General features: G+C 53.1%; 53 protein-coding genes, 1 tRNA gene and 1 pseudogene (1 of these 55 only partly in view). 39 read left to right on the forward strand and 16 right to left on the reverse strand.

Annotated elements, in window-relative coordinates; all coding sequences use genetic code 11:
- Nucleotides 1-314: 314 nt before the first annotated feature.
- Nucleotides 315-1619 (reverse strand): MFS transporter, encoded by a 1305-nt coding sequence (locus KXR87_RS02295; protein WP_437430653.1) that lies wholly within the window; start codon nt 1617-1619, stop codon nt 315-317.
- A gap of 101 nt (nt 1620-1720) precedes the next feature.
- A complete protein-coding gene (locus KXR87_RS02300) occupies nt 1721-2920 on the reverse strand; it encodes a M20 aminoacylase family protein (RefSeq protein WP_437430654.1) in 1200 nt (399 codons plus the stop codon).
- Nucleotides 2921-3150: 230 nt separating this feature from the next.
- Between KXR87_RS02300 and KXR87_RS02305 the strand changes: the two genes are divergently transcribed.
- Nucleotides 3151-4026, forward strand: a complete 876-nt coding sequence (locus tag KXR87_RS02305) for a LysR family transcriptional regulator (protein ID WP_437430655.1) — start codon at nt 3151-3153, stop codon at nt 4024-4026.
- A 586-nt stretch (nt 4027-4612) separates the two neighbouring features.
- Here the strand turns inward: KXR87_RS02305 and KXR87_RS02310 are convergent.
- From KXR87_RS02310 to KXR87_RS02320, 3 genes and pseudogenes are all read right to left on the reverse strand, one after another.
- Nucleotides 4613-4760, reverse strand: a pseudogene (locus KXR87_RS02310) (integrase); the annotation flags it as partial.
- A gap of 128 nt (nt 4761-4888) precedes the next feature.
- Nucleotides 4889-4963: transfer RNA gene (locus KXR87_RS02315), tRNA-Arg, on the reverse strand.
- A 68-nt stretch (nt 4964-5031) separates the two neighbouring features.
- Nucleotides 5032-5979 carry a formate/nitrite transporter family protein gene (locus KXR87_RS02320; RefSeq protein ID WP_437430656.1) on the reverse strand — a complete coding sequence of 316 codons (948 nt, stop codon included), beginning with the start codon at nt 5977-5979 and terminating at the stop codon, nt 5032-5034.
- A gap of 308 nt (nt 5980-6287) precedes the next feature.
- Here KXR87_RS02320 and mlaA point away from each other — a divergent pair, with 308 nt between their 5' ends.
- Nucleotides 6288-7040 carry a phospholipid-binding lipoprotein MlaA gene (gene mlaA, locus KXR87_RS02325; RefSeq protein ID WP_437430657.1) on the forward strand — a complete coding sequence of 251 codons (753 nt, stop codon included), beginning with the start codon at nt 6288-6290 and terminating at the stop codon, nt 7038-7040.
- Nucleotides 7041-7103: 63 nt separating this feature from the next.
- Here mlaA and fadL read toward each other — a convergent pair whose 3' ends face one another.
- Nucleotides 7104-8465, reverse strand: coding sequence for a long-chain fatty acid transporter FadL (gene fadL, locus KXR87_RS02330; protein WP_437430658.1), 1362 nt, complete (start codon nt 8463-8465; stop codon nt 7104-7106).
- Between the two features lie 368 nt (nt 8466-8833).
- On the opposite strand from fadL, the gene KXR87_RS02335 reads away from it, so the two are divergent.
- From KXR87_RS02335 to sixA, 4 genes are all read left to right on the forward strand, one after another.
- Nucleotides 8834-9118 (forward strand): YfcZ/YiiS family protein, encoded by a 285-nt coding sequence (locus KXR87_RS02335; RefSeq protein WP_437430659.1) that lies wholly within the window; start codon nt 8834-8836, stop codon nt 9116-9118.
- 163 nt (nt 9119-9281) lie between these two features.
- Entirely contained in the window at nt 9282-10592 is a 1311-nt protein-coding gene (fadI, locus tag KXR87_RS02340) for an acetyl-CoA C-acyltransferase FadI (RefSeq protein WP_437430660.1), read from the forward strand.
- On the forward strand, nt 10592-12739 hold the full coding sequence (fadJ, locus tag KXR87_RS02345) for a fatty acid oxidation complex subunit alpha FadJ (protein ID WP_437430661.1): 2148 nt from the start codon (nt 10592-10594) through the stop codon (nt 12737-12739). The genes fadI and fadJ overlap by 1 nt, the downstream gene beginning before the upstream one ends.
- Nucleotides 12740-12948: 209 nt before the next feature.
- Complete coding sequence (gene sixA / locus KXR87_RS02350; protein WP_437430662.1) at nt 12949-13434, forward strand: phosphohistidine phosphatase SixA; 486 nt, start codon at nt 12949-12951, stop codon at nt 13432-13434.
- 62 nt (nt 13435-13496) lie between these two features.
- On the opposite strand, the gene smrB is transcribed toward sixA, so the two are convergent.
- Complete coding sequence (gene smrB, locus KXR87_RS02355; protein ID WP_437430663.1) at nt 13497-14048, reverse strand: endonuclease SmrB; 552 nt, start codon at nt 14046-14048, stop codon at nt 13497-13499.
- A gap of 163 nt (nt 14049-14211) precedes the next feature.
- Between smrB and prmB the strand changes: the two genes are divergently transcribed.
- Genes prmB through KXR87_RS02385 form a run of 6 tightly spaced genes read left to right on the forward strand, consistent with a single transcriptional unit; the run spans nt 14212 to nt 18736 of the window.
- A complete protein-coding gene (gene prmB / locus KXR87_RS02360; protein WP_437430664.1) occupies nt 14212-15144 on the forward strand; it encodes a 50S ribosomal protein L3 N(5)-glutamine methyltransferase in 933 nt (310 codons plus the stop codon).
- 36 nt (nt 15145-15180) lie between these two features.
- On the forward strand, nt 15181-16266 hold the full coding sequence (gene aroC, locus KXR87_RS02365) for a chorismate synthase (RefSeq protein WP_437430665.1): 1086 nt from the start codon (nt 15181-15183) through the stop codon (nt 16264-16266).
- A 3-nt stretch (nt 16267-16269) separates the two neighbouring features.
- Nucleotides 16270-17091 carry a penicillin-insensitive murein endopeptidase gene (mepA, locus tag KXR87_RS02370; RefSeq protein WP_437430814.1) on the forward strand — a complete coding sequence of 274 codons (822 nt, stop codon included), beginning with the start codon at nt 16270-16272 and terminating at the stop codon, nt 17089-17091.
- Nucleotides 17091-17903 (forward strand): sulfite exporter TauE/SafE family protein, encoded by an 813-nt coding sequence (locus tag KXR87_RS02375; RefSeq protein ID WP_437430666.1) that lies wholly within the window; start codon nt 17091-17093, stop codon nt 17901-17903. Before mepA ends, KXR87_RS02375 begins: the two co-directional genes overlap by 1 nt.
- Nucleotides 17900-18448, forward strand: a complete 549-nt coding sequence (locus KXR87_RS02380; protein WP_437430667.1) for an elongation factor P hydroxylase — start codon at nt 17900-17902, stop codon at nt 18446-18448. The genes KXR87_RS02375 and KXR87_RS02380 overlap by 4 nt, the downstream gene beginning before the upstream one ends.
- A gap of 9 nt (nt 18449-18457) precedes the next feature.
- Nucleotides 18458-18736 (forward strand): YfcL family protein, encoded by a 279-nt coding sequence (locus tag KXR87_RS02385; protein WP_437430668.1) that lies wholly within the window; start codon nt 18458-18460, stop codon nt 18734-18736.
- Between the two features lie 48 nt (nt 18737-18784).
- Here KXR87_RS02385 and mnmC read toward each other — a convergent pair whose 3' ends face one another.
- Nucleotides 18785-20785, reverse strand: coding sequence for a bifunctional tRNA (5-methylaminomethyl-2-thiouridine)(34)-methyltransferase MnmD/FAD-dependent 5-carboxymethylaminomethyl-2-thiouridine(34) oxidoreductase MnmC (mnmC, locus tag KXR87_RS02390; RefSeq protein WP_437430669.1), 2001 nt, complete (start codon nt 20783-20785; stop codon nt 18785-18787).
- 159 nt (nt 20786-20944) lie between these two features.
- Here mnmC and fabB point away from each other — a divergent pair, with 159 nt between their 5' ends.
- The gene (gene fabB / locus KXR87_RS02395) at nt 20945-22159 is read left to right on the forward strand and encodes a beta-ketoacyl-ACP synthase I (RefSeq protein WP_437430670.1); all 1215 of its coding nucleotides are present in this window, start codon (nt 20945-20947) and stop codon (nt 22157-22159) included.
- 430 nt (nt 22160-22589) lie between these two features.
- On the forward strand, nt 22590-24020 hold the full coding sequence (locus tag KXR87_RS02400; RefSeq protein WP_437430671.1) for a 6-phospho-beta-glucosidase: 1431 nt from the start codon (nt 22590-22592) through the stop codon (nt 24018-24020).
- A 31-nt stretch (nt 24021-24051) separates the two neighbouring features.
- Here the strand turns inward: KXR87_RS02400 and flk are convergent, their stop codons facing one another.
- Nucleotides 24052-25059, reverse strand: a complete 1008-nt coding sequence (flk, locus tag KXR87_RS02405; protein WP_437430815.1) for a flagella biosynthesis regulator Flk — start codon at nt 25057-25059, stop codon at nt 24052-24054.
- A 113-nt stretch (nt 25060-25172) separates the two neighbouring features.
- Between flk and pdxB the strand changes: the two genes are divergently transcribed.
- The 9 genes from pdxB to purF all read left to right on the forward strand — a co-directional run bounded on the left by pdxB (nt 25173) and on the right by purF (nt 34485).
- The gene (pdxB, locus tag KXR87_RS02410; protein ID WP_437430672.1) at nt 25173-26309 is read left to right on the forward strand and encodes a 4-phosphoerythronate dehydrogenase PdxB; all 1137 of its coding nucleotides are present in this window, start codon (nt 25173-25175) and stop codon (nt 26307-26309) included.
- Between the two features lie 64 nt (nt 26310-26373).
- A complete protein-coding gene (locus KXR87_RS02415; protein WP_437430673.1) occupies nt 26374-27387 on the forward strand; it encodes an aspartate-semialdehyde dehydrogenase in 1014 nt (337 codons plus the stop codon).
- Nucleotides 27387-28199: a tRNA pseudouridine(38-40) synthase TruA gene (gene truA, locus KXR87_RS02420; protein ID WP_437430674.1), complete on the forward strand. Its 813-nt coding sequence runs from the start codon at nt 27387-27389 to the stop codon at nt 28197-28199. The genes KXR87_RS02415 and truA overlap by 1 nt, the downstream gene beginning before the upstream one ends.
- Before the next feature lie 26 nt (nt 28200-28225).
- The gene (locus tag KXR87_RS02425) at nt 28226-28885 is read left to right on the forward strand and encodes a DedA family protein (protein ID WP_437430675.1); all 660 of its coding nucleotides are present in this window, start codon (nt 28226-28228) and stop codon (nt 28883-28885) included.
- A 103-nt stretch (nt 28886-28988) separates the two neighbouring features.
- Nucleotides 28989-29903, forward strand: a complete 915-nt coding sequence (accD, locus tag KXR87_RS02430) for an acetyl-CoA carboxylase, carboxyltransferase subunit beta (protein WP_437430676.1) — start codon at nt 28989-28991, stop codon at nt 29901-29903.
- Between the two features lie 194 nt (nt 29904-30097).
- Nucleotides 30098-31366 (forward strand): bifunctional tetrahydrofolate synthase/dihydrofolate synthase, encoded by a 1269-nt coding sequence (gene folC / locus KXR87_RS02435; RefSeq protein WP_437430677.1) that lies wholly within the window; start codon nt 30098-30100, stop codon nt 31364-31366.
- Nucleotides 31356-32036, forward strand: coding sequence for a cell division protein DedD (dedD, locus tag KXR87_RS02440; protein ID WP_437430678.1), 681 nt, complete (start codon nt 31356-31358; stop codon nt 32034-32036). The genes folC and dedD overlap by 11 nt, the downstream gene beginning before the upstream one ends.
- Before the next feature lie 267 nt (nt 32037-32303).
- Complete coding sequence (gene cvpA / locus KXR87_RS02445) at nt 32304-32792, forward strand: colicin V production protein (protein ID WP_437430679.1); 489 nt, start codon at nt 32304-32306, stop codon at nt 32790-32792.
- Between the two features lie 175 nt (nt 32793-32967).
- Nucleotides 32968-34485 (forward strand): amidophosphoribosyltransferase, encoded by a 1518-nt coding sequence (gene purF / locus KXR87_RS02450; RefSeq protein ID WP_437430680.1) that lies wholly within the window; start codon nt 32968-32970, stop codon nt 34483-34485.
- Nucleotides 34486-34522: 37 nt separating this feature from the next.
- On the opposite strand, the gene KXR87_RS02455 is transcribed toward purF, so the two are convergent.
- Nucleotides 34523-35950, reverse strand: coding sequence for a sigma-54 interaction domain-containing protein (locus KXR87_RS02455; RefSeq protein WP_437430681.1), 1428 nt, complete (start codon nt 35948-35950; stop codon nt 34523-34525).
- Nucleotides 35951-36156: 206 nt separating this feature from the next.
- Here KXR87_RS02455 and KXR87_RS02460 point away from each other — a divergent pair, with 206 nt between their 5' ends.
- From KXR87_RS02460 to hisP, 10 genes are all read left to right on the forward strand, one after another.
- Nucleotides 36157-37554, forward strand: coding sequence for a diaminopimelate decarboxylase family protein (locus KXR87_RS02460; RefSeq protein ID WP_437430682.1), 1398 nt, complete (start codon nt 36157-36159; stop codon nt 37552-37554).
- A gap of 94 nt (nt 37555-37648) precedes the next feature.
- The gene (locus KXR87_RS02465) at nt 37649-39070 is read left to right on the forward strand and encodes an APC family permease (protein ID WP_437430683.1); all 1422 of its coding nucleotides are present in this window, start codon (nt 37649-37651) and stop codon (nt 39068-39070) included.
- Nucleotide 39071: 1 nt separating this feature from the next.
- The gene (locus KXR87_RS02470) at nt 39072-40175 is read left to right on the forward strand and encodes an alanine/ornithine racemase family PLP-dependent enzyme (RefSeq protein WP_437430684.1); all 1104 of its coding nucleotides are present in this window, start codon (nt 39072-39074) and stop codon (nt 40173-40175) included.
- A 59-nt stretch (nt 40176-40234) separates the two neighbouring features.
- Nucleotides 40235-41629, forward strand: a complete 1395-nt coding sequence (locus KXR87_RS02475) for an amino acid permease (RefSeq protein ID WP_437430685.1) — start codon at nt 40235-40237, stop codon at nt 41627-41629.
- 87 nt (nt 41630-41716) lie between these two features.
- Entirely contained in the window at nt 41717-42298 is a 582-nt protein-coding gene (locus KXR87_RS02480) for a UbiX family flavin prenyltransferase (protein WP_437430686.1), read from the forward strand.
- 267 nt (nt 42299-42565) lie between these two features.
- Nucleotides 42566-43348 carry a lysine/arginine/ornithine ABC transporter substrate-binding protein ArgT gene (argT, locus tag KXR87_RS02485; protein ID WP_437430687.1) on the forward strand — a complete coding sequence of 261 codons (783 nt, stop codon included), beginning with the start codon at nt 42566-42568 and terminating at the stop codon, nt 43346-43348.
- Between the two features lie 247 nt (nt 43349-43595).
- Complete coding sequence (hisJ, locus tag KXR87_RS02490; RefSeq protein WP_437430688.1) at nt 43596-44378, forward strand: histidine ABC transporter substrate-binding protein HisJ; 783 nt, start codon at nt 43596-43598, stop codon at nt 44376-44378.
- Between the two features lie 85 nt (nt 44379-44463).
- Complete coding sequence (locus KXR87_RS02495; protein ID WP_437430689.1) at nt 44464-45150, forward strand: histidine ABC transporter permease HisQ; 687 nt, start codon at nt 44464-44466, stop codon at nt 45148-45150.
- Complete coding sequence (locus KXR87_RS02500; RefSeq protein WP_437430690.1) at nt 45147-45863, forward strand: ABC transporter permease; 717 nt, start codon at nt 45147-45149, stop codon at nt 45861-45863. The genes KXR87_RS02495 and KXR87_RS02500 overlap by 4 nt, the downstream gene beginning before the upstream one ends.
- Before the next feature lie 7 nt (nt 45864-45870).
- Entirely contained in the window at nt 45871-46644 is a 774-nt protein-coding gene (gene hisP / locus KXR87_RS02505) for a histidine ABC transporter ATP-binding protein HisP (RefSeq protein ID WP_437430691.1), read from the forward strand.
- 30 nt (nt 46645-46674) lie between these two features.
- Here hisP and KXR87_RS02510 read toward each other — a convergent pair whose 3' ends face one another.
- On the reverse strand, nt 46675-47622 hold the full coding sequence (locus KXR87_RS02510; protein ID WP_437430692.1) for a sugar-binding transcriptional regulator: 948 nt from the start codon (nt 47620-47622) through the stop codon (nt 46675-46677).
- Nucleotides 47623-47821: 199 nt separating this feature from the next.
- On the opposite strand from KXR87_RS02510, the gene dalD reads away from it, so the two are divergent.
- The 3 genes from dalD to KXR87_RS02525 all read left to right on the forward strand — a co-directional run bounded on the left by dalD (nt 47822) and on the right by KXR87_RS02525 (nt 52029).
- Nucleotides 47822-49219: a D-arabinitol 4-dehydrogenase gene (gene dalD, locus KXR87_RS02515; protein WP_437430693.1), complete on the forward strand. Its 1398-nt coding sequence runs from the start codon at nt 47822-47824 to the stop codon at nt 49217-49219.
- A 9-nt stretch (nt 49220-49228) separates the two neighbouring features.
- The gene (xylB, locus tag KXR87_RS02520; RefSeq protein WP_437430694.1) at nt 49229-50689 is read left to right on the forward strand and encodes a xylulokinase; all 1461 of its coding nucleotides are present in this window, start codon (nt 49229-49231) and stop codon (nt 50687-50689) included.
- A 65-nt stretch (nt 50690-50754) separates the two neighbouring features.
- On the forward strand, nt 50755-52029 hold the full coding sequence (locus tag KXR87_RS02525; protein WP_437430695.1) for an MFS transporter: 1275 nt from the start codon (nt 50755-50757) through the stop codon (nt 52027-52029).
- Nucleotides 52030-52036: 7 nt separating this feature from the next.
- On the opposite strand, the gene KXR87_RS02530 is transcribed toward KXR87_RS02525, so the two are convergent.
- The 5 genes from KXR87_RS02530 to yfcG all read right to left on the reverse strand — a co-directional run bounded on the left by KXR87_RS02530 (nt 52037) and on the right by yfcG (nt 55167).
- Nucleotides 52037-52621, reverse strand: a complete 585-nt coding sequence (locus tag KXR87_RS02530) for a hypothetical protein (RefSeq protein ID WP_437430696.1) — start codon at nt 52619-52621, stop codon at nt 52037-52039.
- 3 nt (nt 52622-52624) lie between these two features.
- On the reverse strand, nt 52625-53125 hold the full coding sequence (locus KXR87_RS02535; RefSeq protein WP_437430697.1) for a GNAT family N-acetyltransferase: 501 nt from the start codon (nt 53123-53125) through the stop codon (nt 52625-52627).
- 77 nt (nt 53126-53202) lie between these two features.
- Nucleotides 53203-54096, reverse strand: coding sequence for a TIGR01777 family oxidoreductase (locus tag KXR87_RS02540; RefSeq protein WP_437430698.1), 894 nt, complete (start codon nt 54094-54096; stop codon nt 53203-53205).
- Between the two features lie 18 nt (nt 54097-54114).
- Nucleotides 54115-54477 carry a dihydroneopterin triphosphate 2'-epimerase gene (gene folX, locus KXR87_RS02545; protein WP_437430699.1) on the reverse strand — a complete coding sequence of 121 codons (363 nt, stop codon included), beginning with the start codon at nt 54475-54477 and terminating at the stop codon, nt 54115-54117.
- Between the two features lie 60 nt (nt 54478-54537).
- Complete coding sequence (gene yfcG / locus KXR87_RS02550) at nt 54538-55167, reverse strand: GSH-dependent disulfide bond oxidoreductase (protein WP_437430816.1); 630 nt, start codon at nt 55165-55167, stop codon at nt 54538-54540.
- Nucleotides 55168-55298: 131 nt separating this feature from the next.
- Between yfcG and yfcF the strand changes: the two genes are divergently transcribed.
- The 3 genes in view from yfcF to yfcD are tightly spaced (at most 53 nt apart) and all read left to right on the forward strand, a layout consistent with a single transcriptional unit that may run on beyond the window.
- Nucleotides 55299-55943 (forward strand): glutathione transferase, encoded by a 645-nt coding sequence (gene yfcF, locus KXR87_RS02555; protein WP_437430700.1) that lies wholly within the window; start codon nt 55299-55301, stop codon nt 55941-55943.
- Between the two features lie 11 nt (nt 55944-55954).
- A complete protein-coding gene (gene yfcE / locus KXR87_RS02560) occupies nt 55955-56506 on the forward strand; it encodes a phosphodiesterase (protein WP_437430817.1) in 552 nt (183 codons plus the stop codon).
- A gap of 53 nt (nt 56507-56559) precedes the next feature.
- Nucleotides 56560-57092 carry the 5' portion of an NUDIX hydrolase YfcD gene (gene yfcD, locus KXR87_RS02565; RefSeq protein WP_437430701.1) on the forward strand. 13 nt of this gene lie beyond the right edge of the window, so the window shows 533 of its 546 coding nt (coding positions 1-533); it begins with the start codon at nt 56560-56562; its stop codon lies off the right edge, out of view.

A 57092-nucleotide genomic window follows, 5' to 3' on the forward strand; every position in this document is an offset into this window, starting at 1 on the left:
GTCAGTAACGCTTCGAATTTAAAAGCATTTTTAGGTAGAAAGCTATTCAGCCGAAGAAAACTCATAGCTAATATGAATTTAATTCAAAAAATAGCTCCTTTTATCTCGAATTTTTAAGGGGGGAACGTAATCGAATTAAGGTGTGTAATCTGGAAAGAGCACTATGTGTAAATAGTTCACAGTATCCAGAGGAGCATAAGATGAAAAGACTCAGTAGTTAAGATGCTAATTTATTTTATCAACGCGGGGGGGAGGGCGACACTGGCGTGTCGCCATTTTTAGTAGCAGGGGTTTAGATGATTGACAGGAAGAAATTAAAGGCGTCTTGTTGCAAAGAAGAGTGAAAAAAGTCCACCGATCATTACAATGCTAATTAAAAAATACATAACAGCGTAAAAATTATGGGTTAAACTCAATATAAATCCAATCAAAACTGGAGATAAGGCACCAAAGCCAACCGCCATTCCATTCAATGCTCCCGCAGCGGAAGAGATCGCTTCGGAAGGCACCATTCCCTGTAACAGAGTGAATACACAAGGAAGCTGCATAGATGATGCGCCTATGCCAAATGATATCAATATTGCTGCTATATAATTATTAGAAATATTTACGCCAGCAAGAATGCCTGCAACGCATAGCAGAGCAGAGATAAGCATAATCATGCCTTTCTTCCCGGTTCGATCAACCGCAATTCCGGAGATAACCTTAAATAACAAACCAAATATAAAAGGCAATGAAGACATCCAACCGACATTAGACCATGAAAAACCGCGTTCGGTATTAAGATAAGTTGGCAGCCAGGTGACAATACCCCATGATAACATTGAATTTGAGGAAAAAATCACCAAAAGCATCCAGAAGTTTGCATTACAAAGATAAATTTTAGATCGCGAAATGATTGACGGTTTTTCATTCTCACTACTGGTTAGGTCGCCAGTTGTTATGCTTTCTTCAATTATCTCAAGTTCATATTTGTTAATATATTTATTCTCACGTGGCGTATTTGTTGTGAAAAAATATATAAATGCCAGAGGGATAAGGCTCAATACGAACGAGAAGTAAAAGGTATGTCTCCATGAATATTCAGCTATTATCCAGGTAAAAACAGGCATAGCGACAGCAGGGGATAGGGACTGCCCTAAAATCCATGCGGTATTTGCTCTTCCTCTTTCACGCGCAGGAAACCAGTTTTTAATAAATGTGTTTTGCATAGGATAATAAAGCCCTTCACCTACGCCTAATAACATACGCGTTGCTAATAAAAATCCAAAAATGCTTGATATGCCTCCTAAAAGAAGAGATAAGCTTATGACAATATAAGCTATAATCATAGCCTTTCGTGGGCCAATAAGGTCACCTAAAGGGCTCAGGATAACATTTGAAATACCATAAGTGATTAAAAATAAACTCATCAGTAGTCCAATATAAATTGGCTTGCCGATTAAATCCATTTCGTTCAAAAATTGAGGGTTTGCAGCGATAATAGAAATATTTACCCGATCTAAGTATATGACGGATAGGCTGATAAATAAAATTGCGAGCACATAAAATCTTTGTCTGGTCGGTTTTGGTGTTATTGTGGTATTTTGCATTGCCTGAAGAAGGTTATTACTTTTCATATTGTATTCCTTAACATCCGGTAGGGCGGTAAACGATTTCTATTCAAATGATTGAAAAGGAGATTACCATTCCAATGTTAATTACACGTAACAACAGTCAATTATCTTTTTGCTTCTGTAATAAACCATTCTCGAGCAAGCTTTTCCCAAAAAAAAGCACCTAACGCTATATTTTTATCATTAAAATCATAGGAGGTACTATGAAGATCTCCATGTGAAAACTCATCGTTGCCATTTCCGATCCATCCATACGCGCCTGGTACTTCTTGTAGCATGAACCCAAAATCTTCGGCGGTCATGGCAGGTGTGACATTAGAGAAGGCATTACTCTCCCCAACGACTTCGGCCATAATACTTGCCATAAACTTCGCTTCTTTAGAATGATTTGTGGTGTTCGGGTAGCCTTGATGATTTATTATCACCTCGGCGTGTGCATCATGTGCTTCAGCTATATAAGAGGCTATACGTTGTATACCATTTAAAATTAAGGATTGAGCTTCGTCTGTCAGAGTTCTGCATGTTCCTGAAATTCTGGCTTCTGTGGGGATAATATTAGGCGAGCTTCCTGCTTGTATTTTACCTATTGTCAGCACTGCCGCATCCAGTGGGTTGATGCGACGCGAAACTAAACTTTGCAGCTGTGTCACAATGGAGCAAGCTATCGGAACAGGATCAATGGTCGAATGTGGAAGTGCGGCGTGCCCACCTTTGCCTTGGATAAGGATTTCAAAGGTTATTCCTGATGCCATTATTGGGCCGGTTTTTGTTCCCATCTGCCCCTGCGGGAGATTTGGCCAGTTATGTAGTGCGAAAACTGCCTGACAAGGAAACTTTTTAAAAAGCCCCTCATTCATCATAACACGAGCACCAGCCCCGCCTTCTTCGCCTGGCTGGAAAATAAAATGAACAGTGCCATCAAAATTACGATCAGCAGACAAAAGCTCCACCGCACCAAGCAACATTGCGGTATGACCGTCATGCCCACAAGCATGCATACATCCTTTATTTTTACTTACATAATCGAAATCATTAACCTCTTCCATAGGAAGAGCGTCTATATCTGCTCTAATTCCAAGCGCAGGGCCTGGGTTATCAGCACTATGATTCAAACCATATACGCTGGCAACAATACCGGTGGTCGCCAGACCTCTCATAAAGGGGATACCTAAAGCAGTAAGAAACTCTGCAATTTTATCCGAAGTACGATATTCCTTAAATTTTAATTCAGGATACATATGTAAATCATGTCTCAGTAATGTGAGTCGTTTCACATTCAGTGCTTTTTCATATTTATCGTGCATATATTCATTCTCAACGTTAATAGGGCTGGAAGTAATTTTTATCAGGTAAAGCCTTTCTGCTATTTTTGTAGACCTGGCTCACATAAAATGTTCAGTCAGCAGATTGTTTTATTAACATGGCCGTGTCTGGCCCTGTCAGGCTTGAACCTGCTCAAGAGGAATGATAAATACTGTGGGGTATACCGTAAAATACCTTTTAAACATCTCACCCATGCCATTGAGGTATATCCATGGATTTGCGTCAATTTCGATACTTCACAGCGGTGGCTAAACTCGGAAGTATTAGTCAGGCAGCACTGGAACTGCACATCGCTCAACCCGCGCTAACCCGGCAGATTCAAAAGCTCGAAGAGGATTTGGGAGTATTGTTGCTGGAAAGAACGGGACGAGGCGTGAAGCTTACTGATGCGGGTGTTCAGTTTTTAATGGATGCAGAAAAATTACTGGATGATGCTGCTAATGCCAGGGAACGAGCGATACGGGCATCACGAGGAGAATTTGGAAATATATCTCTTGCACTTCCTGTTATACAAAATGCAGCGCCATGCATAACAACGCTGTTAAAGGAATTCAAAAAAGAAGTGCCGCAAGTTGGTATAACCCTTCATCATCTTATATCAGAAACACAACTGTCGCGGATCGCAGAAGGGCAACTGGATGCAGGTTTTTTATTATTTAGGCCTCAAAATGATCCATTGTTTGAGGGTATTCCTGTTTATAAAGAAAAAATGTTATTAGCCTATCCAGCTGACTGGAAATGGCCAGATAATAAAGAGCCTCAATATTTGAGGGACTTACAAGGTTTGGACTTTATCTGGATCCCGAGAACGGCTGCACCGGCCTGGCATGACAGGCTAATTCACTGTTTTTATGAATCAGGTTTTATACCACGTTCGGTTATGCAAGGTGTGGATGCAGTGTCGATGTTAACTTTAGTATCAGCCGGAATGGGGTGCACCATTGTGGCGGAAGGGACTCGTTTCCTGGCGCCACCCAATGTCACATTTGCAACGTTACATGATTTAAATCTGGAACAGGAGTGGGAATTGGTATGGCGAAAAAACCGATGTTCTGAGGTATTAAAGAGGCTGATTAAACTGATTTGAAAAAACAGGATGCTGCATATTAATCAGAAATCGAGCAAGCAGGCTGTTATGGTTTGTTATTAGTGGAGCAGGATGGGTGACCCGACACTTATTCAATCATAATCATCCTTAATGCCACTGATAAAATCATTCGGATAAAAAGACATCAAAAGCCGGCCTGCGGCTTAGCACTAACGACTCCAGGCGATTTTACTGGCACCGTTGAGCATCAGTAGTTTAAGCAGAGTGGATCAAAAGATCTGGCGAGATTGGCCATATAAATTATGTGGTAGTGGCATTGAACTGTCAGAATACATAGAGGAAAAATGAAGATTTGTATGCTATCCGCATTTCCAGCATCATTATTATCAGGGATGCCGATAGAATTATGGCAAGGTATCACCGGGGAAGTTATTTTCTTTCTTATTAAAAATAGTACCCTGATTAAGTACATTCATGAGCTTGCAAAGCAGATTTTTACGAAATAACGCGGCTCTTGAAGAATGAATTTTCAATTTACCCTGTTTTGGAAGTTAAATACTCATAGGCCTTAATCATTTCAGATAATCCTCATATCAATGCATCATCGCTTTCTCTTTTCCACATACTACGCAGGGTTATACCTGCCGCGAAATGCATCTTTGTCCACATGCGCAAGCTGAGTCTCAGTCCACGCAGTACTGAATCTTTCATTATGTAATGATTGTGCTCATACCGTGACGAAAACCACGGCCGGTCACTTTCTTGTCGTAACCCACTTTTTCAGGGTCTGAACCACGTTGATAGGGCAGACATCGGTTGACGCCGCATAGCCTGAGTAGAACGTTTGTTCTTGATAAGGAGAGGGATTATTGAAATAGGTAGATGTCAGGAGAGGCGTATATGGTGTCCCCTGCAGGAATCGAACCTGCAACTAGCCCTTAGGAGGGGCTCGTTATATCCATTTAACTAAGGGGACAAGGCGGCAGGAGTATAACGTCATTCTGGCTGCGCGTTAAGCTCACCTGCGCCTGAATGGTTAAAGTGTCACCGTTTCGCCTCTTTTTCTGCAAATTCCTGGGGGGAGCGCTGCGCTTTTGCGTTAGCTTTGGCTTCCGCTTTGCGGGCGTTAATCATGTCATTGCGGATCTGCGCATGGCTCAGAAGGGCAAAGATAAAAGTACCGCCGCAAATGTTGCCCGCAAGGGTGGGAAGGGCGAAGGGCCAGAAAAATTCGCTCCAGTGAATCGTGCCGTTAAAGATTAAATAAAAGATCTCGACGGCACCGACCACAATATGGGTGGTATCGGCGAGGGCAATAAGCCAGGTCATCAGAATAATCACCACGATTTTTGCCGAACCGGCGGAGGGGAACATCCAGACCATGGTGGCGATTATCCAGCCGGAGATAATGGCATTGGCAAACATCTCTGCCGGGCTGTTTTTCATGACGTCCATACCAATTTTGACCAAGGCATCCCGGGTCTGTTCGTCAAAAATGGGCATATACTCGAATGCCCATGCCGCAATAGCTGTACCCACCAGATTACCCAGCAGAACCACGCTCCACAGACGCATCATCAGGCCAAAATTACCCCAGGAGGGCGTTTGCATGACGGGCAGAACGGCGGTAACGGTATTCTCGGTAAAGAGCTGCTGCCGGGCCATAATGACGATAATAAACCCGAAGGTATAGCCCAGGTTTTCCAGTAAGAAAGCCCCCGGAATGCCGTCTAACTGGACGTGAAAAATGCCCTTGGCCAGCAACGACGCCCCCATTGAGAGTCCGGCGGCAATCGCAGACCAGAATAGCGCCATCGCATCACGCTCAAGCTCCTTTTCACCATCCTGACGAATATGCTCATGAATGGCCATTGCGCGCGAGGGAAGTCTGTCCTCATCAACCTCTATCTCCTCGCCACGCTGTTTTTCATCGCTCTCCACCTTAATGTCTTCGGTTTGTTTGTCGATTTTTTCTTCCGCGACTTCGCCCATAATAACTCCACCAGAAATACTCTTATTCTTTAAGCGTAGCGGCTTTTAGGCGCTCGTCGGGGCAGCTCATTCTTAATTTATGTTTAACGGCAAGGATGGCGATAACTCAGCCGTAAATTTTATATAGCATGGTGGGGAAACGCCGCGGCAAACTGCGACTATGCTCAATGGTGGGATGCCCGTTTCGTAGACATCACAAGGTGTACTGATACAATGCGTTACATGTTAATGACGCAAACCGCATTGCGTTGCGTTTGCGTGCACATGGATGGCGTTTCGCCAATGCCATTTTCTCCAGGGAGACCTCTATGAAATTTCGCCTGTCAGCGCTCGCGCTGGCCTCAACCGTGCTGGCTGGCTGTGCCAGTTCTGGGGATCAGCAGGGACGTTCAGACCCACTTGAAGGGTTCAACCGTACCATGTACAGCTTCAACTTCAACGTGCTGGATCCCTATGTTCTGCGCCCCGTTGCGGTTGCCTGGCGTGATTATGTGCCACAACCGGCAAGAAACGGGCTGAGCAATTTCACCAGCAACCTTGAAGAACCCGCCATCATGGTTAACTACTTCCTGCAGGGCGATCCCTACCAGGGCATGGTGCACTTTACGCGCTTCTTCCTGAACACCCTGCTGGGGATGGGCGGCCTGATGGATGTCGCCGGGTTATCGAACCCGAAACTGCAACGGGTTGAACCGCACCGCTTTGGTAGCACACTCGGTCATTATGGCGTGGGTTATGGCCCTTACGTGCAGTTGCCGTTCTATGGCAGTTTCACGCTACGTGAAGACGGCGGCGATATGGCCGATACGCTCTATCCGGTGCTCTCCTGGCTCACATGGCCGTTGTCAGTCGGCAAATGGACAGTGCAGGGGATCGAGTCACGTGCGCAACTGCTGGACTCTGATGGCCTGCTGCGTCAGTCTTCCGATCCTTACATTCTGGTGCGTGAAGCCTACTTCCAGCGCCACGACTTTATCGCCAACGGTGGTAAGCTTAAGCCGGATGAAAATCCAAATGCGAAAGCCATTGAGGGCGATTTGAAAGATATCGACTCTGAATAACGTCTTTCGGAGCAACAAAAAAGGTGAGCACCAGGGCTCACCTTTTTTTATGCCTGCAAGAAATCAGAAGGCGTAGTTAAAGTTCGCACCGTACAGCCATGCACGACCTTCAGATTTGAAGGTATAGGGGCCTTCGGTGAACTCCACTTTCTGACCGTGCATATAAGAGACGCCCAGGTCTACAGAAGCATCTTTGTTGAAGGCGTAAGTGGTCCCTGCGCTCAGCCAGAAACGGTCCTGATCCGGAATGGAGATAGAACGTTTTTCTGCTGGCACCGGGCTGTCATCGAAGGCAATACCGGAACGGAAGGTCCAGTTATCGTCCATGTAGTAGGTCGTACCCAGCGCGATACGGTAAGAGTCTTTAAAGCCTTCGTCTTTTCTGAAGAGCGTCTGGCCGTTGCTGTTGGTGGCTTTGAGTTCCTGGAACTGACTCCAGCTGGTGTACGCCAGGCTGTAGTGAATTGCCCATTGTGGTGCAACACGGTTATAACCGGACACTTCCCACATCTCAGGCAGGTTCAGGGTCAGCGCACCGCCGGTAGTTTGACCGCCGGTGCCGTATGGCAGACCCAGCCCCAGCGCGGCATTGACCGGATTCAGCGTTGCTGGCAGGTTGCTCTTATAATCGCCATCAAAGTCGACTTTAATTTCAGAACGGTAGGTCAGGCTGTAGCGGTTGTCTTTATCCAGTTCATACAGGATACCGGCGTTCCAGCCGAAGCCCCACTCATCACCTTTCAGGTAAGCGATTTGGGTATCACGGCTGATGCCGCCTGCCTGCGAGCCAATGGCTGCGGCCTGAGCAGGTGAGAGGCGGCCCGCGCGCACCAGTGCCGGGATATTGGCACCGATGATTTGTGGCAGGTCACCCGCGTAACGCTCCAGCTTCGCTTTGGCATACACGGCATCAAAGCCCAGACCGAAGCTCCAGTGATTATCCAGACGATAGGCACCGCTGAGGTTCAGGTTCATGGTTTCAAGGTCAGTTTTACCGCCCATTGAACCTGCCGCGTAACTGTCGTTGAATTCTGTTGCCAGACCGTAGTTAGAGGTCAGTGAAGCCCCCCAACCAAACTGATCGTTGATAGGCGCTACGAAATGCAGGTTAGGTACCCACGCTGTTGGCGCGATATTGTCCTGACTGGCATTGTTGCCAATCACGGAGCGACCGGTCACGTTTACATCGGGATCAACGAAAATAGCACCGCCCGAGAAAGTCGGACGATCAAACATCATGATCAACGCAGGGTTACGGCTAACGTTACCTGCATCATCAGCAATAGCACCTTCGCCTGAATAAGCACGGCCAAGGCCAGAAGAAGAAAATTCGTTGAGCTGGAAGCCTGCTGACCAGGCTTGGGAAGAGACGATTGCCACTGCAACAGCGAGAGCAGACTTGGTAAACAGGGTTTTCTGGCTCATGACCAAAACCTCATCAATTATATTTATTTAAACTATGTTACATAGCGTAACAGGGGCGCAAGTGTAGGGTCTGCGGTACATCTTGGAAATCAGACCAGTGGCGAGAGTATAGGTCTGACCAGCGCAAATGTTGCAAGCTTGTATATAGGATTTTTCAAATGTGATCATCGAAACGGGATCTGCGTGGCAAAATTGTGGGCAGACAGAATAAGCAGATCGGATGAAAATTGTTTTAGATCATTTTTAAGTGTGATTTCGGTCACTTAAAGGCATTAAACCCATTATCAACTGGAGAGGTGTCGGGCAGGGGGGGTAAAATATGCACAACGTTATCTGGCACCTTGGGTGCGAATTCAGAGGAAATCACCATGAGTAAATGCAGTGCTGATGAAACCCCGGTTTGCTGTTGTATGGATGTTGGCACCATTATGGACAACACTGACTGCACCGCCTCTTACAGCCGGGTTTTTGCCAACCGTGCCGAAGCGGAAGAGACCCTGGCAGCCCTGACCGCAAAAGCGCGTGGAGTGGAATCCGATCCTTGCACTATCACTTCTACCTTTACTGAAGAAGCGCAGGGCGTCCGTCTGGACATCGACTTTGTCTTTGCCTGCGAAGCTGAGACCCTGATTTTCCAGCTGGGCCTGCGTTAAATCCTGCCAACGCTTCCGCGTCCTGCGGGAGCGTTATTCTCAATAATCTCTGTGGCTTAGCTCCCATTTTTTCTCCCCCCTGATTGGCTAAATGTAAAAAAATAGTTAAGACTGTTATCAGGTCAGACCACTTTACGGGTCACGCTGTTAACAGGGGAGTGTTATGAGTCAGGCATTACCGCTTGTCACCCGCCAGGGGGACCGCATCGCTATTGTCAGTGGATTGCGCACACCGTTTGCCCGACAGGCTACGGCCTTCCACGGTGTTCCTGCTATTGAACTTGGCAAATTGGTGGTGGGAGAGCTGCTTGCTCGCAGCGAAATCCCCCCGGACGTCATTGAGCAACTGGTTTTTGGCCAGGTGGTACAGATGCCTGAGGCACCAAATATTGCCCGTGAAATCGTGCTGGGAACCGGCATGAATGTGCATACTGATGCCTATAGCGTGAGCCGTGCCTGCGCCACCAGCTTCCAGGCAGTCGCCAATGTTGCTGAAAGCCTGATGGCGGGCACCATCCGGGCCGGTATTGCCGGTGGGGCGGACTCCTCTTCCGTCCTGCCTATTGGCGTCAGCAAAAAACTGGCCCGTACGCTGGTGGATGCCAATAAAGCCCGTACCCTGAGTCAGAAACTGAAACTTTTCTCGCACCTGCGGTTAAAAGATTTGCTGCCCGTTCCTCCGGCTGTCGCTGAATACTCGACGGGCCTGCGTATGGGGGACACCGCCGAACAGATGGCAAAAAGCTACGCGATTACCCGTGAGGAGCAGGATGCGCTGGCCCACCGTTCCCATCAGTTTGCTGCCCGTGCATGGGCTGAAGGCAAACTCAGTGAAGAGGTGATGACCGCCTATACCCCTCCCTATCGTGAACCCCTTGTCCAGGATAATAACGTGCGCCAGAATTCGAGCCTTGCGGATTACGCGAAGCTGCGCCCGGCGTTTGACCGCAGGCACGGCACCGTGACCGCCGCCAACAGCACGCCCCTCACCGACGGTGCCGCGGCAGTTATCCTGATGACGGAATCCCGCGCCCGTGAACTGGGGCTTAAACCGCTGGGCTATCTGCGCAGCTACGCCTTTACCGCCATTGATGTTCAGCAGGACATGTTGCTCGGTCCCGCCTGGGCCACGCCGCTTGCGCTGGACAGAGCAGGACTGACGCTTGCGGATCTCACTCTGCTTGATATGCATGAAGCCTTTGCCGCCCAGACGCTGACCAACCTGAAACTGATGGCAAGCGACCGCTTTTCCCGTGATGTGCTGGGGCGTTCTCAGGCGACAGGGGAGGTGGATGAGAGCAAATTTAACGTGCTGGGTGGCTCTATCGCTTACGGCCACCCGTTCGCCGCCACGGGCGCGCGCATGATCACGCAAACCCTGAATGAACTTCGCCGGCGCGGCGGAGGTTTTGGCCTGGTCACCGCCTGCGCGGCGGGTGGACTGGGTGCGGCCATGGTACTGGAGGCTGAATAATGGAAATGAACCCGGCATTTACCCTGACCATTCGCCCGGACTTTGTGGCTGTTGTCACCATCGATGTGCCCGGCGAGAAAATGAATACCCTGAAGGCGGAGTTTGGCAGTCAGGTACGCGTCGTGCTTAAGCAAATTCGTGAAAACAAAAATCTGCGTGGCGTCGTGTTTATCTCCGGCAAGCCCGACAACTTTATCGCCGGGGCGGACATTAACATGATAGACCGCTGCCAGAGCGCTAAAGAGGCGGAAGAGCTTGCCCGTCAGGGGCAACAGATCATGGCGGAGATCCACGGCTTATCGATCCCGGCCGTCGCGGCGATCAACGGCCCTTGCCTCGGCGGCGGTCTTGAACTGGCGCTGGCCTGCCATCGCCGCATCTGTACTGACTCCCCGAAAACCGTGCTCGGGTTGCCGGAAGTGCAACTGGGGCTGCTGCCAGGTTCGGGCGGAACACAGCGTTTACCGCGGCTGATTGGGGTGAGTGGGGCGCTGGAGATGATCCTGACCGGGAAGCAGCTACGCCCGCGCCAGGCGCTGAAGGCCGGGCTGGTGGATGAAGTCGTTCCGGCCTCTGTTTTACTGGAAGCCGCCGCAAAACTTGCCCTCCAGGGACGACCAGCAAGTCGTCATCTTCCGGTACGTGAACGCGTACTGGCCGGGCCGCTGGGTCGGGCGATACTGTTTCGCATGGTGGGCAAAAAAACAGAACAAAAAACCCAGGGGAACTACCCGGCGACGTCGCGCATTCTCAACGTTATTGAAACCGGACTGAGTCAGGGGAGCAGCAGCGGCTATGACGCCGAAGCCCGGGCGTTTGGGCAACTGGCGATGACGCCACAATCGCGCGCTCTGCGTCATATTTTCTTTGCCAGCACCGAGGTGAAAAAGGATCCGGGTAGCGCGGTGGAAGCGGGCCCGTTACGCAGCGTCGGTATTCTCGGTGGTGGACTGATGGGCGGCGGCATTGCTTACGTCACTGCGGCGAAAGGCGGTCTGCCGGTTCGCATAAAAGATATTAACCCGAAGGGTATTAACCACGCCCTGCAATATAGTTGGCAGCTGCTTGATAAAAAGGTGCGTCGTCGCCATCTCAGACCTGCAGAGCGGGATGCGCAGATGTCGCGTATTTCCGGTACTACGGACTACCGTGGCTTCTCGCATCGGGATGTGGTGATCGAAGCGGTGTTCGAGGATCTGGCGCTTAAGCAGCAGATGGTTGGCGAGATTGAAACGCAGTGTGGCCCGCAGACGATTTTTGCCTCGAATACGTCATCGTTGCCCATCGCCGACATTGCCGCCCGTGCAGCCCGTCCTGAGCAGGTTATCGGATTACATTTTTTCAGTCCGGTAGAGAAGATGCCGCTGGTGGAAGTGATTCCTCACGCCGGAACATCCGCACAGACCATTTCGACGGTGGTCAAACTGGCGAAGAAGCAGGGCAAAACGCCGATTGTCGTGGCAGACAAAGCCGGGTTCTACGTCAACCGTATCCTCGCGCCTTACATGAGTGAAGCGATGCGTCTGCTCAGTGAAGGCGAGCGCATCGAGCAGATTGATAAAGCTTTAGTGAAGTTTGGTTTTCCGGTCGGCCCTGTCCAGCTTCTGGATGAAGTGGGGATCGACACCGGCACGAAAATTATTCCCGTCCTTGAGGCGGCTTATGGTGAACGATTCAGTGCGCCTGCAAGCGTCGTTTCAGCGATTTTGAATGACGATCGCAAAGGCAGAAAAAATGGTCGCGGTTTCTATCTTTACGCAAAGAAAGGGCGTAAAAGCAACAAACAGCCTGACCCGGCAATTTACCCGCTTATCGGGGCGTCAGGCCCGGGCAACTCGTCCGCGCAGAGCATGGCCGAACGCTGCGTGATGATGATGCTTAACGAGGCCGCACGCTGCCATGCCGAGAAGGTCATTCGCAGTCCGCGGGATGGTGATATCGGCGCGGTATTCGGCATCGGCTTTCCCCCTTTCCTGGGAGGCCCGTTCCGCTATATGGATACCCTTGGAGCGGGTGAAGTGGTGGCCACGCTTCAGCGCCTGGCAGGGCAGTATGGGGAGCGTTTCACCCCTTGTCAGCATTTGTTACAAATGGCTGAACAGGGCGAAACTTTTTGGGGCCACAAAGAAACTGATTTTGTAAGTTAAGGTCAAAAAAGGGTAAATCCGGATCTGAATGACATTGTCGTGGTCAATTAGTAAACAGTGATTGACTATACTTACGGCATTAGGGTAAAAGACTGCGTTTCATTCAGTGAATGGATAAGGCACAATGCCCGGCCATTGATAATTTTCGTCGTAATGGAACTGTTTCACGCGGGAATATCAATGCTTCTGGTTAACAAAAGCGGTGCAATATGCAAGTTTTCATCATGCGTCACGGCGATGCAGCCCTCGATGCAGCCAGCGACGCTGTTCGTCCCTTAACCCCGTGTGGTTGTGACGAATCGCGCCAAATGGCAACCTGGTTGAAAGGCCAAAAAGTGGATGTCGACCGTGTTCTGGTCAGCCCGTTCCTGCGTGCTGAGCAAACACTCAAAGAGGTAGGCGGCTGTATGAACCTGCCTGACAGCGTGGATGTTCTGCCGGAACTGACTCCGTGTGGTGATATTGGTCTGGTTAGCGCCTATCTGCAGGCTCTCGCCAGTGAAGGAACCGCATCCGTGCTGGTGATCTCTCACCTGCCGCTGGTGGGTTATCTGGTGTCCGAGCTCTGTCCTGGAGAAGCACCGCCCATGTTCACCACCTCCGCCATTGCCAGCGTTACGCTGGATGAAGACGGTAAAGGTGTGTTTAACTGGCAAATGAGTCCCTGCAACCTGAAGATGGCTAAAGCCATCTGACTCGCCGGACCGTGAAAAGAGCCGCCTTCAAGGGCGGCTTTTTTATTGCTGGTCGGTCCCACTCAGGGAAGTTCGGGGGGCTGCCACTCTTCAACTTCAATCAACACCAGCACGGCGGCGTCGCCGCCATACTCTTTTGGTGCCTGGTGAAAGGCCATCACATGTGGATGTTGCGCCAGCCATAACGGTGTTTGCTGCTTCAGTATATGTTTTCCGTGGCCGTGCATCACGCAGGCACAGAACACATGTTCGCGGCGGCAGGCGGCAATCAGCGCCCCCAGCTCCTGTTTGGCCTGCATCTGGGTCAGGCCGTGCAAATCTAAAAACAGCTCGGGTGAGTAATCCCCACGGCGGAGCTTTTTCAGCTCAAAGTGGCTGACGTCATCACGAACGTATTTCACCGGCCCCTCTGTATTAATGAGCGGCTGGAATTCATCAGAAAAATAGTGGCTGTTGTCGGCCTGCTCCTGCAGCAGCCGTTTCACCGGGACTTCGCTGACCTTCTTGCGCGTGGGCGGATGCACGACCGTATCCTGCTTGAGTTTACGGGTGCCGCTCATCAGCTGGCGGAAAAGCGCCTGTTCCTCCTCGCTGAGCGATGCTTTCTTTTTCATCTGTTCATCTCATCTCTTATTTCTTTTAGTTTACCCGACTCGGCCTGCGCTTTTCAGCAAAATGCATTTTTACGCCCGCAGTGTAAGCGTCAATGCTGATTTATCGCCGTCTTCATGGCAAACTAGCCGCCGAATTTACAAAGAGCATGTCCTGGGGGATAAAGTGGATAAAATTTTCGTTGATGAAGCAGTGAATGAACTGCATACCATTCAGGACATGTTGCGCTGGTCGGTCAGCCGATTTAGCGCGGCAAATATCTGGTACGGCCACGGCACCGACAACCCGTGGGATGAAGCGGTCCAACTGGTACTGCCGACCCTCTACCTGCCGCTGGATATCCCGGAAGAGATGCGCAATGCCCGCCTGACCTCCAGCGAGCGCCACCGTATTGTTGAGCGCGTGATTCGTCGCGTCAACGAGCGTATCCCGGTGGCCTACCTCACCAATAAAGCCTGGTTCTGTGGTCACGAATTTTACGTCGATGAACGCGTACTGGTGCCGCGCTCGCCAATTGGTGAACTTATCAATAACCGTTTCGCCGGGCTTATTGATGGGCAACCGCAGCACATTCTGGATATGTGCACCGGCAGCGGCTGCATTGCGATTGCCTGCGCCTATGCGTTCCCGGAGGCAGAAGTGGATGCCGTGGATATCTCTCCGGATGCCCTGGCGGTAACTGAGCACAATATCGAAGAGCACGGTCTGATTCATCACGTGACCCCCATCCGTTCCGATCTGTTCCGCGACCTGCCAAAAGTGCAGTACGATTTGATTGTGACCAACCCGCCGTATGTCGACGAAGAAGATATGGACGATTTGCCGTCTGAATATCGCCACGAACCGGAGCTGGGTCTGGCCTCCGGCAGTGATGGCCTGAAGCTGACGCGTCGCATCCTCGGCTGCGCGCCGGAGTACCTCACCGACAACGGCGTTCTGATTTGTGAAGTGGGCAACAGCATGGTACATCTGATGGACCAGTACCCGGATGTGCCGTTCACCTGGCTTGAATTTGACAACGGCGGTGACGGTGTCTTTATGCTGACCAAAGCGCAACTTCTTGCCGCCCGTGAACATTTCAGCATTTATAAAGATTAAGCAAACGCTCAACAACAGCAAAATAACGGAGCCGTGATGGCAGGAAATACAATTGGACAACTGTTTCGCGTCACCACCTTCGGCGAGTCTCATGGTATCGCGCTGGGCTGCATCGTCGACGGTGTGCCGCCGGGCATCCCACTGACTGAAGCTGATCTTCAGCATGACCTTGACCGTCGTCGTCCTGGCACCTCTCGCTACACCACGCAGCGTCGCGAGCCGGACCAGGTAAAAATACTCTCAGGCGTATTTGAAGGGGTGACCACCGGCACCAGTATCGGCCTGTTAATTGAAAACACCGATCAGCGCTCGCAGGATTACAGTGCGATTAAAGACGTGTTCCGCCCCGGACATGCCGATTACACCTATGAACAAAAATATGGCCTGCGCGACTACCGTGGCGGCGGCCGCTCTTCCGCCCGTGAAACCGCAATGCGTGTGGCAGCAGGCGCCATTGCCAAGAAATTTCTTGCGCATAAATTTGGCATCGTCATCCGCGGCTGTCTGACCCAGATGGGGGACATTCCCCTGGCGATAGCGGACTGGGAGCAGGTCGAACAGAACCCGTTCTTCTGCCCGGATCCGGGCAAAATCGAGGCGCTGGACGAGCTGATGCGCAGCCTGAAAAAAGAGGGTGACTCTATCGGCGCGAAAGTGACTGTGGTCGCCGATGGTGTGCCCGCAGGCCTTGGTGAGCCGGTCTTTGACCGTCTGGATGCTGACATTGCGCACGCCATGATGAGCATCAATGCGGTAAAAGGGGTGGAGATAGGTGACGGCTTTGGCGTGGTCAACCTGCGCGGCAGTCAGAACCGTGACGAAATCACCCAGCAAGGTTTTCAGAGTAACCACGCGGGCGGCATTCTGGGCGGCATCAGCAGCGGGCAGCAAATCGTGGCCACGATGGCGTTGAAACCGACCTCCAGCATTACTGTTCCGGGGCAGACCATCAACCGTTTCGGCGAAGAAGTAGAGATGATAACCAAAGGGCGTCATGACCCGTGCGTTGGCATCCGCGCTGTACCTATTGCCGAAGCCATGCTCGCTATCGTCCTGATGGATCATTTTATGCGCCAGCGTGCGCAGAATGGCGATGTGACGACCACTATTCCTCGCTGGTAAATGATGAAAAAAACAGCCCTCGCCCTGCTGGCGCTTGTTGCTAGCCTAACCTGCCAGGCGGCAACGCCCTGGCAGAAAATCACCCATCCCATCCCTGGTACGCCGCAGTCCATTGGGGCATTTTCTAATGGCTGCATCGTCGGTGCTGACGCGCTGCCGTTGCAGTCAGACACCTATCAGGTGATGCGCACCGATCAGCGGCGCTATTTCGGCCACCCGGACCTGATCTTGTTTATTCAGCGTCTTGGTAACCAGGTGCACAATCTTGGCCTCGGCACCATGCTGATTGGCGATATGGGGATGCCGGCGGGCGGGCGTTTTAACGGCGGGCACGCGAGCCACCAGTCGGGCCTCGACGTCGATATCTTTTTGCAGCTGCCGAAAACCCGCTGGACGTCGGCCCAGTTGCTGAAACCCCAGGCGCTGGATTTAGTTTCCCGCAGCGGCAAAGCCGTGGTACCCGCCTTGTGGAAGCCGGAAATCAGCAGCATGATCAAGCTGGCGGCGAAGGATAACGACGTCACGCGTATTTTCGTTAACCCGGCGATTAAGCAGCAGCTCTGCCTGGACGCGGGAACGGATCGCGACTGGCTGCGTAAAGTTCGCCCATGGTTCCAGCACCGTGCCCATATGCATGTGCGTCTGCGCTGCCCGGCGGATAGCCTGGAGTGTGAAGATCAGGCGCTGCCTCCCCCAGGCGATGGCTGTGGCGCAGAACTTCAGAGCTGGTTTGAACCCGCGAAACCATCAACGACGCCGGGGAAAACCACGCCACCACCGTTGCCTCCTTCCTGTCAGGCGCTACTGGACGAACACGTATTGTAATGGACGCTTTCCTGGACATGTTTATGGTGTCGCCGCTGATGCTGGCGGTGCTTTTTTTCGTGGCTTTACTCGCGGGTTTTATCGATGCCCTGGCGGGTGGTGGCGGACTTTTAACGGTACCCGCGCTGCTGGCTGCGGGTATGACGCCAGCCCAGGCGCTGGCAACCAACAAGCTTCAGGCCTGCGGCGGTTCGTTCTCATCCATGATCTACTTTGTGCGCCGCAAAGTGGTCAATCTGGCCGATCAAAAGCTCAATATTCTGATGACCTTTATTGGTTCCACCAGCGGCGCGTTGCTGGTGCAGTACGTAAAATCAGACATATTGCGACAGATCCTGCCTGTTCTTGTCATCTGCATTGGTCTCTACTTTTTGCTGATGCCAAAGCTGGGTGAAGAGGACAGGCAGCGTCGCCTTCATGGCCTGCCGTTTGCCCTGATAGCAGGCGGATGCGTCGGTTTTTATGATGGTTTCTTTGGGCCTGGCGCCGGGTCGTTTTACGCGCTCGCGTTTGTGACGCTTGCCGGTTTTAATCTGGCGAAGTCTACCGCCCATGCCAAAGTGCTGAATGCCACCTCCAATTTGGGTGGGCTTTTACTGTTCATCATTGGCGGCAAAGTTATCTGGGCAACCGGGTTTGTGATGCTTGTCGGTCAGTTTCTTGGCGCACGCATGGGCTCCCGTCTGGTACTCAGTAAAGGGCAGAAACTCATCCGGCCGATGATTGTCATTGTCTCGGCGGTGATGAGTGCAAAATTACTTTTTGATAGTCACGGGCAGGAGATCCTCCAGTTTCTGGGGATGGGTGCATGAATACAACGCATAACTACGAACAATTAATTACTCTTTTTGACGGCTGCTTTGCCGACGACTTTAATACCCGCCTGATTAAAGGCGATGACGAACCGGTTTACCTTCCGGCAGATGAGCAGACACCCTATCACCGCATTGTGTTTGCCCACGGGTTTTATGCCAGCGCACTGCATGAGATTTCCCACTGGTGCATCGCGGGTAAAGCACGTCGCGAACAGGTGGATTTTGGCTACTGGTACTGCCCGGACGGTCGCGATGAAAAGACCCAGTGTCAGTTTGAAGACGTTGAGGTAAAACCGCAGGCTTTTGACTGGCTCTTCTGCGTGGCGGCGGGTTATCCGTTTAACGTCAGCTGCGACAACCTGGAAGGGGATTTCGAGCCGGATCGCATTGTTTTCCAGCGCCGCGTGCATGCGCAGGTCATGGAATATCTCGAAAAGGGCATCCCTGAACGCCCGGCGCGCTTTATTAAGGCGCTGCAAAATTATTACCACACGCCTGAACTGAAGGCGGAACACTTCCCGTGGCCGGAAGATCTTAACTGAGGAAAAACGATGATCGCAGAATTTGAAACCCGCATCCTGGCGTTGATTGATGACATGGTAGAGCACGCCAGTGACGATGAGCTGTTTGCAGGCGGTTATCTGCGCGGTCACCTGACGCTCGCCGTGGCTGAACTGGAAAGCGGTGACGATCACTCTGAACAGGCGCTGCATGAGAAAGTCAGCCTGAGTCTGGAAAAAGCGATTCAGGCGGGTGAACTCTCACCGCCGGATCAGGTGCTGGTGCTGGGTATGTGGGACAGGTTGTTCCAGAAAGCGCAGGCAAACTAAGGGTGTGGTATTCGCCCTCTCCCGGTGGGAAAGGGCGACATAGTCTGTTTACTTCACTAACCTGCCTTTCAGTAACTTCCGCACCCAAAGCCGATTTGGGTTGATGGCCGCGAGGGTATCTCTGTCCAGCGGCAGCGGCTCTTCACTCATCTGGGATGCCAGCAGCTCAGCCGCCAGCGGCGCGCTGCACAAACCGCGCGAACCCAGAGCAGCGATGATAAAGAGTCCGGGGTAAACCGGGGCGCTGACCGCCTCAGCCTGATGCCCCATCAGGTCAGCGTACGCATGCAGGGTAGCATCGTAATCGGCTACGTTCCCCACAAGAGGCAGGTGATCGCGGGTAGCACAACGCACACCCACCCGCGCTTCGCCATCGCTGACATCCACATCCGTCGCCCATGTTGCCTGCGGGAGGCAGTCCAGCAGACGCTGGCGATTATGCTGTTGATCTTCTTCGCTGTAAGCAACATCACGCTGACCCCGATGGTAGCTTGCGCCTATGCAGTGGTGCTGGTTAGCCGGATTCTGCGGTGTCAGATAGCCGTCATAACAGAGCACCTGGCGTAACTGGCTGAGGGCCGGAGTGGTCGGAATGTGGCTGACCTGACCGCCCACCGGGTAGACCGGCAGTTTTCCCGTTTGCGCAAAATCGCTGACCTGATGGCCGTTCGCCAGGACAACAGACTCATGCTGACGTACGCTCCCCTCCTGCAGAGTCAACGCCCAGCCAGCCGCAGTTTGCGTCAGGTTTTTCACGTCATGACGATAGTGAACGCGCAGCCCCTGCTGTTGCGCGAAGGCCAGCGCCGCAGAGGTCAGATCTGCCGGGCACAGCCAGCCGCCTGCCGGGTAGTGAATGCCGCCGCAGTCGGTTTGCACGCCTGTGCGCTCTAACACCTGCTCAGCGTCCACCGCGTGTGCAATAGCATCCGGCAGATTGAGGGCCAGCATCTGCGCGATTTTGTGCTGACTTTTTTCGTCATACGCCAGTTGGGTGACGCCGCACCAGTCGTGATCGAAGGTAAGCGGAAGGGAATCATACAGGCGGCGGGCGAAGGTAAAGGCCGCCGGGAAGAACTGACATAATGCCGGGTCGTGAGCGCTTAACAGCGGATAGAGCGCGCCCTGACGATTGCCGGAGGCACCCTGCGCGGGAGCATCATCGGCACAATAGAGAGTGACCTGCCAGCCACGTCGCAGCAGTGCCAGCGAGAGCAGCGCGCTGGCGACGCCGCCGCCGATAAGAGCGACCTCCCGCTTATTCGTTCCGCTACGGGCAAACCAGGGGGCGCGCAGGGAAGGGGAGGGGCTGTTTTCCATCACGCCAGTGAGCATTTCACGCTTGCGGCCAAAGCCTTTGCTTTTTTTCATGGTAAAGCCGGCGTCCTGCAATCCCCGTCTTACAAAACCCGCGGAGGTAAAGGTCGCAAGCGTACCGCCAGGCCTCGCCAGACGAGCCATTGCGGCAAAGAGCGTCGGCGTCCACATGTCCGGGTTTTTCGCCGGTGCAAAGCCGTCAAGGAACCAGGCGTCGACCTGCTGATTCAGAGAGTCGTCCAGTTTATCGGTCAGTTCATTGATGTCGCCAAACCACAGATCCAGCGTTACGCGCCCCTCATCTAACAGCAGACGATGGCAGCCTGCCAGCGGAAGCGGCCATTGCGCCTGTAGCTGAACGGCCCACGGAGCCAGCTCGGGCCAGTGCTGGTGCGCGAGGGTGAGATCAGAGCGGGTTAAGGGGAATTTTTCGAAACTGATGAAATGTAATCTTTCCAGGGTAGCCTGTGGATGCGCGGCGCGAAAAGCGTCAAAGGCCTGCCAGAGGGTCAGAAAGTTAAGCCCCGTGCCAAAGCCGCTCTCGGCCACGATAAACAACGGGCGTGAATGTTCAGGAAAGCGGGTGGCTAAAGCATTGCCGCCGAGAAACACATAGCGGGTCTCTTCCAGCCCGTTGTCGTTGGAGAAATAGACGTCGTCAAAATCTCGGGAAACAGGTGTACCCTCAGCGTTGAACGTCAGGTTGGCAGATTGTATAGCGGTTTGTTTCACGTAAGTTACTCGTCGGACAGGCAGTGGCACGATCTTAACCATGCGGGCGTTCAGGCGCAAATTTACCCATTAATTGTCTGATCGGACTTGTTCGGCGTACAAGTGTACGCTATCTTGCGACTCGAAACTTAAAATTAGTGCGACTTACAGGGGTATTGAATGAAACGTGCAGTGATTACTGGCTTGGGCATCGTTTCCAGCATCGGTAACAACCAGCAGGAAGTCCTGGCATCTCTGCGTGAAGGACGCTCAGGGATCACTTTCTCCCAGGAGTTTCAGGACTCCGGTATGCGTAGCCACGTATGGGGTAATGTCAAACTGGACACCACGGGTCTCATCGATCGTAAAGTGGTCCGTTTCATGAACGATGCCTCCATTTATGCTTTTCTCTCCATGCAGGAAGCTATCGCAGACGCCGGCCTGAGCGCTGAGGTTTACCAGAACAACCCGCGTGTGGGTCTGATTGCAGGCTCCGGTGGCTCTTCCAAAGCACAGGTCTTTGGTGCTGACGCCATGCGCAGCCCACGCGGTCTGAAAGCGGTCGGCCCTTATGTGGTGACCAAAGCGATGGGCTCCGCAGTTTCCGCGTGTCTCGCGACCCCGTTCAAAATTCACGGCGTTAACTACTCCATCAGCTCCGCTTGCGCGACGTCCGCTCACTGTATTGGTAACGCGGTAGAGCAGATTCAGCTGGGCAAACAGGACATCGTGTTTGCTGGCGGCGGCGAAGAGCTGGGCTGGGAGATGGCCTGTGAGTTCGACGCGATGGGTGCGCTCTCCACCAAATACAACGAAACGCCTGAAAAAGCGTCCCGCACCTATGATGCAAGCCGTGACGGTTTCGTCATCGCGGGCGGTGGCGGTATGGTGGTGGTTGAAGAGCTGGAACATGCGCTGGCCCGTGGCGCGCACATCTACGCTGAGATTGTTGGCTATGGCGCAACCTCTGATGGTGCCGACATGGTTGCTCCCTCCGGTGAAGGCGCGGTGCGCTGCATGAAGATGGCGATGCACGGTGTGGATACGCCAATCGACTACCTGAACTCTCACGGCACTTCTACGCCGGTAGGCGACGTGAAAGAGCTGGGTGCGATCCGCGAAGTGTTCGGTGACAACAGCCCGGCAATCTCTGCGACCAAAGCGATGACCGGTCACTCCTTGGGTGCGGCTGGCGTTCAGGAAGCTATCTACTCCCTGCTGATGCTGGAACACGGCTTTATCGCCCCGAGCATTAACGTTGAACAGCTGGATGAGCAGGCTGCTGGCCTGAACATTGTAACCCAGCCGACTGAGGCGACACTGAACACCGTGATGTCCAACAGCTTCGGTTTCGGCGGCACCAACGCGACGCTGGTGATGCGTAAACTGAACTGATCAACTGTGACGCAGTGAAAAGGGAGCCAACTGGCTCCCTTTTTTATGCCTCTTTTTTGCTGTTGCCAGCGCAAACGCGTCGTCCCGCAACATGCTCACCTGCTGAGGCTGTTTGCTGTCCGTCTGGACTTAACGCCGCAACGGTTCATGCCCGTTGAGGTATTATCCCAACGCTAATGTATTTTGATAATAAAGGTATATATGTCTTTCCTGTGCAATGTGGCATAACAGGACAGTGTCATCTTTTTATATTTATTTTATTTAAAAAATACGCGCCAGCACACAGAAAAAACATCACGTTTTATTGATGTGACATATTCCAGCGATATAATTTTTTGCATCGTTTCTATTCAATATAAGGACTGTTATAGTCAGGCTTCGCTATATTTTCGACTTTTACTGACACCACTAAAAGAGTAAGGAGAAAGGCATGGCAGGATTCAAAGCGGATTTTCTGTGGGGCGGCGCGGTCGCGGCACATCAGCTTGAAGGTGGATGGAAAGAAGGGGGGAAAGGTATCAGCGTTGCGGACGTGATGACTGCCGGCGCACATGGCGTACCTCGTGAAATTACCGATGGCGTCATCGCGGGAAAAAATTACCCTAACCATGAAGCTATCGACTTCTACCATCGCTATCCCGAAGATATTAAGCTTTTTGCGGAAATGGGGTTTAAATGTTTTCGCACCTCCATTGCCTGGACCCGTATTTTCCCTAAGGGTGATGAGCTGGAGCCAAATGAAGCTGGCCTGCAATTTTATGACGATCTCTTTGATGAGTGCCTGAAATATAATATTGAACCCGTCATTACGCTCTCCCATTTTGAAATGCCTTACCATCTGGTCACGGAATATGGTGGCTGGCGTAATCGTAAGCTTATCGAATTCTTTGTGCGTTTTGCGAACGTTGTCTTCACCCGATATAAAACCAAGGTGAAATACTGGATGACGTTTAATGAAATTAATAACCAGGCAAATTATCACGAAGATTTTGCCCCCTTTACCAACTCCGGCCTGAAATACGCTGAAGGGGAAAACCGTGAGCCGGTCATGTACCAGGCGGCGCATTATGAGCTGGTCGCCAGCGCCCTGGCGGTGGAAGCTGGCCACGCCATTAACCCTGATTTTCAGATTGGCTGCATGATAGCCATGTGCCCGATTTACCCGCTCACCTGCGATCCGGACGACATGATGATGTCCGTTGCCGCGATGCATCGTCGCTACTGGTTTACTGACGTACACGTGCGCGGTTATTACCCTCGTCACATCCTTAACTATTTCGAACGCAAAGGTTTTGACCTCGATATCACCGAAGAAGATCTGCAGATACTCAAACGTGGTTGTGTGGATTACATTGGCTTTAGTTATTACATGTCTTTTGCCACCAAAGCGAGCGCCGATAATCCGCAGCTGGATTATGACGAAACCAAAAGCTTGGTGAAAAATCCCTATGTGAAAGCGTCAGACTGGGGATGGCAGATTGACCCGGTGGGCCTGCGTTACTCCCTGAACTATTTCTACGATCTCTATCAGTTGCCGCTGTTTATTGTAGAAAATGGCTTTGGCGCTATCGATCAGAAAGAGAGTGATGGTTCGGTCAACGATCAGTACCGTATCGAATACATGCAAAACCACCTGCGTGAAATGAAGAAAGCGGTCGTGGAAGACGGCGTGGAGTTAATGGGCTACACGCCCTGGGGTTGTATTGATCTGGTGTCAGCGGGCACCGGTGAGATGAAAAAACGCTACGGCTTTATCTATGTTGATAAAGATAATGATGGTAACGGGACGCTCGAACGCAGCCGTAAAAAATCATTTAACTGGTATAAAGAGACCATTCGCAATAACGGCAGTGACCTGTAACAACCGAACCCCTCCGCCTGGAGGGGTTTTTTCAGATAACTATCCAGAGCAGGGCAAAGGCGACCAGCAGCGCGACCAGCAGCAGCCCCGGGCGAGCGGAAAGGTGCTTCACACTCTCTATGACGGGCGCAAAGAGCGGGTTGTAAATAGGCTTAACATCACGCGCTTCCGGTATACCCTGCGAACGCTCAGCACGACGCAGGAAGACCTGATTGAGGATGTCCTGCACCTGGGCTGTAGTCAGTACCGTCTGCGGCGTCACCTGCCACAGCTTCTGGGCATAGTCGTTCATGTTCTGCCATTCCGTATCATCTAACGGCTGCTTGAGCGCCGCCTGCACGGTATGCAGCGTTGGGGCTGTCTGTACGCTTAATGTCTGACGCGCCTGCAGCCATGTCATCAGCGGCGCAAAATGTTTCGCCGGGATCAGCTCGCCCGTTTTCACACCCGAGAGCTCCAGCATCGACTGCCAGATAAGTTTCCCGGGTTCGCCCGTTGCTGCCGCAAGTTTTGTCACCGCCTGATTGAGCGAGTTGTGCTCCGCCGGCAGGAGGGGGCGATCGGTCGCCGGACGTTGCTGAGGCTGAGGGATCGAAATCTGGTTATTCTGTAATAGCGTCAGCACGGTTTTGAGCTGCTGAGGCGTTAACTGGCTCAGTGCAGTCTGACCAAACTCGCGGCGAATAAAATCACTCACGGCCTGTCGGTTGTTGCCCTGGCTTAAAAGTTCGGTCAGCTGAGAAACCACCTGGCGGGTGGTGTGATTCTGCGAGGCGGTATCCAGGCGCTGATTGAGATTTTGTTCAGCCGCCGGAAAATGACGCGACTGCAGCGGGGCATCATTTTTCAGACCCAGATCGTGCTTCACCCCTGCCCAGACTTCTGCACTTTGCTGTTGCGTGAGCGCCACCAGGCGGGTAATCAGTCTTTCCAGCACAGTCCGTTGAAGCGTGGTGAGCGGTTGCTCGCCGGCAACGTTACTGGTGGGGGTCGGGTCTTGCCCTGGAGGGCGCGCGGGCGCTCCCTGAATGGGTTGCATCATGAAAATCCTCTGGGTCTCGCTCGTCGTGACGCGGCATTGCGGGTATGCCTGGCGGCGAGATTATGGCACACTTGATGGCTGAATTCCCGTATTCAAACAGGTCCTGTAACGTGAAAATCCTTGTTGATGAAAATATGCCTTATGCCAGCGAATTATTCTGTCGCCTGGGGGAGGTAAAAGCCGTGCCAGGGCGCCCCATTCCGGTTGCTGAACTGGCGGATGCAGAAGCGCTGATGGTGCGCTCAGTCACGAAGGTCAACGAAACGCTGCTTACCAGCACGGGCATCAAATTTGTTGGAACGGCGACTGCCGGCACCGATCATGTTGATGAGGCCTGGCTTGCGCAGGCGGGGATCGCGTTTTCAGCCGCGCCAGGTTGTAATGCCATTGCGGTGGTGGAGTATGTCTTCTCGTCCCTGCTGATGCTGGCCGAACGCGACGGGTTTTCCCTGCGCGACCGCACCGTTGGCATTGTTGGCGCAGGCAATGTCGGCAGTCGTCTGCAGGCGCGGCTTGAGGCCTGGGGCGTTCGCACGCTGCTTTGCGATCCGCCACGCGCCGATCGGGGAGAGGAGGGCGACTTCCGCTCACTGGAGGAGTTGGTCGGCGAGGCAGATGTGCTCACCTTCCATACGCCGCTGTTTAAAGAGGGCCCTTACAAAAGTTTGCATCTGGCCGATGACGCCCTGATTCAGCGCCTGAAGCCCGGTGCGATCCTCATCAACGCCTGTCGTGGGCCGGTGGTGGACAATGCCGCGCTGCTGCGCTGCCTTGAGGCGGGTCAACAACTGAGCGTGGTGCTGGACGTGTGGGAGCCGGAACCGGATCTCAACGTCGCCCTGCTGGAAAAAGCGGATATTGGCACCGCACACATCGCCGGTTACACCCTTGAAGGCAAAGCGCGTGGTACCACCCAGGTGTTTGAGGCATTCAGCGAGTTTATTGGTCAACGTCAGCAGGTCGCGCTGTCGACCCTTTTACCGGCCCCGGAGTTTGGCCGCATAACCCTGCACGGCCCGCTCGATGAGTCCGCTCTGAAAAGACTGGTTCATTTGGTGTATGATGTGCGCCGCGACGATGCGCTGCTGAGAAAAGTGGCAGCCGTGCCGGGCGAGTTTGATAAGCTGCGTAAACATTATCGTGAGCGCCGGGAGTGGTCATCACTGTTAGTACAGTGCGACGATGCTCATGGCGCCGATCTTCTGCAAAAGCTGGGTTTCAACGCGGTTTATCAACCAACCCGCTAATGTCTTCTTAATGCTGCCCGCCGGGTACTCTGGCGGGCACGCTTTATTTCTGGAGTAAATCACCATGTCTGAAGGCTGGAATATTGCCGTCCTGGGTGCCACCGGTGCCGTAGGCGAAGCCTTACTTGAAACCTTGTCCGCCCGTGAGTTCCCCGTCGGAGAGCTGCATGCACTGGCGCGCAATGAAAGCGCCGGTGAATCACTGCGTTATAACGGAAAAACCGTGCGCGTTCAGGATGCTGCCGGGTTTGACTGGACCCAGGCGCAACTGGCGTTTTTTGTGGCAGGTGCGCAGGCCTCTGCGGATTACATTGAAGAAGCCACCAACGCCGGGTGCCTGGTTATTGATGCCAGCGGCCTGTTTGCGCTGGAACCGGATGTTCCGCTGGTGGTACCGGACGTGAACCCATTCGTGCTGAGCGATTATCGTAACCGCAATATCATTGCCGTGCCGGACGCGATGACCAGCCAGTTGTTGACGGCGCTAAAGCCACTGATTGATGTGGGTGGGCTGTCACGTATCTCCGTCACCAATCTGATGTCCGTTTCGGCGCTGGGTAAAAAGGCCGTTGATGCGCTTGCCGGGCAGAGCGCCAAACTGCTCAACGGCATTCCGATCGATGAAGATGATTTCTTTGGTCGCCAGCTGGCATTCAATATGCTCCCGATGCTGCCGGATCGTGAAGGTGTGGTGCCGGTTGAACGTCGTCTGGTCGATGAGGTGCGTAAGATTCTTCAGGACGAGGGGCTGATGGTTTCTGTCAACAGCGTTCGCGCTCCGGTCTTCTACGGCCATGCGCAGATGGTGAGCTTTGAGGCGATGCGTCCTCTGGCGGCAGAAGAAGCCCGCGATGCGTTTGGTCAAGGTGAAGACATTGTGCTTTCTGAAGAACAGGCGTTTCCGACTCAGGTTGCCGACGCCTCCGGTAGCGCCCATTTATCAGTAGGCTGCGTGCGCAATGATTACGGCATACCTGAGCAGGTTCAGTTCTGGTCGGTTGCCGACAACGTCCGCTTTGGCGGCGCACTGATGTCGGTCAGGATCGCTGAAAAATTGATTCAGGAGTACCTGTACTGATGTCCGACGTTGTGGAAAAGCCGCTGCTAAAAATCGCACTGGGCATCGAATACGACGGCAGTAAGTATTACGGCTGGCAGCGTCAGCAGGAGGTGCGTAGCGTTCAGGAAAAACTGGAAAAAGCGCTCTCACAGGTGGCGAATGAACCCATTGGCGTATTTTGCGCCGGGCGTACTGACGCTGGCGTACACGCCACAGGCCAGGTGGTACATTTCGAAACCAGCGCGGTGCGCAAAGATGCAGCCTGGACATTAGGCGTAAATGCGAATTTACCTGGAGACATCGCGGTGCGTTGGGTGAAACATGTTCCCGACGATTTTCATGCCCGTTTCAGTGCCACCGCGCGCCGTTACCGCTACGTCATCTACAATCATCGTCTGCGCCCTGCGGTGCTGGGCCAGGGGGTGACGCACTACCATCTGCCGCTGGATGCCGGGCGGATGCAGCGTGCGGCACAATGTTTACTGGGTGAAAATGATTTTACCTCGTTTCGTGCCGTACAGTGCCAGTCGCGTACACCCTGGCGCTTTATGATGCACATTCAGGTGCAACGTTATGGCGCTTACGTTGTGGTCGACATCAAAGCGAATGCCTTTGTACACCATATGGTCAGGAATATCGTCGGCAGCCTGCTGGAAGTGGGGGCCGGGAACCAGCCGGAGAGTTGGATAGCAGAGCTACTGGCAGCTAAGGACAGAACGCTGGCAGCCGCAACGGCAAAAGCAGAAGGGTTGTATCTTGTCGCCGTGGATTACCCACCGCATTTCGGCCTGCCTGCATTGCCAATGGGTCCGCTGTTTCTTGCGGACTAGTCGCAATCAACCAAGGCAAAGACAATATGGACGTAATACGCTTTCTTATTGATTTCATCCTGCATATTGATGTGCACCTGGCGGAGCTGGTGGCGCAGTATGGCATGTGGGTTTACGCGATCCTGTTCATCATCCTGTTTTGCGAAACCGGACTGGTAGTGACGCCGTTTTTACCCGGTGACTCGCTGCTGTTTGTTGCCGGCGCGCTGGCATCGCTTGAGACCAACGACCTTAACGTCCATGTGATGGTTTTACTGATGCTGGTCGCGGCAATCGTCGGGGATGCGGTCAACTACACCATCGGGCGGCTTTTTGGTGACAGGCTTTTCAGCAATCCCGATTCAAAAATTTTCCGCCGCGCTTATCTTGATAAAACACATCAGTTTTATGAGAAACACGGCGGTAAGACCATTATCCTGGCGCGTTTTGTGCCGATCGTGCGCACTTTTGCGCCTTTCGTCGCCGGGATGGGGCATATGTCCTATCGCCACTTTGCCCTGTTCAACGTGGCGGGCGCGCTGTTATGGGTGTTACTCTTTACCTATGCAGGTTACTTTTTTGGCACCTTGCCCCTGGTGCAGGAAAATCTTAAGTTGCTGATTGTCGCCATCATCGTGGTGTCTATACTACCTGGGGTGATTGAGGTGATTCGTCACCGCCGGGCGGCGTCTCGACAGACAAAATAAGAACTCATCGGCGGTTCGACCACTTTTTTATCCCAAGTTTCGAACTGTTATGTTTTAATGTGCCCCATTTATGGGCTACCAGGTTCATGCATAAAGGTTATCAATGAGCTGGATTGAACGAATCAAAAGCAATATTACCCCCACCCGTAAGGCGAGCATCCCTGAAGGTGTGTGGACGAAATGCGACAGCTGCGGTCAGGTACTTTACCGTGCCGAGCTGGAGCGTAACCTTGAGGTCTGCCCGAAGTGTGACCACCACATGCGTATGACAGCGCGTAATCGCCTGCATAGCCTGATGGATGAAGGTTCAATGGTCGAGCTGGGTAGCGAACTCGAGCCAAAAGATGTGCTCAAGTTCCGCGACTCTAAAAAATACAAAGATCGACTGGCAAGCGCGCAGAAAGAGACCGGCGAGAAAGATGCGCTGGTAGTCATGAAAGGTACGCTGCATGGCATGCCGGTGGTTGCTGCCGCGTTCGAATTTGCCTTTATGGGCGGTTCAATGGGGTCTGTTGTCGGCGCGCGTTTTGTCCGCGCTGTGGAACAGGCGCTGGAAGATAACTGCCCGCTCATCTGCTTCTCCGCTTCCGGTGGCGCGCGCATGCAGGAAGCACTGATGTCGCTGATGCAGATGGCCAAAACCTCTGCGGCGCTGGCGAAGATGCAGGAGCGCGGTCTGCCGTATATCTCCGTGCTCACCGACCCGACTATGGGTGGCGTCTCTGCAAGCTTTGCGATGCTGGGTGATCTGAATATCGCCGAGCCGAAAGCGCTGATTGGCTTTGCCGGTCCACGCGTCATCGAGCAGACGGTACGTGAAAAACTGCCGCCGGGCTTCCAGCGCAGTGAGTTTCTGATTGAGAAAGGCGCTATCGATATGATCGTTCGCCGTGCCGACATGCGCTTTAAGCTGGCAAGCATTCTGGCGAAGCTGACCAATCAGCCTGCACCAGACCCGGATGCGCCGCGTGAAAGCGTGGTGGTGCCGCCGGTGCCGGATCAGGAAACCGAAGCCTGATAATACCGAAGGGCAGTGCCATCGCGGCGCTGCCCTTTTGCTTTTATTACCCGTCCTGATTCAAATTGCATGTGCGTTGGCTGTACTCGTTCACCCGAACCACTTACTGGAGTAAGCTCATCGGGACTCGCTCGCTTGCCGCCTGCCTGCAACTCGAATTAACAGGGTAACTATCATCAAAAACTACGGGCATCATGGAAATTAAACGCAATTTGCAAGCCACGTCGCCCCTGGCCGCGTGGCTTTCTTATCTGGAAAACCTGCACAGTAAATCCATCGATCTGGGCCTTCTGCGCGTCAGTCAGGTTGCCGCGCGTCTTGATGTGTCGCGTCCGGCTCCCTTTGTTTTTACCGTGGCAGGCACTAACGGCAAAGGCACCACCTGCCGTACGCTGGAAGCCATGCTTCTCGCCGCAGGGTTTAAGGTTGGGGTCTATAGCTCCCCTCATCTGGTGCGCTACACCGAACGCGTGCGCATTCAGAACGCCGAGCTTGCCGACAGTTACCACACCCGTGCCTTTGCGCAGATTGAAGCCGTACGTGGCGAAACATCCCTGACCTATTTCGAGTACAGCACCCTGGCAGCGCTCTGGCTGTTTAAACAGGCAGCTGTGGATGTGGTTATCCTTGAAGTGGGTCTGGGCGGGCGTCTGGATGCCACCAACCTGGTAGATGCCGATGTGGCGGTTGTCACCAGTATCGCCCTCGATCACACCGACTGGCTGGGGCCGGACCGTGAAAGTATTGGCCGCGAAAAAGCGGGCGTGTTCCGCGGTGGCAAACCTGCGGTGGTCGGTGAAAATGATATGCCGCAGACCATCGCAGAGGTGGCGAATGAGAAAGGGGCGCAGCTCATGCGTCGTGGCGTTGACTGGCAGTATGAGGTGCAGGGCGAAAGCTGGCGCTTTACGGATGCGCAGGGCGAGTTAACCGGTCTGCCGCTGCCTCAGGTGCCGCAACCCAATGCGGCGACGGCACTGGCCGCGCTTCGCGCCAGTGGGTTAGCGGTGAGCGAAGCGGCCATTCGTGAGGGCATCGCTGGCGCGATGTTGCCTGGACGCTTCCAGATTGTGGGTGACAACCCTCGCCTGATTCTGGATGTGGCGCATAATCCTCATGCGGCGGCATATCTTGCCGGGCGCCTGAGTGCAGAACCAAAAAAAGGTCGGGTACTGGCGGTCATTGGTATGCTGCATGATAAAGACATCGCCGGGACGCTTGCCTGTCTGGAGCCGGTGGTCGATAGCTGGTATTGTGCCCCTCTGGAAGGACCGCGTGGCGCTACGGCGCAGCAGCTGATGGCGCATCTGCCCGCGGGCCATGAATATCAGGATGTTGCCGCTGCCTGGCAGGCAGCGATGGCGGAGTCAAAAGCCGAAGATACCGTGCTGGTGTGTGGCTCTTTCCACACGGTGGCACATGTCATGGAAGCGTTGGAGGCGGGGAGAACCGGTGGCGAGTAAGTTTCAGAACCGTTTGATGGGGACCATTGTGCTGGTAGCGCTGGGGGTTATTATTCTTCCGGGCCTGCTGGACGGGCAAAAAAAGCATTATCAGGATGAGTTCGCCGCGATCCCACTGGTGCCCAAACCGGGAGATCGTGATGAGCCCGACATGATGCCTGCTGCGACTCAGGCGTTGCCGGCCCAGCCGCCGGAAGGCGCGGCAGAAGAGGTGCGTGCGGGAGATGCCGCCGCGCCCTCGCTGGATGTTTCGCGCCAGGCCGCCAGTGGTGCAGCGAATCCCGAGATCACTACACCTGCCCGCAGCGAACAGCCCAAAACCGCAGAGAGAGCGCAGCCTAAGCCGCAGTCTCAAAAACCGGTTGAGCAGGTGGCCTCAACCCCTCCGGTGGTGGAACAACCTGCGGCAGATAAATCTGCTCCGATTGGTAAAGCCTATGTTGTTCAACTGGGTGCCCTGAAGAACGCTGATAAAGTCACGGAAATTGTCGGCAAACTTCGGGGGGCGGGTTATCGCGTTTATACGTCGCCGACCACGCCTGTCCCGGGTAAAATAACCCGCATTCTGGTAGGGCCTGATGCCTCGAAGGACAAACTGAAAGGTTCACTGGGTGAACTGAAGCAGATTTCGGGGCTCAACGGCGTGGTGATGAATTACAGCGCGAACTAGTATGCGGTTTTCCCCCTCGCCCTAACCCTCTCCCCATAGGGGCGAAGGGATGGTTTGCTCCCTCTCCCTTGAGGGAGAGGGCCGGGGTGAGGGTGTAAATACGAATTTAAAAACACGCCCGAAGAGGCTTAAGATTCGATGGCGTTGAATGTTTTTTCAGCGCCATTTTTATTTACGCATGGGAAGGAAATCCCTACGCAAACGTTTTCTTTTTCTGTTAGAATTCGCCCCGAACTGGACGACAGGGCGATTAATCGTGGGACACATATGGTCTGGATTGATTACGCCATCATCGCGGTGATTGGTTTTTCCTGTCTGGTTAGCCTTATCCGTGGCTTTGTTCGTGAAGCGTTATCGCTGGTGACATGGGGCTGTGCTTTCTTTGTTGCCAGTCATTACTACACTTACCTGTCAGTCTGGTTCACGGGCTTTGAAGATGAACTGGTTCGCAACGGAATCGCCATTGCGGCGCTGTTCATTGCGACACTGATCGTTGGCGCTATCGTTAACTTCGTGATAGGTCAACTTGTGGAAAAAACCGGCCTGTCGGGTACAGACAGGGTGTTGGGGATCTGCTTTGGTGCGCTGCGAGGTGTACTGATCGTCGCCGCCATTCTGTTCTTTCTTGATACCTTTACGGGCCTGTCGAAAAGTGACGACTGGCAGAAGTCGCAGTTTATTCCGCAATTCAGTTTCATCATCAGATGGTTCTTTGACTATCTGCAAAGTTCGTCAAGTTTCTTGCCCAGGGTTTAGCTCTGAGATGTGGCTTAGAACCTGGCTCATCAGGCTGGTTTAGGTGCCATTTTGAACCAGGGCGGTGTTCACAATCCTTACGTACTCACCGTACGTTCCGGTTGCTGCGCTGTCCCTTCAAACTGGCTACGACAATGAGGCCTGATAAGCAGATTCTTAACGAGGAAAAAGACGTATGTGCGGTATTGTCGGAATCGCCGGTTTCATGCCGGTCAACCAGTCGATTTATGACGCGTTATCGGTGCTTCAGCACCGTGGCCAGGATGCTGCTGGCATCATTACTATTGATGCAAATAATTGTTTCCGTCTGCGCAAAGCAAATGGCATGGTCAACGACGTTTTCGAAGCCCGCCATATGCAGCGCCTGCAGGGAAACATGGGTATCGGTCATGTCCGTTATCCGACTGCAGGGAGCTCCAGTGCCTCCGAGGCACAGCCTTTTTACGTAAACTCCCCTTACGGCATCACGCTTGCCCACAACGGCAACCTGACGAATGCTCATGAGCTGCGCACCCGACTCTTTGAAGAGAAGCGCCGTCATATCAATACCACCTCTGATTCAGAAATCCTGCTCAATATCTTTGCCAGCGAGCTGGATAACTTCCGCCACTACCCGCTGGAAGCCGATAACATTTTTGCCGCCATTGCCGCGACGAATCGTCATATTCGCGGGGCTTATGCCTGTATCGCAATGATTATCGGCCACGGTATGGTTGGCTTCCGCGATCCGAACGGAATTCGTCCGCTGGTACTGGGTAAGCGCGAGCTGGGCGACGGGCGCACGGAATACATGATGGCCTCGGAAAGCGTGGCACTGGATACGCTGGGCTTCGAATTTCTGCGTGATGTCGCACCTGGCGAAGCGGTGTATGTCACTGAGAAAGGTCAGCTCTTTAGCCGTCAGTGTGCTGATAATCCCGTCTCGAATCCGTGTCTGTTTGAGTATGTCTATTTCGCGCGTCCGGACTCGTTCATTGACAAAATCTCCGTCTACAGCGCCCGCGTTAATATGGGCACCAAACTTGGTGAAAAAATTGCCCGTGAATGGGAAGATTTAGACATTGACGTGGTGATCCCGATTCCGGAAACCTCCTGCGACATCGCGCTGGAGATGGCCCGTATTCTGGGTAAACCGTATCGCCAGGGATTTGTGAAAAACCGCTACGTTGGCCGTACCTTTATCATGCCGGGCCAGCAGCTGCGCCGTAAGTCCGTGCGCCGTAAGCTGAACGCTAACCGCGCTGAGTTCCGCGGTAAGAACGTCCTGCTGGTGGATGACTCCATCGTGCGTGGCACCACCTCAGAGCAGATTATCGAGATGGCGCGCGAAGCGGGCGCGAAGAAAGTTTATCTGGCTTCCGCGGCACCGGAAATTCGTTTCCCCAACGTCTATGGTATCGATATGCCCACGGCTAACGAGCTGATTGCTCACGGCCGTGAAGTTGATGAGATCCGCCAGATTATCGGCGCTGATGCATTAATCTTCCAGGATCTGGACGATTTGATTGATGCGGTTCGTGCAGAAAACCCGGACATTCAGCAATTCGAATGCTCTGTCTTTAATGGCGTTTATGTGACTAAAGACGTCAACCAGCAGTACCTCGACTATCTCGACTCCCTGCGTAATGATGATGCCAAAGCCGTGCAGCTTCTGAACGAAGTGGAAAGCTTAGAGATGCATAACGAAGGGTAATTGCGTTTGCCAGCGATCCGCCGATCGCTGGCAGCCTTTAGTGGTGTACAACACCAATATGAATACCGTGCTTTTGAACTTTGTATTGCAGTGTCGTGCGCGACATACTCAGACTGCGCGCGGCGGCAGCAATATTGCCCTGATGCATATCCAGAGCCGATTCAATAACGCTCTTTTCGAAATTTGCCACCTGTAGGTCAAGGGGGCTACAGGGATCGCCGGGCCTGACAGCCTGTTGCGCAGTGGGCGGAACGCTTTGCGTTAAACCCAAATGCAGCTCCTCCTCATCAAAGACAATTCTTTTTAATACGCCATCTTTCTGCTGCATGATCATGCTGCGAACGATAGTGTTTTCCAGCATGCGAATATTTCCCGGCCATTGACGGTTAATGAGCGTTATTCGGGCCTCTTCGCCCAGACCATGAATATCCTGTGGCACTTCGTTACGATATTTATCAATGAAATAATTGGCCAGTAACACGATATCTTCTGGCCGCTTGCGAAGCGGTAGCAGTGCCAGCATGCCCACGTTAAGCCGGTAAAAAAGATCGGCGCGCAGCCGCCCCTGTTGAATTAATTCAGAGGGGGCTTCGTTCATTGCAGCGACAATACGCACATCTGAGCACTGCTGCTGCTGACCACCCAGCTTCCAGAATGTTTTATCCTGCAGGAAGCGAAGCAGCTTACTTTGCATCTCCAGAGGCATCGCGTTGAGTTCATCAAGAAAGAGGGTGCCGCCACTGGCGAGTTCAAGATAACCCTGACTATTTTCTGCGCCGGTAAATGCGCCGCGTACCGTACCGAAAAGAGTACTCTCAATTAATGTTGGCGGCAGCGCGCTACAATTCAGGGCAATAAAAGGTTTATCAGCGCGTTTACTGTACTGATGTATTAAACGTGAAAAAAGCTCTTTTCCGGTTCCCGTTTCACCAATGATGGTGACGGGGATATTACTGGCTGCCAGGCGTTTAGCTTTTTCAATAATGCCGAGCATTTCGGGGTTTTCGGTGATAATGCATGGGTACTGCTCATTGCTTCCGGCATAGAGTAAGCGATTAAGCTCAACGACCTGCTCTTGCAACCTCCTGACGCCGGACATATTCCTGCCAATTTCTATTACACCAATCATATTGCCACTGCCTGAATAAAGGGGGGCAGTGGTATGTTGATAATCAACCGCCTGGCCACGGGCATTATAATAAATCTGATAATGGCCTATATATTCTACGCCGCTTTTAAGAGAGGAAAGCATTGTGCTTTGCGCCTCTTTCATTGCCGGGTAGACCTCCAGCATGTGCTTTCCTATTGCTCGCTCTCTGCTATAACCATCAAGCTCTGCACTCTCCTGGTTGTAATAGACATATTCACCCTGCAGGTTTATTACCGCGAGAGGCTGATGGATAAGATCAAAAAAGCGGGAGAACATCTGTAATGCGGTGACCAGTTCCTTGTCTGCTGCACTCATACATTGACGCCTTAATCGATTGACGAAAGCACGATTATAGAGCGACAAAAATTCGGCGTTTTGATGAAAAATTGCGAAAGTGGCAAAAATTTTAAAACAGGTAAAATTATAATTTATTGAAATTTAACAATAAAATAATGGCATGCCTGTTGCTTTAGCCTTTTTAACCATAAGGGCAAGTCTTACAACAACAAGCAGAGGGTGTTATGTCTGATTTTATTGCTGAAAATTACAACCATTTACGTGATGAATTACTCACACAGGATCGTCGTTTCAAAAACCAGGAGGAGCACTTATATTTCGATGGGGTAGACCTGGATGCGCTGGCTCGTAAATATCCTACGCCGTTTTATGTTTTCTCTGAAGCCGAAATTATCCGTAACATCAATGAAATTCAGGAGGCCTTTGCTGCGCATAATAAGGTGAAAACCTTTTTTGCTTCAAAAACCTGTTCCGTCATGGGGGTCTTACAGGCTATTCGTGATGCCGGAATTTGTGCCGAAGCCAACTCGCAGTTCGAAGTTCGCAAATGTCTTGAAATTGGTTTTCGCGGCGATCAAATAGTTTTTAATGGCGTGGTGAAAAAGCCTGCCGATCTGGAATTTGCCATCGCAAACGATCTCTATTTGATTAATGTCGATAGTCTGTATGAACTCGATCATATTGACCGTATTTCCCGCAAATTGAACAAAACGGCCAATGTTTGCGTACGTGTGGAACCCAACGTTCCTTCGGCAACCCATGCGGAACTGGTCACGGCGTTTCATGCCAAATCCGGTCTTGACCTTGAGCAGGCGGAAGAGACCTGTCGTCGAATCCTTGAAATGCCCTATGTCCATCTGCGGGGCTTACATATGCATGTCGGGGACCAGGTGCCGGAATCTGAACCCTTTGCCAAAGCGACAAAGGTGTTGGTGGATGAATCCCGCCGTCTGGAGGAGGTGTTAGGCATTAAATTTGACTTGATCAACGTTGGCGGTGGGATCCCGGTTCCCTATAAATATGATGAAGAAAACGGCGATCCGCTGAAAGACAATATGTATGCGGGCATCACGGCGAAAGATTTTGCCGATGCGGTCATCCGCGAAGTTCATAAATGGCGTACTGACGTCGAAATCTGCATTGAACCCGGGCGCAAAGTGACCGGCTCCGCAGCGGTATTGCTGACAGAAGTCTCCTGTGAAAAACGCAAAACGAACTATGACATCACTGGCAACGTTGAATGCCACGTCGAGTGGAAATTTGTCGACGCAGGCTACAGCGTTCTCTCTGACAGTCAGCATTTTGACTGGTTCTTTTATGTTTATAACGCGTCCCGCATTACCAGCGAACATGACGCGTGGATCAAACTGGCAGGCCCGTTATGCGACGGAGGCGACTATTTCCATATGGGGGTGAAGGGCGAAGAATTCCTGATGCCGAAAGAGACGCAAGTGGGGGATATTGTCGCCTTTCTTGATGCCGGGGCTTATACCATCGAAAGCCAGACTGTTTATAACAACCGTCCGCGAACGGCGGTGGTGATGATCGATAAATACGGAAACGATCGCCTTATCCGTCGCGAAGATACTTATGAAGATATGGTCAAGTACGACATTTTTTAAAACCGTACCCGCCGGACTCTGGCGCAGTCAGAGTCCGGCTGTCATGCATTCGAAGAGCGCATTGAAGCGCTTAATTGAATAACAGGAGATGGCCATGAGTAACGATAAGTCTGGCTTACTTGGCATCAAAGACATTGTTTTCATGAATGTCATTGCAATATTAAGTTTGCGGCAAATTCCCAACGTCGCCCCTTATGGGGCCTCGGCAATGCTGCTTTGGGTTATCGCTGCATTTTGTCTGTTCTTTCCGCTGGCAATGGTGTGTGGGGAGCTCTCCACCGGCTGGCCGAAAGATGGTGGAATATTTGTCTGGATAAAAGAGGCGTTCGGAAAACGTATTGCATGGATTGTGGTGGTGTGCTTCCTTTTTTCCTGCGTATTGTTTTTTCCTTTGATGCTTCAATTCGGTTTTACCGCCCTCGGCTACATGATTGGCGGTGGTCTTGCAGAAAATAAAGCGTTTATAGGTATTGGGTCGGCGGTTATTTTTTGGCTGTTGACGCTGATGAATATTCGCGGAATGGAGTGGACCAAGATAATCAACAGTATCAGTGCCTGGTGCGGGGTATTTATCCCCTCCGCCATCCTGATTATTCTCGCTATTGTATGGTTGGCCACCGGGCATCAAATGCAAACAGACTATGCGACGGCAGGGAACTGGATCCCCGATCTTGGCCACTGGGACACGGTTGTATTCCTTTCGAGCATGATGTTTGCCTTTGCCGGTCTGGAAGTCGCGCCGATGATTGCCGGGCGAACCCGTAATCCGCAACGCGATTTTCCGCGCGCGATGGCGGTTTCAGCCGCCGTTATTGTCGGTATTTATATGGTCGGAACATGGGCCTTAAATACCCTGCTACCTGCAGGCAAAACCGATATTGTTGCCGGTGTGATGCAGGCCATGCACTCCGCTGCGGACACGCTACATATGCCGTGGCTGATTCCCGTCATGGCCTGTTGTATGTTTTTTGGTGCTTTAGGTCAGATTAACTCCTGGCTTGTCGGTCCCATCTATATGCTGCAGGAAGCCTCACGTGAGGATAATTTGCTGGGGGATAAAATTGCACACCTGCATCCGGAATGGAAAACGCCCGCTTACGCATTGACCGTTCAGGCGATTATTGTCACGGTTTTATGTTTCTCCACCTTTATATCTCCAAGCGTTGCCGCGGCATACTGGATGCTGACCGCACTCACTACCATCACCTATTTTATTCCATATCTGGTGATGTTCCCGGCCTTCTGGCGTCTGCGTCACACGCAGCCCAATACGCCAAGAAGTTTCAAAATACCCGGTAAGGTATTACCGGCGCTTCTACCCGCACTGGGTTTTATTTCCATCGCATTTGCTGTGGTCCTGCTTTTTATTCCGCCCTCTCAGGTAGATATGGGTGGCTATTTTCAGTATGCGGGCAAAATTATTGGCGGTGCCCTGCTGGCAATTATCGTGGCTGAATTTATCTACCAACGGGCCCAGAGGCGTAATGCTCGTCTGAGCATGGCGAGAGGAAAATAATATGTATATGCCAGTTCTTGAAATTGATTTAGGTAAGCTTGAAGAAAATGCCCGCACGGAAAAAGCCATACTGGGAAACAGCGGTATAGAAGTGATGGCAGTAAACAAAGTTTTTGACGGTTGCGTCGAAACAGCCCAGGCCGTTTTTAATGCGGGAATTGAGGTTATTGCCGAATCACGAACTTACAATTTGCAAAAAATTCGCCATATTGGCTGCACGACCTGTCTGTTGCGTAGCCCATGCCTGAGTGAAATTGAAGAGGTCGTTCGTTACGCTGATATCAGCCTGAACAGCGAACCCGTGGTTCTACAGGCATTATCCCTTGAGGCGCAACGGCAGAATAAAACGCATCAGATTTTGCTGATGATCGACATGGGCGATCTGCGTGAGGGGATCTGGTTTAGTGAATATCAACGAATTCTCTCTACCATCACACTGATTACTGAGTTGCCAGGGCTGGCGCTTTACGGATTGGGTACAAATTTCAACTGCTACGGTACTGTCCTGCCGTCGGTGAAAAATGGTGAAGATTTCCTGGCGCTGGTTGCACGACTGGAAGCAGACAGCGGAACGACGGTTCGCCGTCTCTCTGCCGGAAACTGCACCAGCTACCATTTGCTCGACAAGGGGTTATGGCCGGCGGGGCTCAATCATTTGCGCATAGGCGGTCTGCATGAATTCGGCATCGAATATGTGGATATGAAATATCTGGATGAATTTCATCATTCAGCGAAGCCTGTCGACAAAGCCTGCTCCAGTCTGTACGTGCTGGAAGCCGAAATCATCGAGCTGAACAGTAAACCGACGGTCCCGGTTGGAGAGCTGGGTGTGGATGCGTTTTTGCAAACTAAAACCTTTGTCGATCATGGTGTGCGCCGCCGTGCCTTACTGGCGTTTGGTCGACAGGATGTGCCTTCAGATAACTGTGTGCCCTGTGATGACACAATCAGCGTGTTAGGGCAGACCAGCGATCATACCCTGGTTGACATCGAGGATTGCCAGCAGCCATTAAACGTCGGGGATGTGGTTCGCTTCGAACTGGATTACACCGGCCTGTTGATGGCATGTCAGACCAAAGGCATTGCCATGCGGTTTAAACACTAGATGTTAGCGCCGCGGGCACGCGTCCGCGGCAACGCTATAGCCACAGACAGGAAGCAACCATGAGCGCCCTGCAAGAACTCCCGCCTGCGGAGTCAGAATATGGACTAAAGCGTAACCTGAAAAAGCGCCATCTTTTGATGATGTCGATCGGGGGAACGATTGGGACAGGTTTGTTTATCGGCATTGCTGAACCTTTATACAGCGTCGGGCCAGCCGGCACATTGCTGGCCTATCTTTTTGCCGGTGCCATTATGCTGGCGACGATGGCCTGCCTCGGTGAATTGTCATGTGCCTTTCCCCATTCCGGCTCTTTTCAGCATTACGCCCTGATGTTTATGCCTCATCCACTTTTCAGCTACACCATTGGATGGTTGTACTGGCTAAGCTGGGTATTTTCGCTGGCCGCTGATTTAACCGCCGCCAGCTTCATTGCCAGTCACTATTTTCCTGCCATCCCCGTTCACTATTTCTGTTTCTTCATCCTCTGCATCCTGACACTGGTTAATTTGCTTTCGGCGAAACTGTTTGGCGAATGTGAATACTGGCTTTCGGCAATTAAAGTCTTTGCGATTGTGTTGTTTATCGGTGCGGGCGGTTTACTGATTGCCTCATTGTCCGGTGATGCGCAGTGGCACCCGACACTGAAAATGGGCGGGGTCTGGTTTCCTCATGGCGGGTGGCAAATTCTGGTCTGTATGACCATCGTGATTTACTCGTTTCAGGGCGTGGAGCTGGTGGGCAACGCCGCAGGAGAGACCGAATCGCCACAGAAGGTATTGCCAAAAGTCATTCTGGGCATTGGCCTGCGGATCATCCTTTTTTATGGTCTGGCGATTGCCGTTCTTGCGCTGGTGTATCCGCGGGACAGGATACCCGACGGGCAAAGTCCTTTTGTATGGGTGTTTTCCCAGGTTGGCATTCCGGGCGCCGGTACACTTATGATGCTGGTTATTTTCTCTGCCGCCGTGTCAGCGGCAAATTCGGCCATTTATGCCAGCTCACGGATGCTCTGGTCTATGGCGGGCGACCGTTTCGCCCCTGCCTGTTTCCGGGCGGTGAATCAGGCAGGTGTGCCGGTAAAGGCGATTTTACTGACCGTCGCGCTGGCGCTCGTCTCGTTGTTAACCCGCTATATTCCCGCGCAACAGTTCTATCTTTATCTTATTGCCAGCACCGGGCAGGTGGGTTGTCTGGCCTGGATAACCATTGGCTGGTGTCAGTACCGTTTCCGGTGTGCAGTCAACCACGGTCGCTATCCGCAAAGCGTGTTGCGTTATCGCTCCCCGTTTTTCCCGTGGGTGGCGTGGGGGGTTATTCTCAGCAATACGGCGATTATTATTGGCACCTGGTTTAGTGAGCAAGGCGGGCTGATAATGCTTATTGAGATGCTCTTGATGGTGCTGATCGTGGCTTCCTGGTTTTGTCTGCCGGGCGGGCGGGGGGAGAAGGGGTAGTCGGCCGGGCCGGAGGATGAGACGCCTTATTGCAACTGCTGCCATATTCCGGCAAAGTCTGCCTCAGTGTGACTAAGGACGACAGCTATGAAACGACTCATTGTGGGGATCTCCGGTGCCAGCGGCGCCATTTACGGCGTGCGTTTGTTGCAGGTATTACGCGACGTAGCAGATGTGGAAACCCATCTGGTGATGAGCCCTGCAGCCCGCCAGACCCTCTCCCTCGAAACAACCTTCGCGCTGCGCGATGTACAGGCGTTTGCCGATGTGGTGCACGATGTGCGTGACATCGCCGCCAGCATCTCCTCTGGCTCGTTCAAAACTGCAGGCATGGTTATCTTACCCTGCTCGATTAAAACCCTTTCCGGCATTGTGAACAGCTTTACTGACAGCCTGCTTACCCGCGCGGCGGACGTAGTGCTTAAGGAGCGTCGTCCACTGGTACTGTGCGTGCGTGAAACGCCACTGCATCTTGGCCATCTGCGCCTGATGACGCAAGCTTCTGAGCTTGGCGCGGTTATCATGCCCCCGGTCCCGGCGTTTTATCACAACCCGCAGAGTCTCGATGATGTCATCAATCAGACCGTCAATCGGGTACTGGATCAGTTTGCTATTGAACTGCCGCAGGATCTTTTTCTGCGCTGGCAGGGGGGGAATGGCGCAAAATAGTGCGTCGTCCCCGGAGGTGCCCTTTTTTAGGGCATTTTTGTAACCGCGATCATATCCTCAACATTTAATCCCTTTTTTGCGCCTCTAACGCTCTGGATCGTTTAGTCGACCTGCTATCTTTCACCATTAAGGTGACTTTGCAACGTTTTGTTAACAAATCTAACGCTGATGTTTTTCCTGCGGGAGAAACTGGCATAAGACGTGCAAGGTATCCGTCAGCAACAACACAACGCACGATAATAAAATCAGAACACTTGAGGGTTATGTATGAAGAAGACGGTTATTGCTCTGTCTTTACTGCTGGGTTTGTCCGCGGTATCCAGCGTTTACGCAGCACTTCCCCAGACGGTACGTATTGGTACAGATGCGACCTATGCGCCATTCTCTTCAAAAGATTCGAAAGGGGATTTCGTCGGTTTTGATATCGATCTCGGTAACGAGATGTGTAGCCGTATCAAGGTGAAATGCACCTGGGTGGGCAGCGATTTTGATGCCTTAATTCCCTCCCTGAAAGCGAAGAAAATCGACGCAATCATCTCTTCGCTTTCCATTACCGAGAAGCGTCAGCAAGAAATTGCCTTCTCTGAAAAACTGTACGCTGCTGACTCTCGCCTGATTGCCGCCAAAGGCTCAACCATTCAGCCTACGCTCGACTCGCTGAAAGGTAAGCATGTAGGTGTTCTGCAAGGCTCTACCCAGGAAGGTTACGCTAACGATAACTGGCGCAGTAAAGGCATTGATGTGGTGGCGTACCAGAATCAGGACTTGATCTATTCAGACCTGGCGGCAGGCCGTCTGGATGCCGCCTTGCAGGATGAAGTGGCTGCCAGCGAAGGCTTCCTGAAACAGCCTGCGGGGAAAGAATTTGCTTTTGCCGGTGCCTCGGTTAAAGACAAAAAATACTTTGGTGACGGCACAGGCATTGGTCTGCGTAAAGATGATAAGGAACTCAAAGCCGCTTTCGATAAGGCTTTTGATGAACTGCGTAAAGATGGCACCTACGACAAGCTGGCGAAGAAATACTTCGACTTTAATGTCTACGGTGACTGATTAACTACGTAGCTGAACTATGCGCCATTCTGGTCCGCCAGCGTGGTGCATAACTACCAGTGATGATTCATGATGGTGCAAAGGTTGCACTGATTTGGCGCATCACTGCATAAATAAGCAGAAACAGTGCAAAAAAAGCCGCCGGGCGGGCAGAATGCTTTGCCTTGCTGTGCCATCTAATGGCACGATAGCGACACCGTATTCTTCTAATAAATCCCTTAGGAAAGACAGTCAGTTGAGGATAACTATGAAAAAATTGGTGTTATCACTTTCTCTGGTGTTCGCTATCTCCAGCGCCTCCGGCGCATTCGCAGCCATCCCACAAAAACTTCGTATCGGTACCGATCCTACTTATGCCCCCTTTGAATCGAAGAATTCACAGGGAGAATTGGTGGGTTTTGATATCGATCTGGCTAAAGCGCTGTGCGAACGCATCAAAACGCAGTGTGTGTTTATTGAGAACCCACTGGATGCGCTGATCCCTTCGCTCAAAGCGAAGAAAATTGATGCCATCATGTCGTCTCTGTCAATTACTGAAAAACGCCAGCAGGAAATTTCTTTCACCGACAAACTGTACGCAGCCGATTCGCGTCTGGTCGTTGCCAAAGATTCTGATATTCAGCCTGACATCGATAAGCTTAAAGGCAAGCGTGTAGGCGTGCTGCAAGGTACGACGCAGGAAACCTACGGCAATGTGCACTGGGCGCCGAAAGGCATTGAAATCGTCTCTTACCAGGGGCAGGACAATATCTATTCTGACCTGACGGCAGGACGTATTGATGCGGCTTTCCAGGATGAAGTGGCCGCCAGCGAAGGCTTCCTGAAAACCCCGGTCGGTAAAGACTACAAATTTGGCGGTCCGTCTGTGAAAGACGAACAGCTGTTTGGCGTCGGTACCGGAATGGGCGTGCGTAAGGAAGACAATGAGTTGCGTGAAGCGCTGAACAAAGCATTTGCTGAGATGCGTGCCGATGGCACCTATGAAAAGCTGGCGAAAAAGTATTTTGATTTTGATGTTTATGGTGGTTAATTCCACGCGTGTTTAACGTGCGACCCCTCCCGGTCCGGGAGGGGAAGAGACGCGGCAAACATGATTACACGACAGGGCAAGCTGCATGCTGTACGGGTTTTCACAAGTTATATTCCACGGTGCCTTGGTCACTCTTGAGCTGGCTATCAGCTCAGTGGTGCTGGCGGTGCTGATTGGGCTTGCGGGCGCGGGAGCGAAACTCTCGAAAAATCGTCCGCTGGCACTGATTTTCGAAGGTTACACCACCCTCATTCGCGGCGTGCCGGACCTCGTTCTGATGCTGCTTATCTTTTACGGACTGCAAATCGCGCTCAATACGCTGACCGATGCAATAGGCATGGATCAGATCGATATTGATCCTATGGTGGCGGGTATCATTACGCTCGGTTTTATTTACGGAGCCTATTTTACTGAGACCTTCCGTGGCGCGTTTATGGCCGTGCCGAAAGGGCATATTGAAGCTGCGACGGCGTTCGGTTTCACCAACGGCCAGACTTTCCGCCGCATTCTGTTTCCGGCGATGATGCGTTTTGCGCTGCCGGGTATCGGTAACAACTGGCAGGTTATTCTCAAGGCCACGGCGCTGGTTTCCTTGCTGGGACTGGAAGATGTGGTCAAAGCAACCCAGCTTGCCGGAAAGAGCACCTGGGAGCCGTTCTACTTCGCCATTGTGTGTGGAGTTATCTATCTGGTGTTTACCACCGTATCTAATGGCGTACTGCTTCTTCTCGAACGTCGCTACTCCGTCGGTGTGAAGAGGGCTGACCTGTGATCGAGATTATTCAGGAGTACTGGAAATCGCTGTTATGGACCGATGGCTACCGTTTTACCGGCGTGGCTGTCACCTTATGGCTGCTCATTTCGTCCGTAGTGATGGGCGGGATCCTGGCACTGTTTCTGGCGATCGGACGCGTCTCCAGTAACAGATACATTCAGTTCCCCATCTGGTTGTTTACCTATATTTTCCGTGGCACGCCACTTTACGTGCAGCTGCTGGTTTTCTATTCCGGTATGTATACCCTGGAGGTCGTGAAGGGGACGGAGCTGTTGAACGCGTTTTTCCGAAGCGGTCTGAACTGCACGGTGCTGGCGCTGACGCTGAATACCTGCGCCTACACCACCGAGATTTTTGCCGGGGCGATACGCTCTGTACCGGCCGGGGAAATTGAAGCCGCACGGGCCTATGGTTTTTCATCTGTGAAGCTGTATCGCTGCATTATTCTACCCTCGGCGCTGCGTATTGCGTTACCGGCCTACAGCAACGAAGTTATTTTAATGCTGCACTCTACGGCGCTTGCCTTCACCGCGACGGTGCCGGATTTGCTGAAAATTGCCCGTGACATTAACTCCGCCACCTATCAGCCCTTTACCGCATTTGGTCTTGCTGCGGTGCTGTATCTGATTATCTCTTATGCACTGATTAGCATGTTCCGCAAAGCGGAAAAACGCTGGCTGCAGCATATAAAACCCTCTTCGACGCACTGAGAACATCATGTCTGACAATAAATTAAACGTTACCGATTTGCATAAACGCTATGGCGAGCATGAAGTGCTGAAAGGGGTGTCGCTGAAGGCTAATGCCGGGGATGTCATAAGCATTATCGGCTCGTCAGGTTCGGGCAAGAGTACCTTTCTGCGCTGCATTAACTTCCTCGAAAAACCGAGTGAAGGGTCAATCGTGGTAAGCGGTGAGAATATCAATCTGGTACGCGATAAAGACGGCCAGCTGAAGGTTGCCGATAAGCATCAACTGCGGATGCTGCGCACCCGCCTGACCATGGTATTCCAGCACTTCAATTTGTGGAGCCATATGACGGTACTGGAGAACGTCATGGAAGCGCCGATTCAGGTGCTGGGTCTGAGCAAACAGGAAGCCCGCGACCGTGCTGTCAAATACCTGGCTAAGGTCGGTATTGATGAGATGCAGCGGGCCAAATATCCGGTGCACCTTTCCGGAGGACAGCAGCAGCGTGTTTCTATTGCCCGTGCGCTGGCGATGGAGCCGGAAGTGCTGCTGTTTGATGAGCCGACCTCCGCACTGGACCCGGAGCTGGTGGGCGAAGTACTGCGTATCATGCAGCAGCTCGCGGAAGAGGGAAAAACAATGGTCGTGGTGACGCACGAAATGGGCTTTGCCCGAACCGTCTCCAGCCACGTGATTTTCCTGCATCAGGGCAAAATCGAAGAAGAAGGGACACCGGATGCGCTGTTCGGCAATCCCAAAAGTGCCCGTCTGCAGCAGTTTCTTAAAGGCTCACTTAAGTAACAGACAGGCTACCGGCAGCGCCGGTAGCCCTTATTCTGCGAGCAGTTTCAACGCGGTATCCTCGTCCGTGACCAGCCCGTTAACCCATCCCCCAATCAGGGCTGCGCGAATAGCGGCATATTTACGCTCACCGCCAGCAAACCCCACTACCGACCGGTCGGTATGACTACTCAGAGGCACGCTGGTTAACATGGCGTCCAGCTCTGAATTAAGGCGTACCCCGTCGTGATTAAAGAAATGACCCAGCATTTCTCCTGCGACATGCTGCTTTTCCAGATCCCGGACCTGCGCGTCGGTAATAAAGCCTTCGGTATTCAGCGGGCAACCCAGCTGCACTTCCCCAATCCCCAGAAACGTGACATCGGCTGCCAGGGCACGGGCGGCGACACGCTGATAAACCTGATGCTGACACCAGCTGGTTTTATCTTCCGGGCTGTCGGCATAAAGCGGGGCGGGAATAAAGTAATACTTGCCCTGCATTTTCTCCGCCATTTTCAGCGGCACATCGTAACGGGTACCGGAATCATCCCGGGCGATAGCGCCAATCATGGAGACACACTGATGCTGCGGGCGATCCTGCCAGGGCAGGGCGTCAATCACTGCGCGCAGGGTTTTTCCGGAGCCTACCCCAAACACCTGTGGCGCGGTATTGTCGATAAATTGCGACATGACCTCTGCCCCTTCCACCGCCAGCATCTGCTGTATGGCCTCGTCCTCAAGCCCGGAAGAGGGCACGACCCGGCATAAGCCAAGGGCGTACTTTTCCTGCAGATCCCGCGCCAGTTTCAAACAGCGTGTCACCGGATGGCTGATATTTACCGTCACCATTCCCATCTCCCGCGCGCCGGAAATCAACCGTTGGGCAACCTGACGAGATAACCCCAGCGCGGCGGCAATGTCCTGCTGCGTCAACCCGGCGACGTAATACATCCAGGCGGCGCGGGCAGCGAGTTCCTGTTTCTTCTCTTCTTTGTTCATCAACGCATTCCCCAAAAGTTCTGCTGACAGTGTACGCGAAACGGGCAGCGCAACAAAAATGGGCAAATGTAATTTTTAAGGGCAAAAGCCATTTTCGTGAAGGGCATCGCAGAACGATCCTGTATCCGGCTACTAACATACGTTCAACAAACGGGCATAAGCCCGTTAAACAGTCAAATGCTCATAAAAGGTGATGATTATGTCCGAGAAGAAAGCGGTGTGGATGCATATTGGTGCCGGGTCGTTTCATCGTGCTCATCAGGCGTGGTATTTGCACAAATTGCTGGAGCAGGGGGATGACCGCTGGAGTATCGCGCTGGGAAACATTCGTGATGATGCCAGTGCGCTGCTCACAAGCCTTGCCGCTCAGAATGGCGAATATGTGCTGGAAACCGTCTCCCCGGAGGGCGAGCGCCAGTACGAAACCATTACCTCCATTCGCAAGGTGTTGCCGTGGGACCGCGACATCAGCGCCCTGGTGAAACAGGGCGCCGATGCGCAAACGCGGGTTATCGCTTTTACCGTGACCGAAAGCGGTTATTACCTGACGCCGGAGCACGAGCTGGATATGCAACAGGCGGATGTGAAGGCGGATTTACAGGATGGCATCCGCACCCTGTACGGCGCGCTGACCCGTATTCTGAAAGCGCGTATTGCGGCGCATGGCGAACCGGTGACCCTGCTGAACTGCGATAATTTGCGTCATAACGGCGAGCGTTTCCGTCATGGTTTTCTCTCCTTCCTGCAGGCCAAAGGTGAAACGGAGCTCTTTGCCTGGGTCAAAGCCCACACCACCTCACCCAACACCATGGTTGACCGCATCACCCCGCGTCCGACGCCGGATGTGGCAGAGCGCGTGCTGGCAGCAACGGGCATCCATGACGCCGTACCGGTGATGGGTGAATCTTTCATTCAGTGGGTCATTGAGGATGATTTTATCAATGGTCGCCCGGCGCTGGAAAAAGTTGGCGTTGAGCTGGTGGCCTCCGTGCTCCCCTGGGAAGAGGCGAAAATTCGTATTCTTAATGCCACCCATAGCTGCATTGCCTGGGCAGGTACGCTGATTGGTCTGAGCTATATAGACGACAGCACCCGGCAGAGCGCCATCCGCCAGATGGCCTGGGAGTATGTCTCCCGCGATGTGATCCCATCGCTAACGCCAAGCCCGCTGGATCTGGCGCAGTACCGCGACGTAGTCCTCGCGCGCTTTAGTAATCCCTATATCAAAGATACCAACCAGCGTGTCGCGGCGGACGGCCTGTCAAAAATTCCGGGGATGGTCACACCGACGCTTATCGCGTGTTACAAACGCGGTGCCGCACCGACTGCCACCGCCGTGCTGCCCGCCCTTTTCTTCCTGTTCCTCAAACGCTGGGCCGATGGTTCTCTGCCCTACACCTATCAGGATGGGGTGATGCAACCTGACGCGGTGCGTGCGGTGTTTGAAGCAAAAGACCCGCTTGCGGTGTGGGCTGCTGACGAGGCGCTTTTTGCAGAGCTGGCGAACTCGGCTGAATTCCTCACTCTGCTGCGCCGCACCGTGGCAGAACTTGAGCAGTGGTTAACGCAACCTGAATCGCAACTGGCGGCAGTGTAAGGGGGCGCTATGTATCTGGGCATTGATATTGGTACCTCAGAATTAAAAGCACTGCTTATTGACACCACCGGCGAAATTGTTGGCTCGGCGCACGCTGCACTCACCGTGCAGCGTCCACATCCGCACTGGGCGGAGCAGGACCCGCTTGCCTGGTGGCAGGCCTGTGGCCGCGTGGTGGCCGAACTGCGTCAGCAGCATCCGCAGCAGTGGGCGGCAATTCGCGCGATAGGGTTGTCGGGGCAGATGCATGGCGCGGTGCTTCTCGACAAAGAGAACCAGGTTTTGCGCCCGTGCATATTATGGAATGACACCCGCAGCGCCGCGGAGTGCGCATGGCTGAGTGAGCATCATCCGGAAATGATGACCCTCAGCGGCAACATGATCATGCCGGGTTTCACCGCGCCCAAGCTGGTGTGGGTAGCCCGTCACGAGCCGGAGATTTTTACCCGTGTCGCCAAAGTGCTGCTGCCGAAAGATTACCTGCGCTGGCGTCTCACCGGGGAGTTCGTGAGCGATCCGTCTGATGCGGCCGGCACGTTGTGGCTGGATGTGGCAAAACGCGACTGGTCTGACGAACTGCTGGCGATGACCTCTCTCAACCGCGGTCAGATGCCTGCGCTGGTGGAGGGCAGTGAGTGCAGCGGAACGCTGCGAGCGACACTCGCTACCGAGTGGGGGTTAAGTTCCTCGGTTATCGTCGCCGGTGGCGGAGGCGATAACGCCACCTCTGCGGTGGGCGTAGGGGCAGTAGCGCCGGGCGATGCGTTTATTTCACTCGGCACCTCCGGGGTGATTTTTGTGGTCAACGAGGCGCTGCAGGCTGACCCGAACTCTGGCGTACATGCCTTCTGTCACGCGCTGCCGGGCCGCTGGCACCAGATGAGCGTAATGCTCAGCGCGGCGAGCTGTCTGCGCTGGGTCTGCGATCTGCTGTCGGTGACCGAGAGCCAGCTTATGGAAGAGATTGCACAGCTTAGTGACGATGTGCGAAAACGCGCGCCGCTCTTCCTGCCCTATCTTTCAGGAGAGCGCACGCCGCATAACGATCCGCTGGCGGCGGGCAGCTTCTTTAATCTGCGCCATGAAACCAGCCGTGCACTGCTGGGGTATGCGGTGATAGAAGGGGTTACCTTCGGTCTGGCTGATGGTCTGAATGTGCTCGGTAACGCCAACATTACCCAGTGCAGCCTCACGGGCGGGGGCGCCCGCAGTACCGTCTGGGCGCAACTGATTGCCGATGTGCTGAACATCCCGATGGTGACCCATCCCGCAAGCTCATCCGGTGCGCTGGGCGCCGCTCGCCTGGCGTGGCTCGCTGACGGCGGCCAGGAGGAAAACGTGTGTCTTAAACCGCCGGTGGTGGCGCGTTATACCCCGCAGCCCGCACGGGCTGACTGGCTGGCAAAACGACTGGCGCTGTTCCGCCTGCTCTATCAGCAACAACAGGAAGCGCGCGCGTTACTGCCTTAATCCACATGCCCCGACCTCTGTACCGTCGTCGGGGTGACTCTCCTGGCTAATAAAGGAAGATTGTTATGCAATCTAATGACTACTGGTTTGGCTTACCGAAAAAACTGCTCTGGGGATTTGTCGCCATCGCGATTTTTATGGCTGGCGATGGCTTTGAAATGGCATTCCTGTCCAAGCACATTACCGACATGGGATTCACGCCTGCTCAGTCGGCACTGGTCTTTACCTTGTATGGTCTTGCGGCAGCGCTGGCGGCCTGGGCATCCGGCGTGGTGGCGGAGCTAATAACACCACAGCGGGCAATGATCATCGGCTTTGTGCTGTGGGTCATCATGCATGCCCTGTTTATGTCGTTAGGCCTTGGGATGCGTAACTACCCGCTGATGCTGTTGTTCTATGGTATCCGCGGTCTGGCCTATCCGCTGTTTATTTACTCCTTCATGTTGATGCTGGTGCAGGTGCTGCCGCGTCCGAATCTGGCGGCGGCCACCGGCTGGTTCTGGGCTATGTACTCTGTCGGCATTGGCGTGGTGGGTAGCTATCTGCCGAGCCTGACTATCCCGATGTTTGGTGAAACCGGCACCCTGTGGTTTGCTATTGTCTGGGTGACCTGCGGTGGGCTGCTTGCCTGGTTCAGCCTGCGTAACGTGCCGGTGGATCGCTCGCGGGTGAACCTGCCGCTGCGCGATAAAATGACCGAGCTTTCCCGTGCGGGCACCATCTTGTTTACCAACCGCGATATCTTTTACGCCTGCCTTATCCGCATCATCAATACGCTGTCGCTGTTCGGTTTTGCCATCGTCATGCCGCTGCTGTTTGTTGACCGGCTGGGCTTTAGCATCTCTGAATGGCTGCAAATCTGGGCGGTATTCTTCTTCGTCACCATTTTTACCAATATCTTCTGGGGTATCGCTGGCGAGTATATCGGCTGGATCCGCCAGGTGCGCTGGTTTGGTTGCCTGGGAATGGCGATTTCCAGTCTGACCTTCTACTATCTGCCCCTTTACGCCGGGCATAATTTCGCCGTCGCCCTGATTCCTGCGGTGATGCTGGGGATTTTTGTCGCGGCATTCGTACCGATGACGGCGGTCTTCCCGACCCTTGAACCGCATCATAAAGGCGCTGCGGTCTCGATTTATAACCTCTCCGCCGGAATGAGTAACTTTGTTGCCCCGGCTATCGCCTCGGCACTGCTACCCTTCTTCGATATCGTAGGCGTGGTGTGGGCTTACACCGGGCTATACCTCTTTGCCGGTGTGCTGACCTTTATCATCAAGGTGCCGCAGCCGAAGCGTGTTCCGTCTGAGCGAGGGGCAAAAGAGGCAGAACAGAGCGTGTAGGTCAGATTTACCAGTTTCTCCAGGGTGAACGCGAATTATCAGCAAGGATGAAGCGGTAGCGCAGGAAGCGCCCACCGTGGTTATTGATGTGTTTCTCCACCTCGACCCTGCGGGAGCCAGGAGGAACATTTTTGTCATCCTCACAAAAGAAAATCGTGCGCTGAAGGTCATCGTCATAAAAGCGCATTCCAGCCTTACAGCTGCTAAAGCGAGCGGTCGCCGGGCCAGGGTGTTCTATTGAAAATGCCACCATCCGGCTCACCTTCTGGTCGGCAGTCAGCCTGACCAGCGCATCTGGCGTAAACCAGAACGTGACCATGACCATCATTGCCGCAAAGAAAAAAGCCTTGAAGAGCGAAAAGGGGTTACCTGCAACCAGTGCGCCTCGCATCAGGTGACGCCAGGCAAAGAACAGACCCACCACGCAGGCCAGGGTGAGGATTATCAGCATATCAGGCGCATGTTCGCTAAGGTAAACCCGACGCCCAAGCGAGGCCGTGGTGATTAGCCATCCCAACCATATTCCGAATATCGTAATCAGGATGACGTGGAGACGTTTCGATGTATTGATATGATATGTCGCCGGGGGCATCTGTTATGCCTCCTTTTCCAGGCGGTAAACCCAGTCGTCATACTTTTTGCCGTTAAGGGTGAAAGCCTGCTGAAGAACCTGTACACGCGTGAACCCGAGCTTTTCCAGTACCCGCACCGATCCCTGATTATCTGCCAGCACCCAGGCGTTGAGCGCAGTCACAGCCGTCTGCTTAAAAGCGTGATCCCGCAAAGCGGTAAGTGCCTCACTGGCAAAGCCTTTTCCCTGCGCAAAAGGGGCAATTGAATAGCCGACATCGGCCTCCTGCGGGTGCTGGGGGCTGATTTGCAGGCCAATGTCGCCCAGCGCCTCACCTGAGCTGTCGCGAATGATAAAGGCATTTTCATCACTAAGACGGGTGGTAAAGAGCGTGCGCGTATCGAACTCCGCCGCGATATTGCCCATAAAACGCATAATATCCGGGCTTTGACGCAGGGCGAGAAAAAAGGGCCAGTCGGCATCCGTAAAGGGGGAAAGCGTCAAACGCGGGGTGCGTAATATCATAAAAAAAGGCATTCCTTCCGGTGGAAAGCATTAGCTTAGCACCGGAAGGCGAGTGGTAAACCCCTGGATCAAGTGGGTCACTTCACTACGTTTTGTAGCGCTTCTTCCAGATCAAACCAGCGGAAGGCGAATCCTGACGCTTCCAGCCGTTTGGGCAGTGCCCGTTGACCTCCAAGCACCAGCACGGAAGATTCCCCCATCATCAGACGCACGGCGGTGGCTGGCGCACGCAGGAGAGCCGGGCGCTTAAGCACATGCCCGAGCGCGTGGGCGAACTGTTCGTTGCGCACCGGGTAGGGTGAAACCATGTTAAACGGACCGCGCAGATCGTTATTGAGCAACCAGATAATGCCGTTGGCCATATCATCGATATGGATCCATGCCATGTACTGACGGCCATTGCCCACGGGACCGCCGAGCCCCAGCCGGAACAACGGCAGCATTTTGCCCAGAATGCCGCCCTGAGGCGCGAAGACGACGCCGGTACGCAGCAGGCAAACGCGTGTGCTGTCGCTTTGCGCGCCGCAGGCTATTTGCTCCCAACGGGCACAGAGTTTGTGGGTAAATTCGTTATGTGGCGGTTCATCTTCATTAACCACCACTTCGCCCAGATCGCCGTAATAGCCAACGGCGGAGCCGGAAATGAGCACCGAGGGCGGCGTTTCACTCGCCTGTATCAGTTCCACCAGCTTTTGCGTTATCGACCACCGGCTTTCACACAGTCGCTGCTTTTGCCGATCAGTCCAGCGCCTGTCGGCGATGGGCTCGCCAGCCAGATTGATAACGGCGTTAAAGTCATTAAGATTGTCCAGCTCATCGAGCCCTGTCAGAAGGGCTACGCTGGCTCCTGGGATATGCCGCGCTTTGCCAGGATCGCGCGTCACCACGGTGACAGAGTGGCCTGCCTCCTGTAAACGCGGAATCAAAAAGCGGCCAATCAGGCCCGTACCGCCGGTAATCAGTATCTTCATGCCACCTCCCGGTTGCGCTTAACGCCGCCAGCTCATGGTCATCGACACCGAGTCGGCATAACGTAGCGCGTGAAGTTTATCGATCTCTACTTCAGCATATGTGACCCAGTGATGTTCTCGTGCGATGTCCAGCACATCCTGCGTTAATTTTTCCAGTAACGAGAAGCGGTTACTCTCAACATGCTGAATGATGCTTTTGGTGATGGTGCGGTAGTTCAGTGCGTCATTGATATTTTCGCTGGCGCGCGCCTGCTCCGCCGGGTAATGCACCATAACGTTGATGACGATATCCTGGCGGTTTACCACCTCTTCTTCTTTGATGCCAATAAAAGTACGCAGCCGTAAATTTTTAATACGAATGATGGCGTCGGGTTGTGACATTGCAACTTTCCTGAACGTAACGGATGTGCCCATGATACACGAGCCTCTGCGCTGCGTTTGTCAGATTTGCTGAGCGTTGTGCAGGGCGCGCTCCGTGCCAGGGCGGGAACGGATCCGCATAAACCAGTTCTGCACCGCCGGGTAGTGTTCCAGCTGGATACGCTGACGCTGATGACCATTAATCCACGGCCAGACCGCAATATCCGCAATGCTGTAGTGTTCACCGGCAAGCCAGGGAGAGGTTTCCAGGCGCTTGTTGAGCACACCATAGAGGCGCCGGGTTTCACCCTGATAACGTTCGATGGCATAGGGAATCGGCTGGGGGGCTACGTGATTAAAATGGTGATGTTGCCCGAGCATCGGCCCCAGTCCCCCCACTTGCCAGAAAAGCCATTGCAGAGTGAGGTTTCGCTCCCGCCAGTCACCACTCAGCAGTTTTTCACTCTTTCCGGCGAGATAGAGCAGTATTGCGCCGGACTCGAACAGCGTATAGGAGGGGCCTCCGTCTACCGGGGCGTGGTCGATAATGGCGGGAATTTTGTTATTGGGCGAGATAGCCAGATACTCAGGACGAAACTGCTCACCCTTACTAATATCTACCCGAATAAGGCGGTATGCCAGTTCGGCCTCTTCGAGAAAAAGAAGGATTTTCAGCCCGTTTGGAGTAGGGGCGTAAAAGAGATCTATCATCATGACTCCCGTTTCGCGGGTTATTCTCTCTATGAGTATAGGTCTTACCGGTCATGTGTGAGTTTTCATCAAGTGACACGCTTAACGAGACGTTATATTTTGTTGAAAACCTAATCGTTGAGAGGATTATCATGAGCGCACCGGCAATAACCTTATGGTCAGATTCGAATTTTTTCTCCCCTTATGTGATGGCCGTTTTCGTCGCACTGCATGAAAAGGGTCTGCCTTTCTCCCTGAAGACGGTCAATCTTAATAAAGGCGAAAACAATCTGAATAACTGGCGAGGCTACAGCCTGACGCGCCGGGTGCCGGTGCTGGAAATTGACGGTTTTGAAATCAGCGAATCTTCAGCCATTACTGAATATCTGGAAGAGCGTTTTGCGCCACCGGAATATGAACGCATCTATCCCCACGACCTGCAAAAACGCGCCCGCGCTCGGCAGATACAGGCGTGGATCCGCAGCGACCTGATGCCCATTCGCGAAGAGCGGGCAACGGATGTCATTTTTGCGGGTGCAAAAAAAGCGCCGCTCTCTGACCCGGCCCGCGAGGCGGCAGCGAAGCTTTTTGCCATTGCCGGCGAACTGCTTTCACACGGTAAACCTAATCTTTTTGGCGAATGGTGTATCGCCGATGCTGACCTCGCGCTGATGCTCAACCGCCTGGTCATGCACGGGGATGAGGTGCCGGAGCTGTTGCTCAATTATGCCGCCTTCCAGTGGCAGCGCTCGTCAGTGCAGCGCTTTGTGGCGCTGTCGGCCAGACGGGCAGGCTAAGAGAGATGACAATGAAACTGATGTTTGCCTCAGATATCCACGGTTCACTGCCTGCCGCCGAACGGGTGCTGGAACGCTTTGCCGAAAGCGGCGCACGGTGGTTAATCCTTCTCGGGGATGTGCTTTATCACGGCCCGCGAAACGCATTGCCGCAGGGGTATGACCCGGCAAAGGTGGCTGAACGTCTTAACACTCAGGCTTCACGTATTATTGCGGTTCGTGGCAACTGCGACAGTGAGGTGGACCAGATGCTGTTGCACTTTCCTGTTACTGCTCCCTGGCAGCAGGTGCTACTGCCTTCACAACGACTCTTTTTAACCCACGGTCATCTGTTTGGCCCGGATAACCTGCCGGCGCTGGCGGAGGGTGACGTGCTGGTCTATGGTCATACACATCTGCCTGTCGCGGAAAAACGGGGGGAGATTTTCCACTTTAATCCCGGCTCCGTCAGCATCCCGAAAGGGGGCTTTGCGGCAAGCTATGGGATGCTGGATGAAGGATTACTGAGCATAAAGGCACTCAATGATAATCGGGTTATTGCACAGGTCGCGATTAATCCGTAATTTACCGTTCAACTAAAAACGCGCCATAAGAGCGCCATGAAGAGACATACCTGATGGTGGAACAGAATCATTTAGCAGACACGGAGTGGGTGGATATTGTTAGCGAGGAAAATGAAGTCATCGCTCAGGCTACCCGCCAGCAAATGCGCGCGCAGTGCCTGCGCCATCGAGCGACCTACATCGTTGTGCACGATGGTATGGGTAAAATCCTGGTTCAACGCCGCACTGAAACCAAAGATTTTATGCCGGGTATGCTGGACTGCACGGCGGGCGGCGTGGTTCAGGCCGATGAAGTGTTACTCGACTCTGCGCGCCGTGAGGCGGAAGAGGAACTCGGCATTGCCGGCGTCCCTTTTGCAGAGCATGGCGTTTTTTACTACGAAGATGAACATTGCCGCGTGTGGGGCGGATTATTCAGCTGTGTTTCTCACGGGCCTTTCGCGCTTCAGGAAGATGAGGTCAGCGAAGTTTTCTGGATGACCCCGGAAGAGATAACCGCCCGCTGCGACGAGTTTACGTCTGATTCGCTAAAAGCGCTGGCGCTGTGGATGAGCCGTAACGCCAGCAACAGTGTTGAAAAGGCAGA

Origin of the sequence: Yokenella regensburgei (assembly GCF_051486985.1) — a bacterium.
GTDB lineage: Bacteria > Pseudomonadota > Gammaproteobacteria > Enterobacterales > Enterobacteriaceae > CBFFRJ01.

Excerpts from the sequence above, each read along its gene's own strand:
- KXR87_RS02295 (WP_437430653.1), bottom strand. The coding sequence starts at position 1,619 with ATGAAAAGTAATAACCTTCTTCAGGCAATGCAAAATACCACAATAACA.
- KXR87_RS02495 (WP_437430689.1), top strand. The coding sequence starts at position 44,464 with ATGCTGTACGGGTTTTCACAAGTTATATTCCACGGTGCCTTGGTCACT.
- dalD (WP_437430693.1), top strand. The coding sequence starts at position 47,822 with ATGTCCGAGAAGAAAGCGGTGTGGATGCATATTGGTGCCGGGTCGTTT.
- cvpA (WP_437430679.1), top strand. The coding sequence starts at position 32,304 with ATGGTCTGGATTGATTACGCCATCATCGCGGTGATTGGTTTTTCCTGT.
- fadI (WP_437430660.1), top strand. The coding sequence starts at position 9,282 with ATGAGTCAGGCATTACCGCTTGTCACCCGCCAGGGGGACCGCATCGCT.
- KXR87_RS02470 (WP_437430684.1), top strand. The coding sequence starts at position 39,072 with ATGTATATGCCAGTTCTTGAAATTGATTTAGGTAAGCTTGAAGAAAAT.
- folC (WP_437430677.1), top strand. The coding sequence starts at position 30,098 with ATGGAAATTAAACGCAATTTGCAAGCCACGTCGCCCCTGGCCGCGTGG.
- KXR87_RS02475 (WP_437430685.1), top strand. The coding sequence starts at position 40,235 with ATGAGCGCCCTGCAAGAACTCCCGCCTGCGGAGTCAGAATATGGACTA.
- KXR87_RS02460 (WP_437430682.1), top strand. The coding sequence starts at position 36,157 with ATGTCTGATTTTATTGCTGAAAATTACAACCATTTACGTGATGAATTA.
- KXR87_RS02335 (WP_437430659.1), top strand. The coding sequence starts at position 8,834 with ATGAGTAAATGCAGTGCTGATGAAACCCCGGTTTGCTGTTGTATGGAT.
- aroC (WP_437430665.1), top strand. The coding sequence starts at position 15,181 with ATGGCAGGAAATACAATTGGACAACTGTTTCGCGTCACCACCTTCGGC.
- yfcE (WP_437430817.1), top strand. The coding sequence starts at position 55,955 with ATGAAACTGATGTTTGCCTCAGATATCCACGGTTCACTGCCTGCCGCC.
- KXR87_RS02540 (WP_437430698.1), bottom strand. The coding sequence starts at position 54,096 with ATGAAGATACTGATTACCGGCGGTACGGGCCTGATTGGCCGCTTTTTG.
- KXR87_RS02455 (WP_437430681.1), bottom strand. The coding sequence starts at position 35,950 with ATGAGTGCAGCAGACAAGGAACTGGTCACCGCATTACAGATGTTCTCC.
- mlaA (WP_437430657.1), top strand. The coding sequence starts at position 6,288 with ATGAAATTTCGCCTGTCAGCGCTCGCGCTGGCCTCAACCGTGCTGGCT.
- KXR87_RS02425 (WP_437430675.1), top strand. The coding sequence starts at position 28,226 with ATGGACGTAATACGCTTTCTTATTGATTTCATCCTGCATATTGATGTG.
- folX (WP_437430699.1), bottom strand. The coding sequence starts at position 54,477 with ATGTCACAACCCGACGCCATCATTCGTATTAAAAATTTACGGCTGCGT.
- fabB (WP_437430670.1), top strand. The coding sequence starts at position 20,945 with ATGAAACGTGCAGTGATTACTGGCTTGGGCATCGTTTCCAGCATCGGT.
- flk (WP_437430815.1), bottom strand. The coding sequence starts at position 25,059 with ATGCAACCCATTCAGGGAGCGCCCGCGCGCCCTCCAGGGCAAGACCCG.
- fadJ (WP_437430661.1), top strand. The coding sequence starts at position 10,592 with ATGGAAATGAACCCGGCATTTACCCTGACCATTCGCCCGGACTTTGTG.
- KXR87_RS02320 (WP_437430656.1), bottom strand. The coding sequence starts at position 5,979 with ATGGGCGAAGTCGCGGAAGAAAAAATCGACAAACAAACCGAAGACATT.
- fadL (WP_437430658.1), bottom strand. The coding sequence starts at position 8,465 with ATGAGCCAGAAAACCCTGTTTACCAAGTCTGCTCTCGCTGTTGCAGTG.
- hisJ (WP_437430688.1), top strand. The coding sequence starts at position 43,596 with ATGAAAAAATTGGTGTTATCACTTTCTCTGGTGTTCGCTATCTCCAGC.
- KXR87_RS02380 (WP_437430667.1), top strand. The coding sequence starts at position 17,900 with ATGAATACAACGCATAACTACGAACAATTAATTACTCTTTTTGACGGC.
- KXR87_RS02300 (WP_437430654.1), bottom strand. The coding sequence starts at position 2,920 with ATGCACGATAAATATGAAAAAGCACTGAATGTGAAACGACTCACATTA.
- accD (WP_437430676.1), top strand. The coding sequence starts at position 28,989 with ATGAGCTGGATTGAACGAATCAAAAGCAATATTACCCCCACCCGTAAG.
- hisP (WP_437430691.1), top strand. The coding sequence starts at position 45,871 with ATGTCTGACAATAAATTAAACGTTACCGATTTGCATAAACGCTATGGC.
- KXR87_RS02510 (WP_437430692.1), bottom strand. The coding sequence starts at position 47,622 with ATGAACAAAGAAGAGAAGAAACAGGAACTCGCTGCCCGCGCCGCCTGG.
- yfcG (WP_437430816.1), bottom strand. The coding sequence starts at position 55,167 with ATGATAGATCTCTTTTACGCCCCTACTCCAAACGGGCTGAAAATCCTT.
- truA (WP_437430674.1), top strand. The coding sequence starts at position 27,387 with ATGTCCGACGTTGTGGAAAAGCCGCTGCTAAAAATCGCACTGGGCATC.
- sixA (WP_437430662.1), top strand. The coding sequence starts at position 12,949 with ATGCAAGTTTTCATCATGCGTCACGGCGATGCAGCCCTCGATGCAGCC.
- KXR87_RS02400 (WP_437430671.1), top strand. The coding sequence starts at position 22,590 with ATGGCAGGATTCAAAGCGGATTTTCTGTGGGGCGGCGCGGTCGCGGCA.
- KXR87_RS02415 (WP_437430673.1), top strand. The coding sequence starts at position 26,374 with ATGTCTGAAGGCTGGAATATTGCCGTCCTGGGTGCCACCGGTGCCGTA.
- KXR87_RS02305 (WP_437430655.1), top strand. The coding sequence starts at position 3,151 with ATGGATTTGCGTCAATTTCGATACTTCACAGCGGTGGCTAAACTCGGA.
- KXR87_RS02535 (WP_437430697.1), bottom strand. The coding sequence starts at position 53,125 with ATGATATTACGCACCCCGCGTTTGACGCTTTCCCCCTTTACGGATGCC.
- purF (WP_437430680.1), top strand. The coding sequence starts at position 32,968 with ATGTGCGGTATTGTCGGAATCGCCGGTTTCATGCCGGTCAACCAGTCG.
- KXR87_RS02530 (WP_437430696.1), bottom strand. The coding sequence starts at position 52,621 with ATGCCCCCGGCGACATATCATATCAATACATCGAAACGTCTCCACGTC.
- KXR87_RS02480 (WP_437430686.1), top strand. The coding sequence starts at position 41,717 with ATGAAACGACTCATTGTGGGGATCTCCGGTGCCAGCGGCGCCATTTAC.
- KXR87_RS02385 (WP_437430668.1), top strand. The coding sequence starts at position 18,458 with ATGATCGCAGAATTTGAAACCCGCATCCTGGCGTTGATTGATGACATG.
- mepA (WP_437430814.1), top strand. The coding sequence starts at position 16,270 with ATGAAAAAAACAGCCCTCGCCCTGCTGGCGCTTGTTGCTAGCCTAACC.
- KXR87_RS02375 (WP_437430666.1), top strand. The coding sequence starts at position 17,091 with ATGGACGCTTTCCTGGACATGTTTATGGTGTCGCCGCTGATGCTGGCG.
- yfcF (WP_437430700.1), top strand. The coding sequence starts at position 55,299 with ATGAGCGCACCGGCAATAACCTTATGGTCAGATTCGAATTTTTTCTCC.
- KXR87_RS02465 (WP_437430683.1), top strand. The coding sequence starts at position 37,649 with ATGAGTAACGATAAGTCTGGCTTACTTGGCATCAAAGACATTGTTTTC.
- KXR87_RS02525 (WP_437430695.1), top strand. The coding sequence starts at position 50,755 with ATGCAATCTAATGACTACTGGTTTGGCTTACCGAAAAAACTGCTCTGG.
- xylB (WP_437430694.1), top strand. The coding sequence starts at position 49,229 with ATGTATCTGGGCATTGATATTGGTACCTCAGAATTAAAAGCACTGCTT.
- smrB (WP_437430663.1), bottom strand. The coding sequence starts at position 14,048 with ATGAAAAAGAAAGCATCGCTCAGCGAGGAGGAACAGGCGCTTTTCCGC.
- argT (WP_437430687.1), top strand. The coding sequence starts at position 42,566 with ATGAAGAAGACGGTTATTGCTCTGTCTTTACTGCTGGGTTTGTCCGCG.